Source organism: Bacteroidales bacterium, assembly GCA_014860575.1.
Taxonomy (GTDB): Bacteria; Bacteroidota; Bacteroidia; order Bacteroidales; family JAAYJT01; genus JAAYJT01.
The window spans coordinates 1-56,220 of the sequence record JACZJK010000012.1 but is presented as its reverse complement, the minus strand read 5'-3'; the positions used below and the strand labels follow the sequence as shown (position 1 = coordinate 56,220).

Here is a 56,220-nt window from a genome sequence, read left to right as displayed (position 1 = left end):
GCTGCAGTTTGAAGAAGGCATCGGCATCACCATTGACTGGTACCTCAGCAACCAGCAATGGCTGGATGAGGTTACATCAGGCGAATATTTGAAGTATTATGCGGAGCAATATGTAAAGCGGTAATTGAAAAGTGAGAATGGGTATTTATCAGGCAGTATTTGGTGGCAGTATGTTAAAAGAACCTTTGGATTTCGGTTTATTGAAAACTGATTTTCACTCTCATTTGATCCCTGGAATTGATGATGGCGCGAAATCAATGGTTGATGCCCTGGGGCTGATCAGGCAATTTTCAGAACTTGGTTTCAGGAAGCTGATCACAACGCCACATATTCAGGATGAGTTTTACAAGAATACACCTGAAATAATTTTAGCAGGACTTGATCAGGTTAAAACAGCAGTAAAAGAAACCGGAATAGGGATTGAAATCGAAGCAGCAGCCGAATACCTGCTCGACGATGGGTTCGCACAAAAGCTTAAAAACAAAGAATTACTGACTTTTTCCGGTAAATATATCCTTGTTGAGTTAAGCTATTTCAGCCCACATCCGAACCTATTGTCTTTCATTTTTGAATTGCAGATTGAAGGCTACAAAGTCATACTCGCACATCCTGAGCGATACAGCTATTGGTTTAACGAAATGAAAAAGTTTGTGGAGTTGAAGAACCGTGGCGTTATGTTTCAGCTCAATACCGTTTCGCTAAGCGGGCATTATGGCAAGGATGTGAAAAAGCTCGCTGAAAAATTCATTGACCTGGGCTTGTATGAATTTGTTGGCTCCGATATGCACAACCAACATTACATGGACTCTTTTTCTAAAGCCCGTTATGAGAAGAGCATGAAAAAGTTAATGGATTCGGGGAAACTAAAAAACAACCAGCTTTAATATTATCAAATTAAGCGCTGTAAGCTTCTACCGATGGGTCAGCTTTTTTTACCAATCCCTGTAGCACCGTTCCCGGCCCAACTTCAATAAAAATTCTACCACCATCGGAGATCATATTCAAAGCGGTTTGAGTCCATCGCACCGGCGAAGTTAATTGTGCGATCAGGTTTTCCTTTATCATGGCCGGATCAGTTGAAGGCAAAGCATTAACGTTCTGATATACGGGGCAAATGGGTTCGTTCAAACTAGTTATATTGATGGCTGCAGCAAGTTCAACACGCGCCGGTTCCATAAGTGGCGAGTGGAAAGCTCCGCCAACTTTCAGTGGCAAAGCGCGTTTTGCTCCGGCTTCTTTCAGCTTTTCGCAGGCAATCTCAACACCTTTGGTAGAACCGGAAATTACGAGCTGTCCGGCAGTATTGTAATTGGCCGGTACTACTATTTGATCAATCCCTGCAAGCACTTTTTCAACCGTTTCATCGTCCAGGCCAATGATAGCAGCCATTGTGGAAGGTTCGGCTTCACAGGCTTTTTGCATGGCTTGCGCACGTGCTGAAACCAGGCGCAATCCATCTTCGAACGATAAAGCTTTTGCAGCTACCAGAGCCGAAAATTCACCTAAGGAATGCCCGGCAACCATATCGGGTTTAAACGAATCGCCGAGTGATGCGGCAAGGATCACAGAATGTAAGAAAATAGCCGGTTGCGTAACTTTTGTCTGGCGCAGGTCTTCGTCGGTTCCGGAAAACATAAGGTCGGTTATGCGGAACCCGAGAATTTCGTTGGCCTTCTCAAACATTGATCTGGCCTGTTCAGACGCATCGTAAAGGTTCTTGCCCATACCAACAAATTGGGCGCCTTGCCCGGGAAATACGTAAGCTTTCATCAATTATAAATTTTGTTAAATAATCTTCGGAATTATCAGTGCAGGCGCGAACCAATCAGGTGAAGGAACTCGGCCCGGGTTTTATCAATGGTGAATGCCCCGGAAAAATCGGAAGTTGTAGTCACAGAATTTTGTTTCTGAATTCCGCGCATACTCATACACATATGCTGGGCCTCAATTACCACTGCAACGCCCAGTGGTTTTAGTGTTCGCGCAAAAGCATCCTTGATTTCGCGTGTGAGCCTTTCCTGAACCTGTAAACGCCTTGCATAAGCGTCAACCACACGAGGAATTTTGCTGATGCCAACGATATGTTCGTTGGGAATATAGGCTACATGCGCTTTGCCAAAAAACGGAAGCATATGGTGTTCGCACATTGAATAAACTTCAATGTCCTTTACGATCACCATTTCCTTGTAGTCCTCGCGGAACATGGCCGAAAGAATAATATCCTGGGGATTGATGTCATAACCATGGGTGAGAAACTGGATGGCTTTTGCAACGCGCTCAGGAGTTTTAAGCAGTCCTTCACGGTTTGGGTCTTCACCAATGAGTTTGATTATTTCAAGGTAATGAGTGGCTAATTTTTCAATGGTTTCGGTATTGTATAAATCGAGTTTCTCATAGCCGTCCATGAGGTTTTCCTGGATCATATCTTTAATTATCTGGCTGGTCATGGCAATATAAATTTTAGTGTTTTCCGAAGTATTCAACGTAGTTGTTCTCAGTTTCATGAACCCTTATGCAGTGGAGTTCTGCGCCTATATATTTAACCGGGCTTTCAAGTTCTTCCCAGATGGCGATGGCAAGATTCTCGGTTGAGGCAAGACGTCCTTTCATGAATTCTACTTCCAGGTTCATGTTTTTATGATCAATTTTATCAACAATTGTATTGCGGATAAGTTGGCTAAGTGTTTTTAAATTAGCGACAAAACCAGTTTGCGGGTTCACCTCGCCTTTAACCGTTACGAATAACACGTAGTTATGTCCATGCCAGTTTGGGTTCGAACACTTGCCGAAAACGTCCAGGTTTTGTTCGTAAGTGAAATCATCGCGAAACAAGCGGTGTGCTGCATTGAAATGCTCGCGTCGTGTGATGTACATCATGACGGGGGTTAGTTAAATTGTAACAGTTACTTATATTTTAAGATGTTAAAGGATGGTGAGGACTAAGCCAGATATCGGCTGATTGTCCCTGCCATATTACTTAACGAAATCACCACCAGCTTTCTTCAATCGAAATCCAAAATATTCCACCCTAGGCAAGCGCACTTATTGGCTGCTCAATATGTAGCTGCTTATTCTTTTCACCGTCCATATTGCAGGTTCCTGTGAGAATAGCGCCGGGCTCAATTGATAATTTGCTTGTGATAATTTCGCCGCGCATTACTGAAGTAGCTTTAAGGCTTAGTAGTTCTTTAACGATAATTTTTACTTTGAGTTCCCCTTCCACTTCGGCATTCTGGCAGTTGATATCACCATCTACTTTGCCAGTGGAACCGATCACCACTTTTCCTGAGGATTTGATAGAACCGATCATGCTTCCATCAATCCTGAAATCACCGCTCGAAATTATTTCGCCTTTAATTGTTGTACCTTTTGCAATCAGGTTAACTGTTGATAGATCAGGTGTTTCCTTTTTAGACATGGCTTTAAAATTAAAGTTTGATGCTTGTGAGAACAGCAAAGATAGTTCCTTTAGACGAAATGTGATAATCAGAAAGAAAATGTCAGCAGATAAGATTTATTCTTACTCTGCCTTCAATTTCTTCACCGCGTCAATAAACTGCGGTAGCACCTGGGTAATATTGCCAACTAGTCCGCAATCTGCAACACTCACAGCAAGAACCTGGGATCTGGCTCCTAAAAATCATTAGATGTTTACACTGGAAATTATTATTCAATTCGCTTGAAGTCAATTGATTGAAGAATTTCGTTAAGAAGAAAAGTTTACTATTTTATACGAAGACCCCTCAAAGCAATTAATCATTTTTAAAACTGCCATAGAGTTGGCTGTTCCCCCAATCAATGCTCTGAATGGTGATCCAACCCTGGTTTTGAGTATCCAGTTTTTTGAACTCCACCGATTGCACATAGTTTTGAGTGGGAGTACCTTCGATGTCCCAAATAAATGATTGCCAACAATTCCACTCATCATGATGGAAAACAGGCAGGTTGGCTACTTCAAGTTTTGATTCGATATAAAGGACGCCATTTGAAGAAATTTCAGTGTAAGTTAAAAGACAATGTCGAATGACTTTTCCATCGGCTGACATCTCGCCCTGAATGGTCAGGGTTGTACCTCCATTTCCGTTAGGATGCAAGGATTGTGCAGAAAAGGTTGAATCATTCCAGTTGAGCGGTGAAGTGAAATAAAACGTATCGAAATTGTAATAATAACCAGCCATTGTCTCCTCGTTGGTCAGCGTAATATTTAGACCGGAAAGGTTGCTGAATACCATCTTGAAGTATGGGTAAGCTTTCACATTATCAAGGTAAGAAGGGTCTTCGATAGTTACCTCAACTGCAAATTCCCTGATAACTTCGCTGTTTGCCTGATTCCTGATTTGAGCTTTAACCGTATAAGTACCAGGCAAGCCCCACCTGCCAACCACTTCATTTCCGTTTTGACCCATGGCGTAGGCGGTTTCATGGTCCAGGTCCCACAGGTAATAAAACTGTTGTGGCAATTGGCCGCTTACATTACACTTTAGGGTGTACTCGAAGCAGGTTTTTCCGGGAACCATTATGGGCGCCTTGTCCTGAGCCAGCGCTTCAATGCCACCTTCAATGTTATATTCCGGTTGCCATAACGTGAATGCTCCGTTACCTTCGTAAAGGATGTGAATATTGCGATTGTATTTTTCGCTAAAGTAATGCTTGGCTATCATAGAATTAACCATCCAGCCTTCAGTAGTATTTGGTTGATCAACACTCATGTCCGCCAGGTAATACACAAGGTTCACTGCCCACTCGGCACATTTGTCCGACTTGACCGCCCAATCGAAACCGAAGTAAGTACCGGATGCACAGGCATTGACCAGTGAAGTCCAGTTGCCCAGGAAACTATAACAAAATCCCCCATAAAAAAGGATGGTGTCCTTGCTAAAGTCATTGTATTTGGTAAGAAAATCAGGTGCAATATAATAGCGGATTTTGTCATTTTTGTGTTTAATCATGATCACCCTTTGCTCAATGAGGTCTGTATAAAATTGTTTAGTGGTATGTAAGGAACTTTCTTCCCCGGTTAGAAAATACACCTCTTGAATATTGGTTCTATCAGGCCAGACATAGCCATGCGAATTCAGGCTGATGATACCATCGTTTCTTGACCTTATATGTTTCAGGTAATCAAGGCTCACTTCATCATTTAAGTTGTAGACACATTCATATCCTATGCTGTTAAGCATTTCTTTCCAGGTGTTGAACTGATAGGCATCTATGTTATAAAACTCATCCATGGCTGCATTGATACAACGGGCTTTTTTGTAAGAAGGTAGATTTTTTGAGGGAAGCAAAGTGTCTGCAGGTTCATTCGATTGTTTGTAATTCCCAACCTGATCGGTGTCGAGCCTTTCCGGATCAAGCATAATTCCACCGAACATTCCATTGGTATAACTTACGGATATCCCCTGGCTGCCAATCCTGGCCCAGGCTACATATTCATGGCCGCGAAACCATAGGGCCAAAGCCTCAACAGCGGCTGTGGAGTCCATCGTTGCTTCAAATCCTGCGAGCACAATGCTGCTGGAATCCTGCAATGCGATGATTGCTTCATAAGCCTTTTTCGCTTCGGCATCAAAAGGGTCATCAGTTTCTTTTTTACATGAATTGCATAAGAAAATAATTGTAAATAATGCCAGAACCCAGGTGCTAAGGTTTATATTTCTCATGATGGTCAGATGATTTAAATACACCGACAAATCGTTAGTAAACAAAATTAAATCGAAATTTAATAATGCAATCAAAGTTGTTGGTTAAAATTTTTGCAATCAAGAAACCTGGCGCCTTTTATTATGAAGTGCCAGAAAATCAGATGTGTAATTTTTATTTTTGGAAAAGGTGAAGCAGGCCACTGGTTTGATCCTTAAAGGCTCTGACAAAACAAAATTCTCCGGTAAATAGAGCCTGTTTCTTGGAACCTACACGAAAAATTGCACTATCAAGCAAGCTTCTTTCGGTGTTTTCGTCGAATTTTTAAAGCAGGCAATAGATAGAACAACAGCAATACGGCGTACCCGGTAACAGCCTGTGAAACTGATCTGAGTGTAGCCTTACTCTGCCTTTAATTTCTTCGCCACCTCAATCATCTGCGGCAGTACCTGGTTCACATCGCCGACGATGCCATAATCTGCCACATTGAAAATGGGCGCTTCGTGGTCTTTATTAACTGCAACAATTACTTTTGAACCGCTGATGCCAGCCACATGCTGAATGGCTCCCGAAATTCCGATTGCAAAATAAAGCTTAGGACTGATCACTTTTCCTGTCTGACCCACATGCTCGCTGTGCGGGCGCCAGCCTTCGTCGGAAACAGGGCGGGAACATGCGGTAGCTGCGCCGAGCACTTCGGCTAATTCTTCGATACCTTTCCAGTTATCGGGGCTTTTCATGCCACGGCCTGCCGAAACTACAACTTCAGCTTCGCCGAGCAGGATCTTGCCGGTTTGCTTATCTGAGCTAAGAACCGAAATATCCGATGTTGTAAACTCAGCGGTAAGGGCATGGTGTTCAATTACCGCTTCCTTTTTATTTTGCTGAACACCAAAGGCATTGGCGGTAAGCAGCAGCACTTTGTGGTTGCTTTTGATCTCAATATTTGCCAGCGCTTTCCCGGAATAAACCTTACGGGGCACCACAAACGGTTCCAAACTCAGCGGTAACCCTGAAACCCCGCTTACAATGCCTGCTTTCAGGCGGGCGGCAAGTCCGGGTGCTACGGCTTTTCCGGTATTGTTGTCGGCAAACACGGCGATATTGGCTGCAGTTTCACTAACCCAATGCTGGATCAACTTTGAAAGATTGCGGCTGTCGGGAACCTGACCCGCATCAACAGCTATAACTCTTGCAGCACCATATTCGCCTAGTTGTTTTAATTCTTCATCGGCAACCTTGCCAACGGTTAATGCGATGACTTCGCCGCCGGCCATTTCAGACATGGCATTTGCGAAGGAAACCAGTTCAAAGTTTTGCTTCTTGAATTTCCCTTCGCGGTTTTCGGTATAAACTAATATCTTCATTTTAGAATTTCGGATTTACGATTTTAATAGAACGCTGATGACGCAGATTTTGCAGATTCTCGCAGATTTTTTTGTGATGCTGTGATGCAGTTATACAGTGATGCAGTATTAATGCGTTTGTGATCCCGGATATTGCCAACTGCCAACTTTTTCTTTAGATTTTGGACTTTGGACTTTGATCTTCCTAAAGGGCCTTCGCTTCCTCCCTCAACAACCTTATCACCTCCCCGGCATTTTCAGCGTCAATCATCTTGCATTTACCTTTGGCCGGCGGATTGGCGAGTTGAACAGTTGCGGTCATACTTTCGGTAATGGTAGCTTCAACAGTTTGAAGTGGTTTGGTTCGCGCCTGCATAATACCTCGCATCGAAGGGATACGCGGCACAATGGCTATTCCTTTCTGAACCACCAGCAATACCGGCGCTTTGGTTTCCAACATTTCTTTACCACCGTCAATCTCACGTTGTACTTTCAGCTTGTCGCTTTCAATATCCAATGCTGATACGGAGGAGATAAAATTCAGATCCAGCATTCCCGCAAGCAATCCACCCACCACTGAACCGTTGTGATCGCTGGATTCAATGCCGCAAAGGATAATGTCAAACGATTCGTTTTTCACAACTTCAGCCAGGTTGGCTGCCACCATCCATGCATCGGCAGGTTCGGTGTTGATACGGATGGCACGGTCGGCGCCGGTGGCCAGGGCTTTGCGCAAAGTTGCCTCGGTGAGTGCAGGCCCAACATTGGCCACTACCACTTCAGTTGCTTTTCCTGCATCTTTGAGTTCAAGTGCGCGGGTCAGAGCCAGTTCATCCCAGGGATTGATGATCCACTGTATTCCGGATGTATTTATACTTTTTCCATCCGGCCCGATCACGATCTTTGTGGTCGTATCGGGAACATTGCTTATACAAACTAATATTTTCATTCTTTCTGATTTTTGCTACTAAGACTCTAAGGATCAAATGTTCACAAAAATAATAAACTTAGTGATTCTTAGCGTCTTCGCGTCTTTGCGGTTTAGGTATTACTTTAAAACCTCCCTCGAAATTACAATTTTCTGAATTTCCGAAGTTCCTTCATAAATCTGCGTGAGTTTGGCTTCGCGCATCAAACGTTCCACATGATATTCTTTCACATAACCATAACCGCCATGAATTTGAACGGCTTCGGTGGTGACTTCCATAGCAATATCAGCGGCGTAAAGTTTTGCCATGGCGCTTGCATAACCGTAAGGTTGTCCCTGATCCTTTAACCATGCAGCCTTCAGGCAGAGGTTGCGGGCATTTTCGATCTTCACTGCCATGTCGGCCAGTTTAAAGGCTATGGCCTGGTGGTTGGCAATTGTGGTTCCAAAAGCCTTGCGTTCTTTCGAATATTGAACTGACCGCTCAAACGCGCCTGAAGCAATTCCCAAAGCCTGTGCGGCAATTCCGATTCTGCCGCCTTCCAGGGTTTTCATGGCAAACTTGAATCCGAAACCATCTTCACCTATGCGGTTTTCTTTGGGGACCTTCACATCGTTGAACATCACCGAATGGGTATCGCTGCTGCGCATGCCCATCTTATCTTCGTGCGGGCCAACCGAAATGCCAGGTGAATGGCGATCAACAATCAACACATTGATGCCTTTGTGCTTTTTCTCAGGGTGTGTCTGTGCGATCACAAGGTATGTTCCGGCGGTGTTGCCGTTGGTGATCCAGTTCTTGGTTCCGTTCAGCAGGTAATGATCGCCTTTGTCTTCGGCAGTAGTTTTCTGGCTTGTAGCATCTGAACCGGCTTCTGGTTCAGATAAAAGAAATGCCCCGATTTTTTCGCCGCGAGCCAAAGGCTTCAGGAACTTTTCCTTTTGCTCTTCGGTTCCAAACTCCTGAATGCCATAACAAACCAGGGAATTATTTACCGACATGATCACGCTCACGCTTGAATCTACCTTGGAAATTTCTTCCATGGCCAGCACATAAGAAACGGTATCCATACCGCCACCGTCATATTTCGGGTCAACCAGCATACCGAGGAAACCAAGCTCGGCAAGTGTTTTCACGTGCTGGGTTGGATAAATCATTTTCTCGTCGCGTTCAAGTACGTCAACGATCAGTTCACGCTGGGCGAAATCCCTTGCTGCCTGGCGGATCATAAGTTGTTCTTCAGTGAATTCAAAGTTCATTTTGATGTTGTTTAAGGTTAATATGATGGTTTTTTATCAAGTCAGTTTGCTGTATTTTAAATTAGCGAAAATTGAATCTAGAAAAGGATAATCCGTATACCCCTTCTCACTCCTGCTATAAAACGTATCAACATCAGCTTGGTTCAAAGGGGCGTTTAACTCAAAACGTTTGGGCAGGTCGGGGTTCGCAATGAATAATTTTCCAAAAGCAATCAAATCGGCCCAACCCTCAAGAATATATTGATTTCCTGTGTCTTGTGTGAACCCACCGCAGGCCATCAGCGTTCCCTTGTAGATTGGACGAAAATATTTCGCCACTTGTTTTACAAAATGCGGATAATCATCCAGCGGCAGTAAAGGTTCAACCAGGTGCAAATAAGCCAGGTTGAAGTCATTAAGCTGTTGGATCACATAAGTAAACAAAGCTGCCGGATCAGGATCATCCATGCCGAAGCGTGTGCCGCTTGGAGCAAGCCGTATGCCTACTTTTTCACTTTCCCACACACTTATCACGGCTTCCAACACTTCAAATAAAAAACGGGCGCGGTTCTCAATTGGACCACCGTATTTATCTTTTCGCTGGTTTGAGCTTTCATGCAAAAACTGATCAATCAGATAAGAATTGGCAGCATGAATTTCCACTCCGTCAAAACCGGCGTCTTTGGCATTTTGTGCAGCTTTGCGGTAATCTTCAACAATGCCGGGAATTTCTTCCAGATCAAGGGCACGTGGAGTTTCTATGGACTTTTTGCCTTGCGGAGTAGTTAGCTCACCATCGGGATTGATGGCCGAAGGCGCCACCGGCAATTGATGATTGGGTTGAAGCAAAGAATGCGAAACCCTGCCCACATGCCAGAGTTGCAGAAAAATCAGTCCGTCTTTTTCATGAACAGCTTTTGTTACTTTCTTCCAGCCTTCCACCTGTTCGGGGGTGTGAATTCCGGGCGTATTCATATAACCGATGCCTTGCAAAGAAATCTGACTTGCCTCTGCGATGATCAAGCCTGCCGTAGCCCGCTGGGCATAATAGGTTGCCATGATTTCAACCGGAACATTTCCTTCTCCGGCCCTGCGCCTTGTAAGTGGAGCCATTATAAGGCGGTTTCTCAACAGGTAAAGACCTAACTGAAAAGGAGTGAGCAAAGGTTGATTGTGGTTGATGAATGTATTATTATTCATATTTTCGGTTCGAGGTCGTTTCAAAAGGTCAAATCTTGTCATCCTGAACGAAGTGAAGGATCTCTATTTGCCTGTAGTTTAGATTCTTCGCTGCGCTCAGAATGACAAAAAACAGTAAACTCAATGGTTTTTAGACCTCCTCATCAGGTTGCTTTTCGATATACGATTGCAACAAGTGATTTATCATCCCCTCCCATGTTTACTGACAAGCCGTAAGGACGGTCAGCAGGGATTTCAATTTGAGATTTACCGGCTTTTCCGGTGAGTTGTTCCCAAATTGTTACGGCCATATGAACACCGGTTGCACCGGTAGGATGTCCCCAGCCCACAAGTCCTCCTGTTGTGTTCACAGGAATTTTACCATTACGGGCGGTGTGGCCTTCTGCGACAAATTTTGCCCCTTCCCCTTGTTTTGCGAACCCAATGGCTTCCATCGCCAGAATGCCGGCAATGGTAAAGCAGTCGTGCAGTTCAATGGTTGCCAGTTCGTTGATCGTAATGTTTGCCGAAGCCAGCGCTTGCTTCACGGATTCGGCCATGGTGCTCAAACGTGTTGGATCGTCCGGTTCTTTGGTGAGGTCATCTTCAGCCTGACCCCAGCCGATGATTTCAATGGCTTCCGACAAAGGAATCCCGGCTTTTTCCAGGCCTTCTTCAGATGCCACAATGATGGATGAAGCGCCATCAGAAACCTTGCTGCAATCGAAAACATTCAGATAATCGGTGAAAACGGCAGGCATGGGTTCGGATAAAGCCAGCTTTTCAAGGTCTTCCACCTTATTTTCATATTCCTGGGCAGTGGAACAAAGCCGTGCGTTTTCAATAGCATTCCTGTACCAGCGGGCGAAACCTTTGCGTGTATAATCACGTCCATACTTTTCGAAGTAAGCGCCGGCACGGTTGCTGAACTGTCCGGGAAAGAAATAAGCATGGCCTTCTTTGCGTTTCGGGAACCAGCCTGCCCCTGCCAATACATCGGCACCGTAAATAGCTTTCAATGTGTTCTGAACCTCCACACCGATGACCAGAGCCATATCGGCGGTTTCGGCAAGCACTGAACGAATACCTGTGAGCAGGGCGAGCCCGCCAGAGGCACACGCACCTTCAACACTCACAGCAGGTTTGTATCTTAATCCTTCGTCAATCATGGGCATAAAGGCGCCCAGGTGTGCCTGTTTATTAAAGCGCGCCGACATAAAATTGCCGACTACACATTCATCAATGTTTTGTGCGCCGCCAACGGCTGCGATACTGGCCTGCCCGGCTTCCTTCATGTAGTGTTCCAACCCGGGCATTTTCTTTTTGGGGTTGAATTCCTTGCGGCCCGTTCCCATTGAAACGGTATTATATCCTGCGGTCAAAAAGACCCTTTTTCTTAATTTCTTCATAATTCTCAAATTTTTACAGGTAATTGTTCACCGGCCCAAATGCATGAAAGAAGCCGGTCATCATTACGGTGTTTACATCGTCGGTTTTGTGCGCAACGCCAGCGCTCACAAGTTGTTGCCCGATTTCGTTGGCTTTGCGGGCATAGGATTTTGCCAGTTCAGAACCAGGGGTGTTCATTTGTTTTAGTTCGTTAAAATACTGTTGCAACAATTCTTCGCGTGCACGGATTTTGATTGCATTTTTCCAGGGCTGCCAGCTTTGAGGTATGGTTCCCAGAAAAGCATCTGCTTTTTCAGCTACAGGTTCAATATCAACATATTTCTTCGAACCCAAATCATACATTCCGGTAATCTTGCCTTTTTCGTATCGGAAGATGCCGTCTTTCTGGCTGCCGTCGGCAAACTGCCCGCCCTTGATATCCTGCTCCATGAATTGCTCAAAGAGTGGGCATTGCAAGGTTTCATCCAGCCTTTCGTCCATCACATTCATGATGAATAGGCAAACATCAATGCCCACATAATCTGACAACTGGAAAATTCCCATGGGGCGAATGAGGTAATCTCGGCTTACTTTATCCAATGCGTAAATGGCTTCGGTAAGCGGCATTTTTTCGGCAAGTTTTTGTGTTTCCTGAACCGCATACAGAATGTCGCGCATGAAAAAGCCATTGCCAATAAATCCGGCCACATCATTTGAAAGCACAATGACTTTTTTCAGGTTTTTCGCCAGCTGGTTCGCAAACTCAGCCAGTTCAGGGTTCACATTTTTTGGAGGAATAATTTCCATCAACTTTTGAATCGCGGGCGGATTGTAAAAATGAAACCCAATCACATTTCCGGTTAAGCCGGCTTTTTCATCCAGTTCGCCAATGGGAATGGATGAAGTATTGGTGAGGAACCAGGGTTCATTCGGATTGTTCTGGTTGATACTGCTGAAAAGCTTCACTTTCAGAGCCGGGTTTTCGCTCACGGCTTCAAAAATAACGTTGGCATTATACGCAGCTTCCATGCGGGAGGTAGGTTTTACAACGCTAAGCACATCATTTACATATTGCTTGACGATTTCTTCATTTTCGATGAGGCTGGGACTTGAAGCATACCACTTGCGTAATTGAACCGTCATTTTTTCAGCGCTTTTAAGCACCTGGGTTCTCAGGTATTTCATCAGTCCGCTAAGGGCAGAAGGTGAAACATCAATAGCATACAGATTCGCCTCGCCGGGGTCTTTGCCTTCGGCTATTCGAAGGTTGGCCATTTCGATGGCGGTAAGCAGCACAATGCCGCTGCCCATTTTACCGGCAGCCCCCAAGACGGCTACGTTGGTTAATTTATCGTTATAAGTCATATTTTTGATTTATTTCGGATTGCCGATTTCCAGTTTCGATTATTATTTTATTACCACATAGAGTTATAGACACATAGGTTTCACATAGTAAAAAACAAAAAACTATGTGTTTTCTATGTGGCTATTGTGTCTATGTGGTTCCACTAAAATTGGGTTTACGTTTTTCTAAAAAGGCTCTCATTCCTTCTTCGCCTTCGTTGCCGAAAAGGGATCCGAACTCATCAGCTTCGATGCGGCTACCGGATTCAAAATTCAAATCCATTCCTGTTCTTACCACCTGCTTGATTTTTTTCACGGCCCGCGGGCCTTTTGAGGCGATGAGTTTTGCCATCTCCAAAGCCATATCCATCAATACTTCAGGTTCGAACACTTTTTGAACCAGGCCTATTCTCAGGGCTTCGGCGGCGTCTACGATTTCGGCGGTCATTAAAAGCCAGAGGGCGTTGCCGGTTCCAATCAAACGTGGTAAACGTTGCGTGGCTGCAAAGCCCGGGATCAAACCCAGGTTTACTTCCGGTTGCCCGAATTTTGCTTTTGAGGACGCAAGCCGGATATCGCATGCAAGAGCAAGTTCAAGTCCACCGCCCAAAGCAAAACCATTGATGGCTGCAATGATGGGTTTATCCAGTTTCTCCATCTTGAGGAAAACGCCCTGTCCGCGAGATGAAAACTTTGTGCCTTCGCTGCTGTTTTTAACTACCATTTCAGCGATATCAGCGCCGGCTACAAAGGCTTTGCCTTCGCCGGTGAGCAGGATTACTTTTACCGAATCATCTTTGGCAACCTCATCAAGGAGGTTGTCCATTTCAGTAAAGAATTCGGTATTCAGGGCGTTCAGGGCTTCAGGGCGGCTAATTGTAATGATCAACACGCCATCGGCATGGAAAGATTGTAGTATTTTATAATCCATAATGTAAAACTCGGTTCGCTAAATTAGCAATTATAGAAGCATGTTTTTTATGATTAACAAGTACGATGCTTATTGGTTCTCAAAATTATTGAATAATCTAATTTGTTGCATGCATAATTTCTAATTTTCTAAATCTTTTATCATTTATTTGAAATTATTAATACCTGATTTCAAAATAGTTAACTTTGTGGGCATTGTTACTCCTCAGTTAGAAAATCCTATTGTATTACAACTCAATAATTTGACCATGAGAAAATTTACAACCTTGCTATTATTATCAGCATTTCTCAGCCTTTTTACCTTTGCTGAAGAAATTACAATTTCTTACACATTCCAACAGCCCAAAACTGTTTTTCACAGGCAATATCAATTGTTGACTTTTGATGGGTTGGTTCAGCAAGCCCGTATTGGGGAACCTATGCTTCCGTATCAGGCAGTAAAAGTGTTGCTTCCGGCCGGAGAAAAAGCAGTTTCAATCACTATTGAGTTCCAGGAAGAATCTCAATTGGATGGTGTTCTGAACCTTTTACCACAACAGCCATCATCTCCTGTTTCCAAAGGAGGGTCGGGTCAGTTTTATATTGATCATTCGCTTTACACTTCAAAAAAGTTATATCCCGAACCAAATGAATTTAACCTTCGCACCGAAATACTCAACGGACATAGTATTGCCATGAGCAGTTTCAGCCCGGTAACCTACATCCCTGGCGAAGGAAAAGCAACCTGGTTCGCAAAAGCAGTAGTTACCATCAAGACTGCTCCGTTTGATGATTCAAAATCAGTTCTTAAAAATTTGTCTGATCGCCAGGCTGTTAAAGAAACTATACTTAATCTTGTTGATAATCCTGAATATTTACCAAATTACCCTGTTGTGGCTAAGAAAGGTTCGCTTGATATGTTGATCATTACGCCGGAATCTTTTATGAGCGCCTTTGATAACCTGCGGGATTATTACGCTTCTGTCTCGCTGAGTTCTGATATTATCAGCCCCACCGAAATAAGCACCATAGCCACGGGCATTGATTTACAGGAAAAAATCAGGAATTACATTATTGAAAGATATCAGGATGATGATGTCAGGTTTGTATTGCTGGGAGGTGATATTGAGCATGTTCCTTATCGCGGATTTTATTGCCATGTGCAGTCTTCAATGGTTTACGAAGATGATGATATTCCTTCCGATTTATATTATGCTTCGCTTGATGGTTCGTGGAATAATAACGGGAATAACCTTTGGGGCGAACCCGGAGAAGATGACCTGCTTCCTGAGATTGCTGTTGCCAGGTTGCCTTATAGCACAGCAGCAGAGCAGTTAAAAATGCTGAACAAAATATACAAATATCAGGCTGAACCTGTGGCCAACGAATTGAAGAATAGCTTACTGGTTGGTGAACACTTGTATGATGGTCCATTAACCTGGGGTGGAGATTATCTTGATCTGTTAATTGGCTATCAGGATGCCAATGGATATATTACCAATGGCATCACACCCGGGCTTGAAATTGAGAAAATGTATGACCGTGATCTGGGAAACTGGTCCGTGTCGCAACTGCGTTCCAGGATCAATAGCGGAAAAACGCTTATACATCATTCCGGGCATAGCAACTATAATTACGCAATGCGCATGTATAATTCAGATATCACCGATGCGAATTTCAGCGGCGTAAATGGAACTGATCATAATTACTGCATTGTGTATTCCCATGGCTGCATCTGCGGCGCTTTTGATTACAGCGACTGCATTGGAGAAAACATGCTCAAGATCCAAAACTTTGCCGTAGCTATTGCATTTAACAGTCGTTACGGTTGGTTCAATGAAGGTCAGACTGAAGGCCCTTCCGCTCATCTGCACCGTGAATTTGTACATTCACTTTACACGCTTGGCTATGATCGCATTGGCGAAACCCAGCAGCATTCCAAGATACGAACCGCTCCCTGGGTTACAGCTCCGGGGCAGTGGGAAGAAGGCGCTCTTCGCTGGTGTTTTTATGCACACAATATTCTTGGTGATCCGGCCATGAAAATTTACACCGACAATCTCACAGGTCTTGCGGATATTCCGGTTGAACAGGCCGTCATGAGTATTTCATCCAATCCAACCCTCAACGAAATCATCTTTCAATTGCCTGATAAAGCAGGAGAGTTGCAGTTGGCAAATATCTTTTCCATGAACGGACAAGTAGTTTTGACACAAAGTAAACAGGGTTCAGCAAATCCTTTTATCATAAAAACCAGTATCCTGAAACCAGGATTGTATATTTTAGAAGCGATAACCAATATTGAACGTTTTACGGGGAAGTTTTTAATTGAATGATCTAATCCCGGATGCACCGGACGGAGAACCCGTTATTTTGATGGAAACCGTCATAAGTAAAGGCATATCCTTCGCTGTATTCCATAACTATCCCGGAACCCAAAGTTGGTTCTGCCACAGTAATGCTCCACAAGTAACCACTGCCACCAATATCAAAGCATCTTCCATCGTGAAACTGGCGTACACCGCCAGGCAGGGCTGAAAAGCCAAAGTCGTCAGTGGCGCCGGTATTTGGGCTCCACCAGCGGGGATGGGGCTCAGGAGAAGTTCTGATACTCTTCAGTTTACCACCTGCACTTTGTATACCGCCGGCATTGTTAATAAGCGTTGTCAACTCATCCAGGCTGGGTACATGCCAGCCGGCAGGGCAAAGCTTACCGGTTTCAACAGCGAACCAGTTATACAATGCACCATAGGCCTCCAGGACTTCTGTATCGGAGTTGAGGCCATCAATAATAACTGTATGTGGGGAAATGGCGTAAGCGCCGGTCTCCAGGCCAATCCATTGTTCATTGGTGTGTCCTGTCGGTATGTTGATGCCATCATTGTAGCGTGTTGTGCGCAGGTTTTCGGCCATCCAAACCTGCTCGCCTATTTTTACCGTTTTATATACATTGCCGTCAATATCTTTAACGGTAATGGCCTTTTCGTCGTCATCTTTTTTGCAGTTACTGAAAAGCAATGCCAATGCCCCAAGCAGGGCAATTGTGAGGTTGAGTTTGTTTGTTTTTGTCATGGTACTTTGGGTTTAGGTAAATAAAAGTGTGCTGTGTTTTAAATAACATTGAACAGCTACTCATTCAGTTTTCCGAAGTTAACACCGAGGCCTAACGAAAGCATAACTGGCTGGTATTCAAGAGCCAGATCATAAGAACCTACTGGTAGTGAGAAGCCAAGCTGCATAACCCCCCTCAAACGCTTATAGATAAGCTTTCCGGTCACTGCAGGTTCAAAGAACATACTTTGGGAACTTCTGTCTTTCTGGGTAAGCCTCAGATGTACAATCCTCGCTGAAAAACAGAATTCTATAGGCTGGAAGGTTGCACCAACAGCAGGTTGAAAAAAAAACCTTTTTGAATTGATTGCAGTATGCGAATCCCACTGCGAAATCCACTGATAGTTGCTGCCATCGGCCTGTATTGTACCAAACCCATAACCGCCGAAAGTTTCGAATCGGAAATTCTCGTTTAGCTTTTTATAGTAACCGGCACCCATTTCGAAAAACTTGTGTTTACGGTAGTCATCGGAGTCCTGGTAAGTTATTTCATCAAAACTTCCGTTTAGCATTATACCAATATTATCAGAAAGTGCTAATGCAAACTGGGGATCAAAACCAGAAGTTGCTGTATAAACAGTTAGCTGCACCTCTCCGGCATTGGAGAGCAGCGGGGCATTGATTACATTTGGAATATAAACCGGAGCGCAGGAGATCAGCACCAGTGAAAGAAATCCAAAAACTGCAAAAGGTAAATGTTTCATTTTCATGGCAATCTTATTTTGTTGATTTATAGTTTTAATTTATCAGGGTTCGATTTGGCAGTTCTATAGCATAATGCGCTGATTCATTCAATTAAATCTTTTGTTTTTGCCTGATCCATGATGCAACGGACGGAAAGCCCGAACTCCTTATTGGTTTCTCCGTAGGAAGCACTGCCACCATTGTCCAGTCCCCAGGCTAAACCGCTATCTTTCCCGGAAGTACTCCACCAACCACCAAAGAAACCATTGGTGCCGAAGTCACCGTCGTGGTTTCGGACACCTCCCGGAAGGCCTGAAAAACCAAACTCATCAAATCCGTGATGAATTTCGTCTTCTTCCCATCTTGGGTGCACCGTGGTGTTGCAATCATTACCCAGTGGTGAGTTTTCCTGCCGGCAGGATTTGAGTGCATTGCCGGCGCCTTCAGGGTTATCGGATTCATTGGGAAAACCTTGTACAACTACATAATCAATCAATTGCGCCCATTCAGATTCACTGGGTACATGCCATCCCGTGGGGCACAAACCATTGGTATTATTTATGGCATGCCAATTATACAAGGCGCCGTAGCTGTCTTTCCAGGCGATATCATTATCGAACCAGGCAAAAGCACCTTTGGTGTCATTTGCCCAGGTATCGTTATCAGTGCCGGGATAATCAATCGTCGTTTCGTTGCGGTATTTGGTTGTTTTCAGGTTTTCGGCCATCCACCATTGGTCCCCGATTTTAATTATGGCATATGCATTGCCTTCAATATCCTTTACCGTTCCTGTTTTTCCATCGGGGTTAAATGTCGTATTGGGTTCAACATTTTTGCAGTTGCTTAAAAGCATTGCCATTGCCCCAAGCAGGGCAATTGTTAAGCAAAGTTTGTTTGTTTTCTTCATGGTAATTTGTGTTTAGGTTCGTAAAAGTGTGTTTTACATTATAGTCATTGCTTTTGGTTTTCAGATCTTTAGTTTTTGGATAATTTTAAATTACCCGGTGTTCAGAGCAGAATTGCGAATCCCTCTCAACTGTAGCTATTCGATTGAAAATTAGCGAGGTTTCAGGCTGCCGTGTTCATTACTGTAACAGAGGAAATCCGTTTGTCCGACGGAAAAACTCATATTGCCTCCGGTGCCGGTGGCCTCGCCTCCGGCGGCTACGTTGCCTTGCTGGGCTGACAAATTCATTGAAGTCCAGAGTAGAAAGAGGCTGGAGAACAGAAGGTGTTGATTTCTGTGCATGGGGTTAAAATTTAATGAAAACTGAAAGAAAAACTGGCTTAATCAGTTTGACAGGTAGTAAACTGAGTTAGCGGAATTAGCGATGAGGTAGCCAGGCCAGAATTATGTGTTAAAGATACAAATATTTTGGGGCGAAAAGCAATAGCAAGATGTCAGCATTATGTTATTTATCTTAAAAAAAATTCAAAAACCCATGCTTGGATTTTAGTAATCTGGATCGCCGCTGAACAATGGGGAATCATGAGTTGTTGATTGATTCATAGTTATAAGACTACGGTTTTTTAGTATCTTTGCACCATTATTATGCAAAACTTCACACAGAAAATAACATCCCTCTTTCTTGTAGCGCTGATGCTTGCGTTTACGGTTGGAATTTCTGTGTATGAACATTATTGCGGTTGCTCTGACCAAAAGATTGCTTCGGTATTTGTTGAGGTAACTTGCAGCGATAATCAAGGTGAATCGTGTTGCTCAGCCAAAGCGGTTGAAACCAAATCTTGCTGCAGCGAATCTTCACATAATACTTGCGAGCATGAGAGTAGTTGCGATGTTGACGGATGCTGCAAAACCAATATTGAAATTATTCAGATAGATTCGGAATACCAGGTTTCGCAGGAAAAAGCAACTGCACTTGAGCTTTCAGTTTTAATGGCCATAATTGTTTCAGATATCATTTCAGATACTGAAACTAAAATAATTGCCGAAAGTTTTTATTCCGATCCATCCCCACCTGTTTACGGCCGGCAGTTCCTTACTGCTGTGCACCAGTTAAAGTTTGACATTCCTGTTTGTTAGTTTAATTGCCGGATAATCTCCGGTGTTTAAGGCTTTTACAGCCTTGAACCACTATTTGCTAACAATACTAATACAGGAACGTATGAACACAATTAGAAAAATATTCTTGATTTTGCCACTCATCTTACTTGGATATTCCCTGCAAGCGCAAGACATAAAGGGAGTGGTGTATGAAAAAAATGACCAGGGCCACAAACATCCACTTGTTGGCGTGAATGTCTATTGGACTGGAACCCAAACCGGAACGGTAACCGATGATAAAGGAAATTTCGGCATTGATAGAATTGAAGGCAATGACCGGCTCGTTATCAGTTATATCGGTTTCAACACTGATACCCTCCAGGTTGGATCGCAAAAGCGATTTGAAGTTGTTCTTGAATCTGCCATTGAACTTGAGGGCGCTGAAATCACTGCCCGCCGTGCCGGATCACATCTTTCCAGTTTGAGCACCATTCAAACTCAGGTGATCACTCAAGCCGAACTGCAAAAAGCAGCTTGTTGCAACCTTTCCGAGAGTTTTGAAACCAATGCCTCAGTAGATGTTTCGTATGCCGATGCAATTTCCGGCGCCAAACAAATTCAGTTGCTTGGAATTCCGGGTAAATACAGCCAGATGATGTTTGAAAATATTCCTAATCTACGAGGCCTGTCGTCCACCTACGGACTGATGTATATTCCCGGCCCCTGGATGAAATCCATACAGGTAAGCAAAGGAACCTCCTCTGTGATCAACGGTTTTGAATCGGTTTCGGGTCAGATCAATGTGGAGTACAAAAAGCCGGAACTTACTGAGGATGTTTCGCTTGATCTCTTCTTTGGCGATGTTGGCCAGGTGGAATTCAATGCCGATGCTGCCGTTAAGCTCAATGATAAGCTGAGCACCAGCATCCTGGCACATGTCAGCAAGGTTGACCGGAAAGTGGATCACAATGGCGATTCGTTTATTGACCATCCACTCACAGAGCAGATCAATATCATGAACCGCTGGAATTATATGAACCATCAGTGGGAAATGCGGTTCGGAATAAGAGGATTGTATGAAGACCGCAAAGGCGGACAAATGCTTGAACTACCCGAAAACGTTGTGAATTTCGACAACCCATATCTGATTGATGTCAAAACCACACATGTGGAGGCTTTCTCCAAAATTGGCTGGTTGTCGCATCGCAGGGCAGGAACAAGTATCGGTTGGATCACCAATGCAAGTTATCATAACCGCGTTGCGGCTTATGGAATGAATTTGTATGAAGGAACCCAGCAGAGTTTGTATTCAAATCTTTTGTTCCAGTCTTACATCAATAGCACAGCGCATACGTATACTACCGGTGCAAGTTTTATGTACGACCGCTATGATGAAGTGTTGAACGACAGCATTTTCGGGCCAACAGACATAGTTCCCGGTGCGTTTTTCCAATATACCTATAATAACTCCCGTGGATTGACCGCCATTGCCGGCATCAGGGCCGATCATCATAACGAGTATGGCTTTTTTACGACCCCGCGTATGCATGTGAGGTATGAAATTGACAGCAACACAACCGTTAGGGCATCCGCTGGCATGGGCTATCGAAGTGCACGCATCATTGCAGAGAATAATCATTTGCTGGCAACCTCGCGAAGGCTGGTGATTCAGGAACAACCCAGGATGGAAAAAGCCATCAACTATGGTCTGAACCTGAGCCGCTGCTTCGTGATTGATGGCCGTAAAATGACCCTGAGCGGTGAATTCTATAGAACATCCTTCACCGACCAGGTAATTATTGATATGGATCAAAGCACAAACGAAATATATATTTACAACCTTGATGGGCAGGCCTATTCCAACAGTTTGCAGCTTGAAATGCTTTGGGAACCCATCAAAAATCTTGACCTTGTGCTGGCTTACCGCTGGAACGATGTTCGTGTGACCCAGCAGGAAGAATTGGTTCGCAAACCCCTGGTGAACCGTTACAAAGGGCTTGTGAATTTATCGTACGCCACCAACCTGCGCAAATGGCAATTCGATTTCACAACCCAACTTAATGGCGATGCCAGGTTACCTGGCACGCAGATGAACCCGGAACAGTATCAACGTCCGGGAAATTCACCTGCCTACACGATTATTCACGCCCAGGTGAGCAAATTTTTCAGGAAATGGAGTGTGTATGGCGGCGTTGAGAACCTTACGGATTTTGTACAAAAAGACCCTATCATTGCTGCTGACGATCCTTTCGGAAATTATTTCGATTCCTCCATGGTTTGGGGGCCGATCATTGGTAGGAAGTTGTATGCGGGAGTGAGAGTAACATTATAGGTGAAGGCTAAGGAGGGTTATGCTAAATGAGAGGATTTAGAATTCAAACTTTAAAAGAATTTTAATTTGCAAATGATTGCAGGATCAAACCTTAGCCTCAGCCTTAACCTAAACGATTGAAACCATTAACACTAAAATAATATACAATGAAAAAAATAATGCTTTTAGCTGCAGTTATAATCATGGCTGCAGGCACAACACTGGCCCAAAAACCATCGGGAAAGGAAGAAATAAAAATTCAAACCAACCTTGATTGCGAAGCATGCAAAAAGAAAATTGAGGACTATATGGCATTTGAAAAGGGCGTAACAGCTATCAAAGCCGATGTGCCTACCAAGGTGGTAACAATTGAATACCGTACCAACAAAACTGATGAATCAAAATTGGTTGCAGCCATCGAAAAGCTTGGCTACAAGGCAGATGTTATTGAGGAAAGCGGCGAAGAAAAGAAATAGGTTCGTGAGGAGTTGGAAGTTGGCAAAAAATTCAAATTCCAAATTCCAGATTCCATATTCCAAGAACTGCGAATCAACTAATTAACTACTAAACACAGCAATATTGCAACTCCATTACTCCATTACTCCAACGAATTAACAAATCGACCAATTAACTAATTAACCACAGCATCACTGCATCGCTGACTTCGTCTAAAAGAATTGCTTCGCCTCAATGGGCGTTTCAACCCAGAAAGGCAAATCCTGCAACTGCTCCCTGTAAGTCAGCCAATCAATGATTTGGCGAGCTGTGAGCTCATTCAGCTTTGAAACCGGAAAATGAAAGATTACATGTACCCGGTCTTTTGAATGTGAACTCTTATGGTGTTCATCCCTGGCTTTCCCTGATTCTGAGATGCGTTTACGCTCCAGGTAATTTTCCTTGATCTCAAAATTTACATAGTCTGTTTCCTTTGAAACGTAAATGTAAAAAACCCTGATTTGCTTTGCATGGATTGGTTTTAGCCAAATGAAAGCCAGAAAATTATATTTCTGCTCCCTGCGGCTGCTTGAAAAGATGTTCAGGTAATTGTTCAGTTTTGTGCTTTTGGCAGCGGCTGCAATTTTCCTGAAAGGCTCACGATTTTCTTGGGGAAGTTCGTTCACCCTTCTTACAAGGTGGTGCAAGTATCCAACAAACTTGTCGTAATGCTCCTTGTTTTTCTCATAATTCGATTCGATCGCATCCTTTTTCCGTGCAATCCTTTTTCTCATGGAACCAGATCCGTGTCTGGATTTGTTCTTACTCTTTTCAGCTTCTTCTAACCAATGGCCCATTCAAATCTGCTTTTTTAAACGCCACAACAAAATTATGTACAAAAAATAGTGGCTGATGTGGATGCAAAGATAACTCAATAATGCCGGTGATGAGTATGTAGCCTTCAGCAATTAAACTCCGGTTTGATCCTGGTTCAAGAGTCAATTTGAACTAAACCAGCTATTTGGAATTCTTAATTTGTTCAGTAAAAAATGATCAGATCATTTTATTGGGGTTTACCCATTCAGTGAACTGTGCATCGGTTAAAAGCCCAAGTTCAATGGCTGCCTGCCTTAGGGTTGTACCATCGGCATGTGCTTTTTTTGCGATCCGTGCAGCATTATCGTAACCAATATGAGTATTGAGTGCGGTCACAAGCATCAGCGAATTATCGAGATTATCTTTTATCACCGGGAGATTGGCCTGGATGCCAATCGCACAGTTATTGTTAAACGACACACAAGCATCACCGAGCAAACGGGCAGCCACTAAAAAATTATAGATCATCACCGGTTTGAACACATTCAGTTCGAAATGCCCATTCATTCCGCCAATTGTAATTGCGGCATCACAACCAACCACCTGGGCACAAACCATTGTTAATGCTTCGCTTTGGGTTGGGTTTACTTTCCCGGGCATAATGGATGAACCTGGTTCATTGGCAGGCAAAATAATTTCCCCAATCCCGCATCGGGGCCCTGAAGCCAGCAAACGTATATCATTGGCTATTTTCATCAGGCTAACGGCAAGTGTTTTTAACGCTCCCGAGGCTTCAACAATGGCATCATGAGCGGCCAGTGACTCAAATTTATTTGCGGCTGTAATAAAAGGATAGCCGGTGAGTTCGGCAATTTTCCGGGCAACAAGCTTATCATATCCTTTGGGTGCATTTATACCCGTTCCAACTGCTGTTCCTCCCAGGGCCAGCTCGCTGAGGTGAGGTAGTGCATGCTTCAATGATTTCAGGCCATGCTCAAGTTGGGACGCATATCCTGAAAATTCCTGCCCCAGGGTCAAGGGCGTAGCATCCATCAGGTGAGTGCGGCCAATTTTGACGATCCCGGAAAAATCCCTGGACTTGCTAACCAGTGTTTTCCAAAGCAACTCAATACCCGGAAGGGTGGTTTCCACCAGCATTATGTAGGCAGCAATATGCATGGCCGTGGGAAAAGTGTCGTTGCTTGACTGCGATTTGTTTACATCATCGTTTGGGTGAATAAGCCGGTCACTATCTTCAAGTTTGCCACCTTTTAGGACATGGGCGCGGTTCGCAATCACTTCATTTACATTCATGTTAGATTGCGTGCCCGAGCCTGTTTGCCAGACAACAAGCGGAAAATGATCGTCAAGTTCACCGCGTAAAATTTCATCGCAAACTTCTGAAATAATTTCTGCTTTTTCTTTTGTCAGAACGCCAAGTTCTGCATTGGTAAGCGCTGCCGCTTTTTTCAGAATAGCAAATGCCCTGATTATTTCAATGGGCATGCGGCCATCGCCTATTTTGAAATTTTCAATGGAACGTTGGGTTTGAGCGCCCCAATATCTGTCGGCAGGAACTTCGATGGTTCCCATAGTATCTTTTTCGGTTCTGGTTTTCATAATAATTGCTTTAAGATGGTGATTGAAAGTTCGCCACTAAGACGCAAAGGTTCCAAGTGCCACTAATCTAATAGATTTGAATTATGGTGTGATTATAAATGTTACAGTATCTCTTTAATATTTTCAACCGGATCGCCAATTACCGCTTTGTTATCGGTTTCCACAATAGGGCGACGGATAAGGCGAGGATTCTGAACCAGCACTTTGAGCCATTCAGTGTCGCTTAAGTTCTTTCCTTTATAATCTTTCCTGTAAAGCTCTTCCTGGGTTCTTACAATGTCATGTGGTTTTTTCCCGAGTTTAATCAACAATTTCTCTAAATCCTTTTCAGAGGGTGGGTTATTCATGTAATCAACTACTTCGGGATCAGAGCCATTTTGGTTCAGAAAGTCAAGACCGGCTCTTGATTTACGGCACCTGGGGTTGTGATAAATTCTAACCATAACTATTGAATATAGAATCTTGAATTATGAATCTAATGTCATGATACTTTGTAAACATTAAAACCAGATGAAGGTTTGATCAGGCAAATAAAACGAGGCTGAGCGCCATTACTGCCATACCTGCAATCACCCCGTAAACAGTTAGATGATGCTCGCCGTATTCGCGGGCTGTGGGCAATAGGTTGTCAATGGATATGAACACCATAATGCCGGCTACCGAGGCAAAGAGCACTCCAAAAACTATCTGGCTCATAAAGGGCAATAAAATAAGAAACCCAATAATTGCGCCAACCGGTTCGGCAAGACCCGAATAGAGAGATAGCCTGAAAGCCTTGCCCCTGTTGCCTGTGCCGTAAAATACAGGAACCGAAACAGCTATTCCTTCCGGGATGTTATGAATGGCGATGGCAATAGCGATAGGAATGCCGAGACTGAGGTCGGACAAAGCAGCAGTAAAAGTCGCAAGTCCTTCGGGGAAATTGTGAATGGCGATGGCAAGCGCCGAATATTTGCCTAGGCGGATCAGCTTTTCTTTCTTTCTTTTAGCAATCAGTTCAGGATCCATTTCTTCTACTTTGTGAATCTCATGCGGGTTCTCAACATCCGGCACAAATTTGTCAATTATCCCGATAAGGAGCATGCCACCAAAAAATGCAGCAACAGTGGCAAGGTATCCTCCCTGATTTCCCATTTCTTCCACTAAAACATCTTTGGCTTTAAAAAAAATCTCAACAAAAGAAACATAGATCATGATCCCTGCTGAAAAACCAAGTGAAAGTGAAAGAAAGCGCGTGTTTGTTGAACGGGCAAAATATGCAATAGCGCCGCCGATACCGGTACTTAAACCGGCAAAAAGGGTAAGCCCAAAGGCAATAAGGATGGTATTGAGATCAAAAGAGTCCATGCCAGGAATTTGAGTGTGCAATTTACGGAAGCTTTGGATTTCATAAACGCCAAATCCTGAAAATAGTTTTATCCCGTCCATGCGGATCATTGCTCGATAAAAAGACGTAGATTTGGATGCTTATCCTGTTTAAAAGCGATACTTGCTCATGAAAGACATTATACCAAAAGACCGCTTGTTCGGGAAAACCCTGGAAGAGCTCAAAGAAGTTGTGCTGCAACTTAACCTGCCTGCATTTACTGCCCGACAGCTTGCTGAATGGCTCTACAAAAAAGATGTGCTTGATTTTGATGCAATGTCTAACCTCTCAAAGGAAACCCGCCAATTACTTAACGACAAATTTGAGGTTGGTTTGTCAGCGCCTGAAAAGGTTCAAACCTCAAACGATGGAACAAAAAAATACCTGTACCGCTCATTTTCCGGCAAATTTGTCGAAGCTGCATACATTCCCGATGAGGATCGCCACACATTGTGCATTTCAACACAGGTGGGATGCAAAATGGGCTGCTTGTTTTGTATGACCGCCAAACAGGGCTTTCAGGGACAGCTTTCGGCGGGTGAGATATTGAACCAGGTCCGAAGTTTACCGGAACGGCATTTGCTCACCAACATCGTTTATATGGGCATGGGCGAACCTTTCGATAACCTGGATGAAACCATGAAAAGCCTTGAGATTCTGACCTCGGAGTATGGTTTTGGGATGAGCGCAAAACGCATCACAGTTTCCACCATCGGCATTATTCCAGGAATGAAAGCGTTCCTGGAGCAAAGTCAGTGCCACCTGGCGGTTAGCCTGCATTCCCCATTTGAAGAGGATCGTAAAAAACTGATGCCCATTCAAAGTGTTTATCCGCTCAAAGAAGTTCTTGATACGATCCGGAATTTTGATTTTACACGACAGCGCAGGGTTTCCTTTGAGTACATTATGTTCAAAGGCCTGAACGACACACCACGGCATGTAAAGGAACTTGCCAAAGTACTCAATGGCATCCGTTGCCGGATCAACCTCTTGAGGTTCCACCCTATTCCCGGCACTCCACTTGAAACTTCAAGCGATGAAACCATAGCCTGGTTCCGTGAAGCATTGAAAGAAAAAGGAATTATGACCACCTTGCGCCAATCGCGTGGGCAGGACATTGATGCGGCTTGCGGCTTGCTCTCAACAAAAGAACTCTTGAAAAAACAAAACGGAGTTGAATAGAGCGCTAATTCACAACTATGATTTTACCCGAAACCCTGGATTCTGAATCACTGACTGAGTAGTAATAAATGCCTGCAGGCAATTTAAGGTTTCTATTATTATGCCTGTTCCATTTTAGTCTGTGATTGCCTTCTGGCAATGGTCCGTTAAAAATACTTGCAATCTTAGTACCGTGTATATCAAAAATCTCGAGTGTGATACTTGCGGGTGTAGATAACTCAACGTGAAACGTGGTTTCTGTGGAAAGTGGATTAAGATGAGGATTGCAAATGATATTTGAATTGTGATCTGGTTTCTCGATGTGCTCTGAACCCACAGTTGTTTCAAAAGTCCTGAGTATGGTTCCAAAGACTCCGGCAGCAAAACCGGTATTAGGGTCGAGGAAGAAAACAGATAAGAGGCTATGGCTTGTATTACTATTCAAAGTCAACCAATTCAACCCACCATCGTCAGTATGAAGAATCAAACCTTGATCTCCAACAATATACCCATTATCAGCATCGAGAAAAAAAACGGATTGAAGCCACTTGTCCGTTCCGCTTTCCTGAATTTCCCAATTTAAACCTCCATCAGTTGTTTTCATGATGGTTCCTAATCTGCCGGCAACATAACCCGTATTGGCATCAACAAAATGTACACTATTCAAAGGCTGCTGAGTAATATCCGTCAGACGCTCCCAAGTCAAGCCACCATTTATGGTTTTAAGAATTGTGCCAGAGACTCCAACAATAAAGCCATTTTGCTGATCAGGAAAATGAACTGCACGTAAATCCCAGTCAATAATGCCTGTGAATAAATCCCAATGCAGGCCGCCGTTTTGTGTGGTCAGAATGGTGCCACTATTTCCAACCACGCAACCATGGAGAGGTGATGAAAAATGTACTGCTAACAGGGAGTTAGTTATTCCTGTTGAGAGTTGAAGCCAGTTATCGCCGCCATCGGTGGTTTTCAGAACCGTACCGCTGGTGCCAGCAATATAACCATTATTGCTATCAGGAAATGAAATAGAATAATACCCTCCCCAAAGCTCAGAGGAAAATGTTTCCCAGTGATTGCCTCCATCAAGAGTTCTCAAAATAGTTTTACCTGTGCCAACAGCGAATCCTTTATTTTGATCAACGAACTTAATATCGAACAACACTTCTATGTTCCCATGAATTGCTTGCCAGTTATTTCCGACATCAGAGGTTCGGAAAATAGCTCCGGCATCTCCGATAGAAATGGCAGTATTTTGATTTACCAAGCTAACTGCAGTAAGAATGGAAGCGGATTGGGCCATGTGTTTTAACTCCCAGCTTAAACCTCCGTCATTCGTGATCATCATTCTGCTATGTGATTCTGCAGCGTATCCATGATTTGAGTCGTGAAATCTGACCGAATTCAGGGCATAAAATCCATCACAGAATATTTCCTGCCAGGAATGCCCTCCGTTAAAAGTTCTGTATATAAGGGGCCTCCAGAACGAACCTGAGGTTGGAGGCCTGCCACCAACAACAAACCCGGTATCGGCATTGAGAAAGTAAATATCATTCACTCTGTTGTTGGGCACATTAACCCGCGGCGCCCAGGTTGAACCACCATCCAGTGTCCTGAGTATTTTACCTTCGTAAGCTCCAAGGAAACCTGTTTGTTCGCTCGTAAAGAAAACTGTCTTAATCCATGCAGTCGTACCTACTCCGATTAGTTCCCAGGAATCTCCCCCATCAATCGTTCTTAAAAAAATACCATCCGTTCCGCTTGCAAAGCCAATATCATAATCAATAAAGAAAACAGACCATAATGTACCGGTAACTCCGCTATTGCCTTGCTCCCAGCTAACACCACCATTGGTGGTTTTATAGATTGAACCATTTGCGCCAACCACAAATCCATAATCGCAATCAAGAAAATAAACCGAATTTAATGTATTGGTTATTTCGCTCTGGAGTAATGTCCATTGAATGCCGCCATCGGTTGACTTGATGATAGTTCCGTAGCTTCCTACGGCATACCCACACAATGAATCGGAAAAATGCACGCCCCATAGGTTTTCTCCCTGTGGATAAGGATTGGACCAGTACCACTGCTGGCCGGTAACTGACATTGATATCAATGTGAACAGAAAAATGAGTTTTTTCATTGGTTTGTTCCCGGTTAAAATGATGAGACATCATTGTGACAAACCAAAAACGTTTTACCCTTACTGCATTTTGTGGTTTTATTAACAAAGACTGCTACAAGCTGGCCGAATTGTAATGCAGGTAATTGACCGAAATGAGGAATCAGGGAAAGGAATTCTTAGAATTATATTCCTTGTCCATAGGATGCGAAGCTATTTCACACCCAAATTATAACAAAAACATCAAGGCGTCTGAGCTTATCAGATTCTAACCAGCTCTATCGTAAAATGTCTTAAAATCGGAGCTTCATTGATGATACGAACCCCGGTCCTGATTTCGTTTCTTCGCTCAAATACATTGGCAAGCGCTACCGCCACATAATCCATATGATTGTTGGTGTAAACCCGGCGGGGAATCGCCAGCCTCACCATTTCAAGTGTTGGATAGCGGTTTTCGCGCGAGCAGGGATCGCGGTCGGCCATCAGGGCGCCGATTTCCACTCCACGAACTCCGCCTTCGAGGTAAAGCTCAATGGCAAGGGTTTGTGCCGGGAATTCCTCGCGCGCAACATAGGGCAGAAATTTTAGAGCATCCACAAAAATGGCATGGCCTCCGCTGGGTTTGATAATTGGAATGCCAAAGGAAATGAGTTTATCGCCCAGGTAAGCTACTTGTTTTATTCTTGTATCAAGATAATCAAAGTCAGTCCCTTCATAGAGACCTTGCGCCAGGGCATTCATATCCCTGCCCGACATTCCACCGTAAGTAATATAGCCCTCAAACATAATATTATAAACGCTGGCCTTGCGAAACAACTTCTCATCGCGCATGGCAATGAAGCCACCCATATTTACAATCGCATCCTTCTTGCTGCTCATGGTCATTGCATCGGCATAGCTGAACATTTCCAGCACAATTTCCCGGATGGATTTATCAGCATAACCCTCTTCCCGGGTCTTAATGAAATAAGCATTTTCAGCAAAGCGTGCCGAATCGAAGATTACGGGAATACCATATTCCCTTGCAATTGCCGATACTTCCTGAAGGTTCTTCATGGAAACCGGCTGCCCACCCGAAGTATTACAGGTAATTGTAACGATCACAAAAGGAATGTTTGACTTTGGGTTCGAACGCAAAACTTCCTGTAGTTTGCTGATGTCAACATTTCCCTTGAATGGGTGTATCACTTCCGGATCGGAAGCTTCATCAATGGTGCAATCCACAGCTTTGGCCTTGCGAAATTCGATGTGCCCCTTGGTGGTATCGAAGTGTGCATTGCCCGGGACCAATTGATCTTTTTTGACCAACACACTGAACAGCACATTTTCTGCCGCTCTTCCCTGGTGGGTTGGAAGGAAATATTCGAAACCGGTAATGTCCTTGATTGCCTCTTTTAGTTTGTAATACGATGAAGCGCCGGCATAACTTTCGTCGCCAAGCATCATGGCCGACCATTGTTTGTCGCTCATGGCTCCGGTACCGCTATCAGTAAGCAGGTCAATAAAAACTTGTTCGCTCCTGAGGTTAAAAAGATTATAATGGGCTTTTTTGATCCAGTTCCCGCGTTCAGATGGGGAACTTTTGCTGATGGTTTCAACCATCTTCATTTTATAGCTTTCGGCGAAAGGGAAATCCATGGATTTAATATTTTAAGTTAAACATCAATGAAGCACCAGGTTAGGGGTTTCCTACCTGGTAATTTCATCTCTTTTCTTGATGTTTACCAAAATATTTTCCTTTGATGGATATAGTAGCCGAACAGAAATCATTGCAGCTCATTTTGAGGGCCAAAGATATAGAAATATTTTAGAATCCTGCTTATAGTTATGAATGAAGTCAATGGCAAATTCAATCTCAAATGGCACATATTTTGAGGTTTATGGCTTCGCAATTAATTAAAACTTTGAACGATGAAAAATGCCTCAACCCGGATTCACAATACAAAGTTGACTTCCACAATTATAATTTCTGCTGTGCTGCTGCTAATTTCAGGGTATTCACATGCGCAGTCGTTCGGCCGGAACAAACCCAGTTACCGTACTTTTGATTTCGAGGTTTACCAAAGCCCGAATTTTGAAATCTATCATTACCTCACCGATGATTCAATCGTTTCGCAACTGGCAAACCAGAGCGAAAAATGGTACAACAGACATCAGGATATTTTTGGTGATACCCTTAAGGAGAGGAATCCAATCATCATCTATGAAACCCATCCCGATTTTCAGCAAACTACTGCTGTTGGAAGTTCAATTGGAATCGGAACACAAGGTGTAACAGAGGCTTTGAAGAACCGTGTTGTGATGCCCGTTCTTGAAACCAACCCACAAACCGACCATGTGCTTGGGCATGAGCTTGTACATGCTTTCCAGTTTAATATGCTCATCTGGGACGATTCCTTATCGCTCAGAAACATCCAGAACCTTCCTTTATGGATGGTGGAAGGCATGGCCGAATACCTGTCAGTAGGAAGTATAGATAGCCATACCGCCTTGATCATACGCGATGCATTGGCAAGCGATGATTTTCCAACCATAAAGGAAATGACCCGCAGTTACAAGTACAACCCATATCGTTATGGCCATTCTTTTTGGTCGTTTGTAGCCGGAACCTGGGGCGACACAATCATCAGGCCTTTGTTCTACCAGACTGCTTTATGGGGTCACGAAAAAGCCTTTAAGAATGTTCTGAAAAAGGATCATAAAGAGATCTCTGACATGTGGAGAGAATCTCTCGAATCACATTATGCTTCTTATATTTCTGATACAGTAAGGCAAATGACCGGAAAGAGATTGATTTTCGATCGTACGGCTGGTGAAATGAATATTTCACCCGCCTATAGCCCTGATGGAAAGTACATTGCTTTTTTCTCCGAAAAACGTCTTTTTACCCTCGACCTATACATTGCCGATGCTATTACCGGCCGCATTGCAAAGCGGCTGACCAGCAATGCACGAAGCCAGGATATTGATGGATTTAATTTTTTTGAATCGGTGGGAAGCTGGTCGCCTGATAGTAAAAACTATTCTTACGTAGTTGTGAGCGAAGGTAAAAACAAACTTGCCATCATCAATGTGAACAGGCTCAGGAAACCGGTGCTTATAGAATTCGACGACATCCCGGCATTCAATAATCCGTCATGGTCGCCCGATGGGAAAAACATCCTTTTCACCGGTCAGAAAAACGGACGTTCTGACCTTTATGTTTATAACCTGGATTCAGGAAGAACCACAGCGCTTACCGATGATTACTATTCATACCTTCATGCCACCTGGTCGCCTGATGGTAAAACCATTGTGTTTGCAACGGATCGCAAGCAACCTGGCGATCCATCGCAAGATGTAAACTATCATTTTAATCTTGCTTACCTGGATATCGAAAATCCATACCAGCAAACAATCATTCCGGTCTTTATGGGAGCCGATAATGTGAACCCCGTGTTTTCTGCTGATGGTCAATCAATCTATTTCCTTTCAAACCGCGATGGACTCAGAAACCTCTACGAGTATGACCTGCAGGAAGGCAAAGTTTTTCAGCTCAGTGATTACTCAACGGGGATCAGCGGGATCACAGCGCTCTCACCTGCAATCAGTATATCCTGGAAGCAAAACCAGGTTGCCTATTCCTATTACGAAAAAGGAAACTTTACCATCTTTTCCGCAGGTGTTGAAGAATTTCCCCGCACTGAGGCTGATCCCGGATTTCTTGATTTCACAGCAGCGACACTACCACCTTTGCACAGAAGGGTTTTCAACATTGTTGACAGCAACCTAGCGGAAAACCCTGGTACCCCGGTTTATCCGGCTGATTCATTCCAGGTTAAACCTTATCGCCCACAGTTCAAACTGGATTATATTGGTAATACCGGCGTTGGTATATCCGCCAGTAATTATGGCAGAGGTGCAGCAGGGGGCGTTTTTATGCTCTTTGGCGATGTGCTCGGAAACAACCAGTTATACACAATGTTAGCGCTCAATGGCGAGATTTATGATTTTGGCGCACAGCTTGCTTACCTGAACCAAAAAAACCGGATAAAATGGGGTGCAGGCATCAGCCATATTCCCTACCGTTCTGCATTTCTGCAGTATGGTTCAGAAGACATCGGAACCGATGATGAGCCCAGGATCGTACAAACAATAGAGCTGATCAACTGGCGGACTTTTGAAGATCAACTGTCGGTATTTGCCTGGTATCCGATATCAACTACGCGCCGGCTGGAAGTTTCTGCCTCTACTTCACTATATTATTATCGTATTGATGTTATAAAAAATTATTACCAGGGTAACTTCCGCATTGGTCAGAGCCGCGAAAGGCTAAAAGAGGAAGAGCCTGATGGTTTCAACCTGCAAAAATTTTCCGGTGCTTATGTGAGTGATAATTCATTTTTCGGTTTGGCATCGCCAATGATGGGTCACAGATTCCGCTTTCAGATGGATCAATACCTGGGCAAAATGAAATTATTTACTGCCAATGCCGATTACAGGAAATACATATTTCTTCAGCCATTTTCATTGGCATTCAGGTTGATGCATTACGGCCGGTATGGTAAGAACTCCGATAACAGTTTGTTTTATCCAATCTTTCTGGGATATCCCGGAATGGTTCGGGGTTATGGTTCAAGAAGTCTGTACGATAACGAAATGTTCATTCAGGATGAAAACCTGTTTAACATGCTTATCGGCAACCGTGTAGCCCTTGCTTCAGCAGAAATAAGACTGCCTTTAACAGGCCCAAAGCGCCTGGCTTTAATTCCATCTGGATTTCTGTTTACTGAGGCGGCGTTGTTTTTTGATGGCGGCCTGGCCTGGGACAGCCAAAGCCAGCCAAGCATTGATCCGGATAAAATAAAAGAAGGCAAGCGCTTTCCGGTTTTCAGCACCGGAGCCAGTATCCGGATTAATCTATTCGGCGCTATGGTGATTGAACCCTATTACGCCTTCCCCTTTATTCATCAAGGCATAAGCAAAGGCGTGTTTGGTTTAAACTTCCTGCCTGGCTGGTAACTGACGTGTGTAAAATTCTTCATCCACAGGGCAATTGTTGTTTATCTTTGCCTCGTGATCGAACCATTCAAACTCTAAAGGAATGAAAAATTCCCAGATTGCAGGAACCATTGCAACCATTGCCGTGCTGGGCTTTATGGCTTGGTATTTTTCTGCTATTGTTGCTTACTTTCTGATTGCTATGGTGTTGTCAATGATTGGGAGTCCGATAGTTAAAATCCTCGACAATATTCGTATCGGACGTTTCAGGATGCCTCATACTATCAGTTGCATTCTTGCACTTCTGTTTATATTTACGGCTTTTGGCCTTTTTATAAGTATCTTCATTCCTCTCGTTACGAACCAGGCTGCATTGATTTCGCAAATAGATATGGATAGCGTTAATGAGAACCTTCGTAATGCCATGCTATGGCTCGAAAACACCATGCACAAAACCGGTTTGCTTGGACGTGAGCAAACCCTGGTTGCTTTCATCAACGAGAACATTGAGAACCTGATAAATCTTGATAGGGTTTCCTATTTCCTGAACAATATCCTCGCTTTTGCAGGATCATTATTTGTTGGAATATTTTCAATTGTATTCATTACATTTTTCCTGTTAAAGGAAAAGCACATCGTTTCGAGGTTTGTGCAATTAATAGTGCCCGAAAGATACACCCTAGAAACAAGAAATGTATTTGCTGAAAGCAGATACCTGCTTACCCGATACTTCATTGGAATTTGCATCGAGGTTTTCAGTATGATAACTCTCATCAGTGTGGGTCTTACCATTTTCGGGGTTGAAAATGCCCTGCTGATAGGGTTTCTAGGAGGAATGATGAATATTATCCCTTACCTGGGTCCCGTGATTGGCGCTTCAATGGGAATAATTCTTGGCATCACCTCAGTAATAAGTAGCGCTATGTATGATCAGATCCTGAGTGTTACCCTCATCATTGCCGGTACTTTTGCCGTGGCCAATCTAATTGATAATATGGTTTTGCAACCTTTTATTTATTCAAACAGTGTTAAAGCTCACCCGCTTGAAATATTTGTTGTGCTTTTAATGGGTGGCAGCCTCGCCGGTGTAATCGGAATGATCCTGGCTATTCCAACTTATACGGTTATACGTGTTATTGCAAGCCAGTTTATGAGCCAGTTCAGATTGGTTCAGAAACTTACAGAACGGATGCGTACGTGATGGAAATACTCTCAATCCGGGGTTTCAAAGCAGTATTGTATTTTTGGTCGGGTTTGATCCGAAATGTTACAGCAGGTCGTTTGATCAATTATCTAAAACTTCGTTTAAGCTATCATTTGGCCGGTTTTCAAAAACATCCACGTCATTGGGGATTTCCTGTGGCGGTTTCGGTTGAACCAACTACCGCCTGCAATCTTCAGTGCCCTGAATGCCCAACGGGAAGGGGAACATTGCAACGACCTGCCGGTAAACTCAGCATTGAACAATTTGATTATTATCTCCAGAAATTGCCCCGTGAAGTTTCATGGTTAACTTTCTATTTCCAGGGCGAACCCTTTTTGAACCGCAATTTCATTGACATGGTAAAACTGGCGAAAAAACGCCGGATGATTGTTACCACTTCCACCAACGGACACTTTCTGAACCTCGAAAATGCAACAAAAGCAATAGAATCAGGGCTCGATAAAATCATTATTTCCCTTGACGGTGCTGATGCCGATACCTATCTGAATTACCGCAAAGGAGGAAGTTTTGACAAGGTCGTTGAGGGAATAAAACAACTTACAGCGAAGAAAAAGGAACTGGGTTCGCACAAACCATTGGTTTGCATACAATTTCTTGTGTTCAAACAAAATGAGCACCAACTCGAGGCAATGACCCTGCTGAGCCGGGAACTTGGCGCCGATGTACTGGAATTTAAAACCGCGCAACACTATGACTTTGAGGAAGGCAGTCCATACATGACCAGCCTCGATAAATATTCGCGCTACCGCCTGGCCGGCAATGGCAAATACGCCATCAAAAATAAATTGCATAACCGCTGCTGGAGGATGTGGAGTTCATCCGTTATCACCTGGGATGGCAAGGTTGTGCCCTGCTGTTACGACAAAGACGCATCCTATTGCTTTGGAAATCTTCAGGAATCAGGCTTTGAAGAAATCTGGAAAGGAGCTGAAGCGGACAAATTCCGCCGGCAACTCTTACATTCCCGAAAGGATATTGAAATATGCAGAAACTGCCATGAATAAAAGTCGGGTCAACTCCGTAAGCACTTTGTACTTGTGGGTTTGTTTGTATGAATTGTGATGCTGTGATGCAGTGATACGGTGATGCTGTGGTTAGTTGTTAATTGGTAGTTCTTGGAATTTGGAATATGGAATTTGGAATTTTTGCCAACTGCATATTGCCAACTCATCCCCGAGTGGTATTTCTCGATAACTTCGATATTAAGTGTCTTAATGGTCTTTTTGCATTTTCACCTTTTCAGAGAAGGCTCATGCCTGGAGGATCATACGGTCATGATATCCTTGTCTTTGGCTTCCATCAGGTGTTCAACCTTTTCGATGAAACGGTCGGTGAGGACCTGAATTTCTTTTTCAAGATGTTTGACTTCATCTTCGGGGATGCCGTCTTTCTCCAGTTTTTTAGCCGATTCATTGGCGCTGCGACGGATGTTTCTGACAGCCACTTTAGCGCTTTCAGTTTCATTTTTGGCAATTTTTACCAGGTCGCGGCGGCGCTCTTCGGTAAGCGAGGGAACCAGAATGCGGAGAATTTCGCCATTGTTCTGTGGGTTGAAACCAAGATTGGCAGCCTGTATAGCCTTCTCAATCACCGGGAGCATGTTTTTGTCCCAGGGTTGCACAATGATCTGACGGGGATCGGGGGTGTTAATGTTTGAAACCTGGTCAATGGGGGTGATCACACCATAGTAGTCAATCTTAACGCTTTCAAGCATTTGCGGACTGGCCTTGCCTGCCCTGATTTTATGCAGTTCGCGCTCAAGGTGTTTGAGTGCGTGCTGCATGCTTTCTTCTGCTTCGTCAAGCACGAATTGGGTTTCTTCGTTCATGGCGCTGTGGTATTGGTTTAAGGCACAAAAATAATGTAAAAGATGGAAATGCAATACAATTCATCGAAAGCGGCCATGACGGAACATCATTGAATTTGCAATTCAAAAAAGATTCTAACTTTGAGGTGCTATTCCAGCAGTTGAAAGTAATTAGAATACCTGAAGAATGGTTGTTTCAAAAGTGTGATAATTACAAATTATCCGGTGTTCCGAGCGGCATTACTAATACTACTCAGCGGGGGAAGGAGATTCATTGTAGTACCCAGACCCGTTGGGGCAACTTCAGACACTGCTGTTAATTATTTTGTTAATTTTGTCTCAGCTAATTGATTTGATTGGGGTTGTTGGCAACTTAATTAATTTTTGTCTTCCTTGAGAAAACTATATTGATAGAATGGGAACAGCAGAACAAATAGATTACTGGATCAATACAGCAATTGACGATCTTCAAACTGCTGATTTGCTTATTTCTAATGGGAAAATACTTCATGGATTGTTTTTCAGCCACCTGTGTATTGAGAAAGCAATTAAAGCTCACTTTGTCCGATTTACCGCAGACATACCTCCAAAGTCGCACAACCTGCTTTACTTGTTATCAAAAACTGATTTATCGCTGAGTGAGGATGAAAAAGACCTGTGCAGTATCCTGATGACATATCAGCTTGAGGGACGTTATCCTGAATATTATCCATCAACCCCTTCAATGAAATCAGCAATTGAAATACTGTCGCAAACAAAACTATTATTTGAATGTCTCAAAGAGAAGTTATAGACAAGCTCCGCAAGTATTGCTTACTGCTAAATTCATCGGGTATTACTGTTGAAAAGGCTTTTCTTTATGGCAGTTGGGCTCGTGGCAATGCAATGGCTGACAGCGACATAGATGTTATGATCGTGTCTTCGCAGTTTGATACCGACGATCATTCAATCAAGGCAAAAGCCTGGAGAATGACTGAAAAAATTGATCTAAAGATTGAACCCTATACCGTAGGACTTAATAAATTCATGAACGATAAAGTTTCTCCACTGGTTCAGTTGGTGAGGGAACAAGGTGTCGAGATTGTATTCTAGTAAATGTTCTCGCCTCAGCTAAACGGTAATAAAATTGCCGCTCAGCGGGGGGGAAGCACCAAATAGTAACATAAAGTTTCCTGCTGGTTTTCTGTTCCGGAAATTACATTGCCTTGAACATCATTGAATTTGCAATTCAAAAAAGATTCTAACTTTGATGTGCTATTCCAGCAGTTTGAAATAATTTGAAAAACTGAGCAATGGCTGTATCAGAGGTTTGGATAATTACAAATTTTTCGGTGTTCCGAAAGGCATTGCAAACGCCACTCAGCGAGGCCCAATTGATAAAATTAAATTAGAAAATCCCAATAAATGAAAAGTATTCTCTTATTATTAATACTCTGTTCTCTAACTGGGTATTGCCAAAGGAAGGATTATTCAGTAAAAGAATTTTATAAAAATTTGGCACGCAGAAAGGAAGTGCCATTTATAATCATTATTAAAATACATGATGTTGAAGGATTTAGGTATTGCCCCATTTCAAATCCTTACCTTTACGAAAAGTATGGTGAAATATTCAATAACGAATTTAACGATTATACGGATTTTATTACATCTGTCCTGAATGATTCAATAAAAATTCAATCAAATAAATTTGTAACAAATAGTGATTGCAAAATTGAGCGGAATAACGAAGTTAGATTGGAGTATGAAAAGTACGATGTTGTCCATATTATAAATAAATACTTTGAGAAAGCCAGCAATGGCATTAAATTAAACATGCTTGGGTTGAATTACACGGATGAATTGCTGCTCATTATGTTTGAGAATCAGTATTTTATCTTAATTGATGATTACTCTGGCAACTATAAATTCCTTACTAAGTATGAACTACCCCGTTGAGCGGCATTGCAATGGCCGATCAACGGCGTGTGGTTTAGGCAGGCGCCAATTTGAAATTTATCTAAGATGAATTATCACTATAAACTAAACGATCCGTTTCTTGGTATAAGATTTAACTTTACACCTAGTCAAGTTAAGGTTGTCCTTGGCGAACCTGATTCTGTTGAGAAACATTATTATTCCGAAACAAATAAAGGAGAGTATGATGAAATTCTCTATTATGAGAAAGGAATATTGCGAATAATTTTCTCATACGAAAATTTCGCTTTTTCAGACTTGTCAATTTTTACAGAGTGTATGTTTATTAATGAAGTGGATATATTTTCTTTGTCAAAAAGAGAAGTATTAGCCCAAATTTTAAAAATATCCAGATTAAGCTCTAACGAGGCTTTTATAGAAACAGTAAACATAAATGAGGTTGATTGTGATTCATATGAATTCAAAGATATCGGCTTGACGCTTTGGTTTGAATTCGATTCTCTTGACGAAATATGTCTTTTTAATACAGATGAGCTGAATTATTAGAATTGAAATCAAAATATGCATTATTGTCCTATTCACCCAAGCTGAACGGCATTTATAATGTCCTAAACATCATTGAATTTGCATTTCATCAAAACTTCCTGATTTGACTTGCTGTGCCAAAATCAATCACGAGGCTGTTTCATTCAGGAAGCGGCCTCTTTTGTTTTACTATCTTTGCTTTCTGCCAAATGATTCCTGAAACCATGCTTCAGCCATTTCTTCAAACCCCTATCGAATACCTCAAAGGCGTTGGGCCGGTAAGGGCGGCATTGCTAAAAAAGGAACTGAACATCCACACCTTCGAAGACCTGCTGTATTTTTACCCCTTCCGCCATGTGGATCGCAGTGAAGTAGCGAAAATCAGTGAAATCAATTCGGATGCTGCATACATTCAGGTGAAGGGCGTGATAAAAAACCTTCAGGAAATTGGCGCAAAACGCAGCATGCGCTTAACAGCCACGCTTAAGGATGACAGCGGTTCCATTGAATTGGTCTGGTTCCAGGGCATTCGATGGGTGAAGGAAAAGATCATTCCCGGCAAGGAATATCTTGTGTTCGGAAAACCCAATGTTTTCAACAACAAATTCAATATTCCCCATCCTGAAATTGAGCTGATTGAGGAAGCCCGTATCCTGGCAGGAGAACCGCTCCAACCGTTTTACAGTTCAACGGAGAAACTCAAGTCAAAAGGCTTTCACGCCAAAGGCATCGCCAAAATTATGAGCAACCTTGTTGAGCGGGCCAAAGACAATATACCGGAGATTCTGCCAGCAACATTGTTCAGTGAAATGAAGCTTATGAACCGCGAGGAAGCCCTGCTCAGTATCCACTTTCCTGCCAATGCCCTGAAATTATCACATGCACGCTACCGCCTGAAATTCGATGAACTGTTCTTCAACCAGCTTCCGATGCTGATGAACCGTAATGAACGCAAGTTGAAAGTGAGCGGTCAGCGTTTCTCTCTGATTGGTGAGCATTTCAACACTTTTTACCACAACTTCCTGCCCTTTGAGCTTACGAATGCCCAAAAGCGTGTGATCCGCGAAATCAGGCAGGATACCGGTTCGGGCAAACAAATGAACCGTTTGCTGCAAGGCGATGTTGGAAGCGGAAAAACGGTGGTGGCACTTATGAGCATGCTCATTGCCCTTGATAACAGTTGCCAGGCCTGCATGATGGCTCCCACAGAAATTTTGGCTTCACAGCATTTCGTCACGCTTAGCCGTATGTTGCAAGGCTTGAACATAAAAATTGAACTCCTCACCGGCTCCACCAAAACCGCAAAACGCAATGAAATTCATACCGCTTTGCTTAGCGGAGAATTGAATCTTTTGGTGGGAACCCATGCCCTGATTGAAGATGTGGTGCAATTTAAGAACCTTGGACTGGTGATCATTGACGAGCAGCATCGTTTTGGTGTTGCGCAGCGTGCAAAACTCTGGCAGAAAAATATCATCCCTCCCCATGTATTTGTGATGACCGCCACCCCGATTCCACGAACCCTGGCCATGACGTTGTATGGCGATCTCGACTCTTCCGTAATTGACGAAATGCCTCCAGGCCGCAAACCGGTAAAAACAATCCATTATTACGATTCGCACAGGCTCAGGGTTTTTGGGTTCATGAAAGAAAAAATTAAGGAAGGCAGGCAGGTGTATGTGGTTTATCCTCTGATCCAGGAATCGGAAACACTGGATCTGAAAGACCTGATGGATGGTTACGAAAGTATTGTCCGCGATTTTCCATTGCCGCAATATGCTGTAAGCATCGTGCACGGACAAATGAAACCGGCCCATAAGGATTACGAAATGCAACGTTTCGTGAAGGGTGAGACCCAGATCATGGTTGCCACCACAGTGATCGAAGTGGGCGTTGATGTTCCCAATGCATCGGTGATGGTGATTGAGAACGCCGAGCGTTTTGGTCTATCGCAATTGCACCAGCTGCGCGGGCGGGTGGGCCGTGGCGCCGATCAAAGTTATTGCATCCTGATGACCAGCTACAAACTCACCAGCGATGGGAAAAAACGTATTTCTACCATGGTGAGCACCAATGATGGATTTGAGATCGCGAGTGTTGACCTGCAACTGCGTGGCCCCGGCGAGCTTCAGGGAACCAGGCAAAGCGGGGCGCTTGAATTCAAAATCGCCGATCTGGCCAAAGATGGCAAAATCCTTCAGGCAGCCAGGGAAGAAGCTGAAAAAATCGTAGAAGCAGACCCGGAACTGCAAAATCCGGCAAATGTTCCGCTTAAAAGACATTTGCAATACCTGGCAAGGCAGCAGAAGGATTGGGGGAAGATTTCCTGAAGGTGAATTGTTAATTGGTTAATTGGTTTAGTTGTCAATTAGTTAAATAGTTGATTGGATGGAGTGATGTTTTCCGGTGGCTGAGTTGCTTGTCCCGAGAGGAACGATTCGGGATCGAAGCCTGGAGTGATGGAGTTGTGAATGGTTAATCTGTAGATTGGTCGATTGGTAGGAAGAATGGAGTGATGGAGTGTTGGGGTGATGGAGTTGTGAATGGTTAATTGGTTAATTGGTTGATTGGTTGGAAGAATGGAGTGATGGAGTTGTGATTGGTTAATTTGTTGATTGGTCCATTGGTTGAAGGAATGGAGTGGTGTATAGGTAATTGGTCAATCTGTTGATTTGATGTAGAACTTGGGGCGTATAACCAGTAACCAGTAACCTGCAACCTGTAACCTGAAACCTGGAATTTGGAATTTTAGAACTTCTCCCCTTCCCCCCTTCTCATCTTCCTTCTGTGCAGACTACCTAAAACACTACCTTTGCGCCCATGTATAGCGTAAGCAATCTTTCGGTTCATTTTACAGGCACTTCTGTGTTTGATGATGTTTCTTTTCTTATCAACGAAAGGGACAGGATTGGCCTTGTTGGCCGTAATGGCGCAGGAAAGACCACGCTGATGCGTATCATCGTAAAGGAAATTGAGCCCGAAAAAGGAACAGTTGTGATCCCCAATGGACGGACAACGGGTTATCTGCCGCAGGAATTGGAAACAACCAGCCAGGTTTCTGTTTTCGCTGAAGCGCTCACTTCGTTTGAGGAAGCTATTGACCTGGAGAAAAAAATCCAGTATTTCACCGACGAACTTACGCAGCGCACCGATTATCAATCGCAGTCATACGCAACATTGATCAACCGGCTGAACGATGCCAACGACCGTTTTCATCTGATTGGCGGTCAGAACCGCGAGGCGGAAACTGAAAAGGTGTTGCTTGGATTGGGGTTCAAAAAAGAAGATTTCATTCGTCCTCTCCGTGAATTCAGCAGTGGATGGCAAATGCGGGTGGAACTGGCAAAAATCCTTCTCAAAAAGCCTGACTTGTTGCTGCTTGATGAGCCCACCAACCATCTTGACATCGAATCAATTCAATGGCTCGAAGAATTTTTAAGAGAATATCCCGGGGCTTTGATCATGGTTTCTCACGACCGTGCTTTCCTTGATGCAGTTACAAACCGCACGGTAGAAATTTCGTTGGGAAAGATTTACGATTTCAGCGCAAGTTATTCAGATTATGTTGGCATGAGGCAGCAACAGCGCGAATTGCAGATTGCCGCCATGAACAACCAGCAGCGTCAGATTGCCCAGATTGAACGGTTCATAGAACGGTTCCGATATAAAAACACCAAGTCGCGGCAGGTGCAATCGCGGGTGAAGATGCTTGATAAGATGGATATCCTTGAAGTGGAGGAAACCGATAATTCAGCCATCAGGCTGCGTTTTCCGCAGGCTCCGCGCTCAGGAAAAGTAGTGGTGGAAGCTGTTGACTTGTACAAATCCTATGGCACGAAAGAAGTGTTGAGAAATCTGAGTTTTGCCATACTCCGTAATGATTTTGTTGCTTTTGTTGGACGCAATGGCGAGGGGAAAACTACGCTTTCAAAAATTATCAACGGCCTGCTGGATCACACTGGCCAACTTACGCTTGGCTACAACACACATATTGGATATTATGCCCAGAACCAGGCAGAATTGCTTGATGGCGAGAAAACGGTTTTTCAAACGATTGATGATGTTGCCGTAGGCGATATGCGGCCAAAAGTGCGTGGCTTGCTTGGCAGTTTCCTGTTTGGAACCGATGATATTGATAAAAAAGTTAAAGTGCTTTCGGGTGGCGAAAAAGCCCGGCTTTCCATCGCCCGCCTGCTATTGAAACCTGTGAACCTGCTCATCCTCGATGAACCTACCAACCACCTTGATATGGTTTCAAAAGACATCCTGAAAAGCGCACTCATGCAATACACCGGCACGCTGATCATTGTTTCGCACGATCGCGATTTCCTTCAGGGTTTAACCAATAAGGTGTTTGAGTTCAAGAATATGGGCATCCGCGAATACCTCGGCGATGTGTATGATTTTCTGCAGGCACGCAAACTGGAATCGCTCAAGGAACTGGAGCAGGCAAATTTGCTGAACCGTTCCCAGGTATCTAAAACCCAGTCTACTGATTCGAAAGTACAGTGGGAAGAACGCAAAAACCGCGAGAAACAATTACGAAAATTACGAACCCAGATCGAAAAATCCGAAGCAGAAATTTCCCGAATGGAAAAAGAGATAACAGAATTTGATAAGATGCTTGCTGATCCGACCCGTTATAAGGAGATCCTGAATGATGCCGGTGCCTACAAGCGGTACAATGCGCTAAAAGCAAGTCTGGAGCAGGAGATGCAACGTTGGGAGGAATTGCATGGGGAACTGGAGAATGAAGGCCAGTTTTGATTGACGATTTTGGATTTGCGATTTACGATTGTGTGGCAGAGTTCAGATAATTTTGGAGTGTGACTCCAAAATTATCAGGTTTTTTTGGATCGGCACTCCAAAAAAATCCTGTTTTCAGTAATCTATTTGAATGGACTCCTCTAATCATAGCAAAATTATTCTCGAATTGCGATCCCCCTCCTCAGCCTCCGCCTTAGCCTCAGCCTCAGCCTATCCTCACTTATCCCTCTTCATCAATTTCACCCCAAACTGCCTGAAAATTTCTTTTTTGGCGGGATCGGCTTTCAGCATTTCGAGGCTTTGCATGGCTTCCTGATAATATTGTTCCATCACGTATTCAGCTTGTTGCCGAACCTTTAGTTTGTTGAAAATCTCCAACACATCAGATATCTTATGGTTTTCGTTCTCTGCCTGATCCGAGAAGAGTTTCCTTAGATTTGAACCAGTTTTTTCATCAGCCAATTCGAGGGCTTTGAGGTAAAGAAATGTTTTTTTATTGGCAACAATATCGCCGCCTTGCTTTTTGCCAATTTCATTCTCCGAACCAAAAGCATCAAGGATATCATCCTGCAACTGGAAAGCAATTCCGAGTTTCTCGCCGTAATTATAGAGCAGATCAACCTGTTGTTGATGAGCCTTGGCAACAATGGCGCCTATTTGCATGCAGCCACCAAAGAAAACTGCCGTTTTCAAGCGGATCATTTCAATGTATTCGGCAATGCTTACATCCTGTCGCTTCTCGAAGTTCATATCCATTTGCTGGCCTTCACAGATTTGGATCGCAATACGGTTGAAAGCGTGCAGCAGATCGGGGAGAACTGTCGGATCGGTTCGGATCAGGTAATCATAAGCCATGGCAAACAGGGTGTCGCCCGACAGGATTGCAATGTTGGAATTCCATTTACGGTAAACGGTTTCTCTGCCACGGCGTAGCGGCGCCTGGTCCATGATGTCGTCGTGGATCAAGGTGAAATTATGCAGCAATTCCAGGCTTACAGCCGGATGGATAGCATCGGCACAATCCCCTTCAAGCAAGTCGCAGGCCATCATCATCACTACCGGCCTGAACCGTTTTCCGGCATTGGAAATGGTATATTGTATCGGCTGGTAAAGTTCTTTGGGCTCAACCGGGTAAGGTATGGTTTCAATTACCTTTTCGATCTGTTCAAGAAAACGTTTATGGTCCATAGAAGAATTGGTTAAATCCAAAGAGCAAAGAGCAAGATCCAAAATAAATCCAAAATTCAAATCTCAAAATTCAAAATAAATCCAAAAAAATAAAAATCCAAAAAGAGAAGGAGAACACAAATCAACAGCCAATTGTCCTCTGATCCTGTAACATTCAGAATTATTAGGGAGTCTTTTACAAATTTCCAATATTCTTTTCGCAAACAGCAACAATCTTTCCCTTAGATCATAAGGTTTATTATTATCCATTACCCTTTTGAGTTTTTAGTTTTGTTTTATTTCGGATTTTGGATTTTATTTGATTTCAGGCTTTAGCTTCTCCTGTCTGCTGTTGATTTAATGATCATGCTACTTAATATGTTTATAATTTCTTCTGATTCCCTGATGTCTCCTGCTATTTCAGCGGGCTCAATGTATGTCCCGCTGATCACTTTGAGAAAAAACCTGACTTCTTTAGCCTCTTTCCTCGAAATCACAATTTTGTTAACGAAATCTTTTTTTGTAATTGTTCCGTCAGCTTCTTCGTAATTTGCACCAACTGAGGTGCCTGCACCTGCTAATTGTCCTCTGATCCGGTAACATTCAGGATTATTGGGAAGCCTTTTGCAAATTTCCAAAATTCTTTTCGCAAATAGCAATAATCTTTCCCTTAAATCATAAGGTTTAGAATTATCCATAACCCTTTTGAGTTTTTCGTTTTAGATTTATTTTGGATTTGGTTTTTGGATTTGGATTTTAATTTTCCGGCTTTAGCTTCTCAAAATTTCCAACAAATACTCCCCATATCCACTTTTCAGCAGCGGCTGGGCCAGCGCTTCCAGTTGTGCGGTATCAATAAATCCCATGCGAAAAGCAATTTCTTCAATACAGCCAATTTTCAATCCCTGGCGTTCCTCAATTACCTGTACAAATTGCGAAGCCTGTATCAATGAGGCAAAAGTGCCGGTATCGAGCCATGCTGTTCCGCGACTCAGCAAACCAACTTTTAATTTGCCCTGTTTTAGATATTCCTTGTTTACATCAGTGATCTCATACTCGCCGCGTGCACTGGGCTTCAGGTTCTTCGCGATCTCTACCACGGAGTTATCATAAAAATAAAGCCCGGGAACGGCGTAGTTGGATTTGGGTTGCTGGGGCTTTTCCTCAATTGAAATGGCTTTCAGGTGTTTATCGAACTCTACGACGCCATAGCGATGGGGGTCGGAAACATGGTAAGCAAAGATGACCCCTCCATCGGGATCATTGTTTTGCTGAAGCAGCTTTGGCAGTCCGCTACTATAAAAAATATTGTCGCCAAGCACCAATGCAACCTTTTCATTTCCAATAAATTTTTTACCGATCACAAATGCCTGTGCAAGGCCGTTCGGGATTTCCTGTTTCGCATAGTGGAAATCACATCCAATTTGTTTTCCATCGCCGAGCAAACGTTCAAAATGGGGTAAATCAACAGGTGTAGAAATGATCAGGATTTCACGGATACCAGCCATGAGAAGTACCGATAATGGGTAATAAATCATGGGTTTGTCGTAAATGGGCATGAGTTGTTTGCTCACCGCCATGGTAAGCGGATGCAGGCGGGTTCCGGCGCCGCCGGCCAGGATGATACCTTTCATTGTTGTAAAGTTTGGGTCAAAGTTAAGAAAAGCAGTATAATCTGAACCTATTCTTTCGGTTTTGCAGCATCTTGTGCGATTGCATCAGTGTCTGAGCCGTTGTCGTCACTGCTGTCATCTTCTTCAAAGATATCCATGATTGGCTCCTCAAAATCCCTGGTGGTGACCCGCTTGTCGAGGCTTAAAAGCAGCGATGGCAGAACAAACAGGTTCGAAAGTACGGCAATGAGGAGGGTGAAGGATACAAGAAAGCCCATTGCTTCGGTTCCGCCAAAAGTTGAAAGGGTAAAAATGGCAAAACCGAAAAACAACACAATCGAAGAATAGATCATGCTGAAGCCGGTTTCACGCAATGCAGAGATCACAGAACTACGGATGTCCCAATTGGTGCTTTTAAGCTCCATACGGTAACGTGAAAGAAAATGAATGGCGTTATCAACCGAAATTCCAAGTGCAATGCTAAATATCAGAATCGTGGATGGCTTTATGGATATAGCAAGATAACCCATAAGTGCAGCAGTAAGAATTTGTGGAAGCAGGTTCGGAACCATTGAAATACTCACCATTTTAAATGAGGTGAACAACAATGCCATCATCAGGGTAATGGCAATAATCGCAATGATTAAACTGGTAAGAAGGTTATGGACAAGATAATCGGTGCCTTTAAGAAAAACGATACTGGTTCCGGTGATGGTAACTGTATACTCATCGGGAGGAAAAATTTCATCTATGGTGGGACTGAGATGATCTTTGATACGCTGAATATCGCGTGTGCCAATGTTTGCCATTTGCACGCTGATGCGTGTTACCTGCATATCGTTATCCATAAAGGAATTCATCAGGGTGCGGCGTCCTGAATCCATACCGGGAACATAACGTAAAATAAAGTTTTGCTCCTGGGGCGTTGGCAAGCCATACATTGCCACATTGCCATTGTAAAAAGCCTGCCGCAAAAATTTTGTAACTTCCGCAACCGAGAGTGGCCTCGAAAATTCCGGATAGGTTGCAAGTGAATCCTGCAACTGGTTTATTTTCCGGATGGTTGACAGTTGGGTAACACCTCGTTTTTTATGCGTGTCAATCTGTATCTCAAATGGGAGCACACCCTGGAATTCGCGTTCGAAAAACAAAAGATCCTGGTACATCCGGTCTTTGTGGGGGATATCATCAACAACGTTGCCCGAGGTTTTGAGCCTTGTAATTCCAACGATTCCAACAACTGTAAAAAGAATAGCAGTAATGTATACGATCCGGCGATGGTTTAGCACTACGTAAACAATCTTTTCGAGCAACCTCACTGTAAATTTGTTGTCGAGGTGGCGTACGTGGCGGGATTTTGGAGGATCGAGATAGCTGTAAAAGATCGGGATCAGGATAATAGTAAGCAGGAAAACAACCATGATGTTGATGGCGGCAATGATCCCAAATTCAACCAGGATTTTATTTCCGGTAAGTATAAATGCCGCAAAACCAGTAGCAGTGGTAAGGTTTGTCAGGAATGTTGCGTTCCCTACCCTGTGAAGCATCCTTGAGAGCGCTTTTACCTTGTTGCCATGTGCACGATACTCATGATGGTATTTATTCAGCAGAAAGATACAATTCTCCACTCCAATAATGATCAGCAGCGGTGGCAATATACCGGTAAGAATTGTAATCTCATACCCTAAGAGTACCATCATACCGAGCGCTATCCCTACTGTGATTACGACAATAAGCATTGGAAAAAGCACGGCTTTAAAGGATCGGAAGAAAACATAAAGAGCTATGGAGGCAACAAGCATAGATAGTAACAGGAAAAGCTTTAACTCAGCCTGTACTTTTTTCATTATAGTGGTTCGGATAAAAGGTAAGCCTGAAAGATAAGTTTCGATGCCGGTCTTTTCCCTGAACCGTTTTGCTGCCTGCGTGATTTCTTCAACAACTATCAGCCGCCCCTTGGTATTCAGCTTGTCCTTGTCGAGGGTGATGGCCATTAGGTTCGATCCGGTTTCGGAGTTAAAAAGCAAACCTTCGTAAAATGGCAGATCAAAAATTTTGGCTTTAAGTGTGTCAAGTTCCTGTTGCGTTTCCGGAAATTCCTTGAAGACCGGAACAAAATCATAGCGCTGCAGGCTGTCGTTTTTAATCACATTAAAAATGTGGGCAATTGAAACAACTTCCTGAACTCCGTCAACCGACTTCATCTCCCAGGTAAGATCATACCAGGCGCGGAATTTTTCGAGTTCAAAAAGCTCTTTGTCCTTAATTCCAATAAACAGAACACTGCCATCTTCACCAAAAACTTCTTTAAACTGTCTGTAAGCTATTTGTGTGGAATCACTTTCGGGCAACATCTGGGCCATCTCATAAGAAAGCTTCACACCGGCCATCTGGTAAACCATAAACAGGGTAATCAGGCCAATGATAATCAGATTAGTAAGCCTGTAGCGAATGATAATACGAAAAAGAAATTGAAACATGCAAATCTTTTAAACGCGATCCCCTTGCTTAGTACTTGTAAAGGTTTTCTAAAAAAAACGCCTGCAAAGGTAAGATTTAGAATGAAATCTGCCAGAAAATGAGGAAATTTGCTTTCTTATTAAGAAACAATTACATCATCAGGATTCCACATATGGCCAGCGTTTTATTTATTGATTCCACTCACCCTTGCCTTCCCGAAGCCCTTGAAAAGGCCGGATACACCTGTGAACACTATCCGGGTTTCACTTATGAGGATTATGCACACATCATCCAAAATTATACTGGGATCATCATCAGGAGCGGCATTACGCTTGACAAAAGATTACTGGAGAAAGCGGCAAAACTGAAATTTATTGGCCGCGTTGGAGCCGGCATGGAAAATATTGATGAAGATTTTGCGAAATCCAAAGGTATAGTTTGTTTGAATGCACCCGAAGGCAACCGCGATGCGCTGGCTGAACATGCGGTGGGAATGCTGTTGGCTTTGATGAATAATCTGCTTCGGGCCGATCGCCAGGTTAGGCAGGGAATGTGGAAGCGCGAGGAGAACCGGGGAGAAGAAATTATGGGTAAAACCATTGCGATCATAGGTTACGGCAATATGGGAAGTGCTTTTGCCCGAAGGCTGGCAGGATTTGGCGTCAGGGTTATAGCTTACGACAAATACAAAACCAGCTATGCCGATGGGTTCGTAGTAGAAAGCGATATGGAAACCATTTTCCGCGAAACCGATATCCTAAGCCTGCATGTGCCACTTACGGCAGAAACTGATTACCTTGTAAACGCGGATTATCTGGATAAATATTCCAAGCCTATACGACTTATCAATACTTCGCGTGGCAGGGTCGTAAAAACATCTGATCTGGTTCTGAAAATGAAAGAGGGGAAAGTAATGGGCGCAGTGCTGGATGTAATTGAGTATGAAAGGAAATCGCTTGAGAACCTCGAAAGCACTCCGGCTGACTTTCAATACCTCACACAGAGCGACCGCGTGGTGCTTACGCCTCATATAGCCGGCTGGACGCAGGAATCGGCAGTAAAACTGGCAAAAGTACTTGTAGATAAAATCCTGGCGCTATTCCCAGTTTAAGATCCGCAAAAAATCAAATTCAGCCGGATTGGTTACGAATTTTCCGGCAGCTTCATAATCGTTTTTACCGAGGAATTGCAGATTGTTTTCGAAAACAAGTTTGGTTTTAGCACCATCCATGTTTACAAGCCGCGGTTGCACTTTCCCATGTTCGTTGGTAACATCTTTCAGGAACAATGGCCTTATTTCACCGGTATGATCCGAGGTTACCATGCAGGCTGTATGGCCTTCATCGAACAATTTTTTAACACCAAGTGATAATAATGAACAGTAAAGCAGATCGAAAGCAATAGGCCGGACACAGCGCAATTCATAGCCTAGTTCAACAGGGCGGCTTTTCACATCCAGTTTGATGGATTTGAGCTTATGCTGAAGCAGTAAATTGAAGATGTGCGCTTTGCTAACATTGCCAAGTTCAGGGTGGCCATGATCGTCGTAAGTAAATTGTATGCCTGTATTTTTAATTTCTTCGTCGGTGAGAAAATGAAACACACCTTCGCTGATAACTGCAACACCATAGGGCAATCCCAAAACCTTGCGTTTCAATATGGAAGAAATCACCAATCTGATAATGCGGTCGAAAGTGATCTCAACTTTGTTGAACATCTCCGGAATAACGATCATGGGATAATGACATGAAGCGCCAATGCCAAAAGCCAGGTGGCCGGCTTCGCGCCCCATGGCCGAAACAATAAACCAGTTGCCGCTGGTTCTTGCATCTTCATAAACAGTGGTTGCAATCCTCACACCTTCATGTTTGGCGCTCTGATAACCGAAAGTGGGCTGGCCTTCGGGCAATGGAAGGTCGTTATCAATGGTTTTTGGAACGTGGATATTCTGAATTTTAATTTCGTGATCTTCCAGGAATTTTGCGATCCGGTTAGCCGTTGATGCAGTATCATCGCCACCGATGGTTACAAGCAGTTTTACATCATGTTTAACAAAAAAGTCAGTATTAAACTCGGTGTCTCTTGGCTTATAACGGCTCATCTGCAAAGCCGATCCTCCCTGGTTATAGATCTTATCAGCCATCGGAAAGTTTATTTCCTGGAAATCAGGGTCTGGGGTAAAAATGGTCTTATATCCTTCATGAACACCCAATACCCTATATCCGTTTTTAAGAAAAACCTTGGCAACTGTTCCAATTACCGTGTTGATGCCGGGCGCTGGGCCTCCGCCGCATAATATTGCTATACTTCCGTTCATAATTTTTGCTGGAATAAATGAGCGGCAAAATTAGCAAAATCGAAGTAAAAGAGAAGGATGAGGATTGAATGTATCAATTGCGTTCTAAAAAATCCTTCCTGAAAACCCTAGTCATTATCCTGATTGCTTCTTCTTGCTTCTTCCTATCCATATAGGGTGGACCGGTTGGGGTGTTGTTTACATCCACAATATAAATCTTCCCATCATCGCGATCGCGCAACACATCAAGCTCTCCATAATCGAGTTTGAACCTGTGGCAGAATTCTTTCAGTTTTAGTATTTCTTCACTTGAAAGAGAGCTTTCAGGAGGGTGAACCTCCACATTTTTAAGCTTGTGATGCCATTTCCTGAAAACGCCGAACCTTGATGAAATGGTTTTATACTTGATAAAAACCATTGGAATCGCACCGTTTATAAATGGGATGCGTATATCTGCCACAAAGTTTGAATCAAACTGGTTGTTTATCAGTTTTTGGTAAACATAACCCTGTTTCCTGTGAACCGGGCCTTGCACAATCTTTCCATCATGGGATGCATTAATTTCGCTTTTTTGAACCATCAAACCTGAATAATTAGCCGGATCAACCAGGCTTGAATAGCCGAAAACTTCAGTAAAGTATTTATCCACCGTACTTTTTGAAATATCCAGGCTCTTGATATTGATTACTTTTTCACTTTTCGAAATTTTTTCAATCACTGCATTTCTGTTACGAATTGTTACATCTTCCCAGTAAATGGTCAGGCTGCGCAGTTTATCAGGATTGTTGGTGATGTTGTAATGCAGCCCTTTAAAGATTTTATAAAGCACAGTACTTTTACTCGGAAAATGAGGATAAAATAGAACGGTTCTTATTTTTTTGCCATTCCTGTAGTAGTTTCTGATCCAACGAATTCGGTAGCGTGTATCCTCCAGGACTTTCTTTAGAAAAGGCATCCCGCTTCTGTACTTATTAATGAAATACATGCAGAAAAATATTTTTATAATTTTACCGGGCAATATTATAGCAAATTAGTCCCTGATTATCTGGTAACCTGACATAATCTTAAATTTTTTTTATGAGCAGCAAAGTTCTTGCAGACTGGGTAGCGCAATACACTGAAGAAATGTACAAATGGGCCTTGTACAAAACTTCTTCTATTGAGGTTGCCGAAGACCTGGTACAGGACACGTTTCTGGCTGTATCAGAAAAATTTTCAACTTTCAAGGGCGATAGCTCTCCGAAAACATGGCTGTTTTCCATACTCAATCACAAAATTATTGACTACTACCGAAAAAGAGTAAATCAGCCTGTCAGGATCGAAACCCAGGTATTGGCCGGTATTTTTAACGACAATGAGGGTTGGAAACCCGAGAAGCAACCAAGGGAATGGCATTCTGAAGAAGTCCATTTACTGGATGATGAAGTTTTCAAGGCGGTACTTAAAAAGTGCCTGGAAGCATTGCCAGAAAAATGGAACCTCAGTGTGAAAATGAAATATCTGACGGATAAAAGCGGGGAGGAAATTTGTCAGGAACTTGGGATCACACCGTCTAATTTCTGGCAAATGATTCACAGGGCAAAATTAAAGCTGCGCGATTGCATTGAAACAAACTGGTTTCAGAACTAAAGAAATGAAAAAACTCTCAGACATATTATTCCTTTCCTGCCTGAAAGCTACGGAGCTGATTGAGAAGAAGTTTCATTTCAAGCTTTCTTTCAAGGAACGATTGCAATTAAAGGTTCACAAATCTATGTGCAATGCCTGCCGTTTATACGCGGAGCACAGCGAGATTATTGAACAGGGAATTGCCCGCCATTTTCATGAAAATGAGAAACCTGTGGATGTTGCAAAGCTGAAAGAAAAGATCAACAAAGTGCTCGAAAGCAAGGAAAATTAATGCTATGGCCCGTATCCGAACCATCCCGCATGCCGAAGCCACCGGAAGGCTCAAAGAAATTTATGACGAACTTATACAGAAGCGGGGCAAACTCGCTGAAGTACATCAAATACAGAGCCTCCGTCCCGAAAGCATCGTTAAACACATGGAACTCTACATGGAAATCATGTTTTCGCGTTCTGAACTTAGCCGTGCAGAACGCGAAATGATGGCCGTGGTGGTTTCAGTGGCCAATGGTTGCAAGTATTGCAAAGCCCATCATGAAGCGGCGCTCAGGCATTATATGAAGGATGAGCCGAAAATCCAGGCTATTCTTAATTATACTGATTTCCTGACTTGTGACAATTAGTGCGGTAGAAGTTTCCATTTTTTCACTAATGGTGCTAATTGACTTTGCATTAATTCTTTAGCGGGAGAGGTAAACTTGAAAGTTTCCCCTGTTATTTTATCGCATATATGTGATTCGGTAATTTGCCACACCAGAAGTCTAATATTTCTCAAAGTCATTTGAGTAGTTAGTTCCAGATATTTTTCGATAACCAATGCCAGAAAGCAGATCAGAACGTGCGATCTGATTGCATTTTCCTTCTGATGATATATAGGCCGTGCTTCCAGATCATGCTTGCTCATTCTAAATGACTGTTCTACACGCCATAGGTGATGATATCTTTCAATGACATGTTGTGCCGGTAGCTGAGACTCAGGCAAATTAGTACAGTATCCTTTAATTCCCAGCAAGAGTCTTCTTTTCTCAATCAGGGCAGTGTTAAGCTCTATTTTTTCTTTGGATACCCTTTTTATGAACTTGGCCTTGGCACCTGAAGATTGTTTGGCGACCAAATCCTCTGCCTTCTGAACTAACTTGTTCAGGTCATTTATTTCCTTCCTGTAGCGCTTAGTGGAAAAGTCGCAGATCAAATCACCATGCCTGGAATGTAATCTTGTAATGGCCCCGTTAACCGCGTTTAAAGAACCATGTATTTTCTTTACTGCACCCAGGTCGGTATTGGCCAATCGGGCACCTACAATATAGGATAGGCCTTTCTCCCTGAGTTCGGCCAGCCTGTCATCATCGAGCATGGCTGCATCTGCCACTACTATGGGTTTAGTGTCGGGATGTTTGGCAATGAAACTTTCCACCACAGGTAGCATGGTCTTCCCCTCGAAGGTATTGCCTGCAAAGACATCGTACGCAAGTGGAAAACCTGCTTGTGTAACCATCAGCCCTATAACTATTTGCGGTTGTTGTGATTTGTTGTCTTTGCTAAATCCCTGTACCTTAATCTCATCGGCTTTAAATGACTCAAAGTACAGTGTAGTTACATCGTAAAGTACGTAGTAAAATTGCTCTTTAAACAGTCGTCTGGCTACACTGTATGCCCGCTGTTCAATTTCTGCTTTCCAGGATATTAGTTTGGGTATTGTACGATAAATCCGCTGCGAGTACTTTATCTCAAAATAGCGGGAAAGCAACTCTATAGATCGTAGTTTTGAGGCTGGCTCAATTAACCGGATGATTGCCAAATCAAGTAAAAGAGAGGGGAGATGTGTTAAGTGACATTCCCCGAGACAACTTCTGAAAAACTGGTATGCAAAATCGTGGGTAACCTTGACACATTCGCTTCTTTCAACAATCAGAATGTTTTGCTTCTGCTCAGGGAATAGACTTGACTGCTGTGTATACTTCCCAATCCATTCCCGCGCCTTGGTTAACAACAGATCGCGCTCAATATCATCCTTGGCGCTACCCATATGTTTAACAATTTTTGCGCTGTGCCCGGCATATTGAACCACTTGTATGGCTGTAGATCCTGACTTTGTCTTAACCTTTCTGATCCTAAGCATGGCACAAAAATAGGCGTTAGTGCGGTAAAAATCAATTTTATGGTTATTTTATCATTCATATTCAGCATGTTGCAAAATAAAACCGCACTAATTTCGCGAAGCGTCACAAGTCAGGA

At 43.3% G+C, this 56,220-nt stretch carries 50 protein-coding genes; 20 read left to right on the top strand and 30 right to left on the bottom strand.

Annotated elements, in window-relative coordinates; all coding sequences use genetic code 11:
• A partial coding sequence (locus IH597_02650) for a dTDP-glucose 4,6-dehydratase (GenBank protein MBE0661343.1) occupies positions 1-124 on the top strand: 124 nt, incomplete at its 5' end.
• A gap of 46 nt (positions 125-170) precedes the next feature.
• Entirely contained in the window at positions 171-884 is a 714-nt protein-coding gene (locus IH597_02645) for a capsular biosynthesis protein (protein ID MBE0661342.1), read from the top strand.
• Positions 885-894: 10 nt separating this feature from the next.
• On the opposite strand, the gene fabD is transcribed toward IH597_02645, so the two are convergent.
• From fabD to IH597_02585, 12 genes are all read right to left on the bottom strand, one after another.
• Positions 895-1,770 (bottom strand): ACP S-malonyltransferase, encoded by an 876-nt coding sequence (gene fabD, locus IH597_02640; GenBank protein MBE0661341.1) that lies wholly within the window; start codon positions 1,768-1,770, stop codon positions 895-897.
• Positions 1,771-1,805: 35 nt separating this feature from the next.
• Entirely contained in the window at positions 1,806-2,423 is a 618-nt protein-coding gene (gene folE / locus IH597_02635; protein MBE0661340.1) for a GTP cyclohydrolase I FolE, read from the bottom strand.
• Positions 2,424-2,460: 37 nt separating this feature from the next.
• Complete coding sequence (locus tag IH597_02630; protein ID MBE0661339.1) at positions 2,461-2,877, bottom strand: 6-carboxytetrahydropterin synthase; 417 nt, start codon at positions 2,875-2,877, stop codon at positions 2,461-2,463.
• A gap of 151 nt (positions 2,878-3,028) precedes the next feature.
• On the bottom strand, positions 3,029-3,418 hold the full coding sequence (locus tag IH597_02625) for a polymer-forming cytoskeletal protein (GenBank protein MBE0661338.1): 390 nt from the start codon (positions 3,416-3,418) through the stop codon (positions 3,029-3,031).
• Positions 3,419-3,752: 334 nt separating this feature from the next.
• Positions 3,753-5,663, bottom strand: a complete 1,911-nt coding sequence (locus tag IH597_02620) for a hypothetical protein (protein ID MBE0661337.1) — start codon at positions 5,661-5,663, stop codon at positions 3,753-3,755.
• Positions 5,664-6,044: 381 nt separating this feature from the next.
• Positions 6,045-7,010 carry an electron transfer flavoprotein subunit alpha/FixB family protein gene (locus tag IH597_02615; GenBank protein ID MBE0661336.1) on the bottom strand — a complete coding sequence of 322 codons (966 nt, stop codon included), beginning with the start codon at positions 7,008-7,010 and terminating at the stop codon, positions 6,045-6,047.
• A 184-nt stretch (positions 7,011-7,194) separates the two neighbouring features.
• On the bottom strand, positions 7,195-7,938 hold the full coding sequence (locus tag IH597_02610) for an electron transfer flavoprotein subunit beta/FixA family protein (protein ID MBE0661335.1): 744 nt from the start codon (positions 7,936-7,938) through the stop codon (positions 7,195-7,197).
• A 99-nt stretch (positions 7,939-8,037) separates the two neighbouring features.
• Complete coding sequence (locus IH597_02605; protein MBE0661334.1) at positions 8,038-9,177, bottom strand: acyl-CoA dehydrogenase; 1,140 nt, start codon at positions 9,175-9,177, stop codon at positions 8,038-8,040.
• 36 nt (positions 9,178-9,213) lie between these two features.
• Positions 9,214-10,356: an alkene reductase gene (locus tag IH597_02600; protein ID MBE0661333.1), complete on the bottom strand. Its 1,143-nt coding sequence runs from the start codon at positions 10,354-10,356 to the stop codon at positions 9,214-9,216.
• Between the two features lie 143 nt (positions 10,357-10,499).
• Positions 10,500-11,744 carry a 3-ketoacyl-CoA thiolase gene (locus IH597_02595; GenBank protein MBE0661332.1) on the bottom strand — a complete coding sequence of 415 codons (1,245 nt, stop codon included), beginning with the start codon at positions 11,742-11,744 and terminating at the stop codon, positions 10,500-10,502.
• 13 nt (positions 11,745-11,757) lie between these two features.
• Positions 11,758-13,089: a 3-hydroxyacyl-CoA dehydrogenase family protein gene (locus IH597_02590; protein MBE0661331.1), complete on the bottom strand. Its 1,332-nt coding sequence runs from the start codon at positions 13,087-13,089 to the stop codon at positions 11,758-11,760.
• Between the two features lie 130 nt (positions 13,090-13,219).
• Complete coding sequence (locus IH597_02585) at positions 13,220-13,999, bottom strand: enoyl-CoA hydratase/isomerase family protein (GenBank protein ID MBE0661330.1); 780 nt, start codon at positions 13,997-13,999, stop codon at positions 13,220-13,222.
• A gap of 247 nt (positions 14,000-14,246) precedes the next feature.
• Here IH597_02585 and IH597_02580 point away from each other — a divergent pair, with 247 nt between their 5' ends.
• The gene (locus IH597_02580) at positions 14,247-16,313 is read left to right on the top strand and encodes a T9SS type A sorting domain-containing protein (GenBank protein MBE0661329.1); all 2,067 of its coding nucleotides are present in this window, start codon (positions 14,247-14,249) and stop codon (positions 16,311-16,313) included.
• Between the two features lies 1 nt (position 16,314).
• Here IH597_02580 and IH597_02575 read toward each other — a convergent pair whose 3' ends face one another.
• From IH597_02575 to IH597_02560, 4 genes are all read right to left on the bottom strand, one after another.
• A complete protein-coding gene (locus tag IH597_02575; GenBank protein MBE0661328.1) occupies positions 16,315-17,049 on the bottom strand; it encodes a fibrobacter succinogenes major paralogous domain-containing protein in 735 nt (244 codons plus the stop codon).
• Positions 17,050-17,105: 56 nt separating this feature from the next.
• Positions 17,106-17,798 (bottom strand): hypothetical protein, encoded by a 693-nt coding sequence (locus tag IH597_02570; protein MBE0661327.1) that lies wholly within the window; start codon positions 17,796-17,798, stop codon positions 17,106-17,108.
• A gap of 77 nt (positions 17,799-17,875) precedes the next feature.
• Positions 17,876-18,679 (bottom strand): fibrobacter succinogenes major paralogous domain-containing protein, encoded by an 804-nt coding sequence (locus IH597_02565; protein MBE0661326.1) that lies wholly within the window; start codon positions 18,677-18,679, stop codon positions 17,876-17,878.
• Between the two features lie 150 nt (positions 18,680-18,829).
• Complete coding sequence (locus tag IH597_02560) at positions 18,830-19,021, bottom strand: hypothetical protein (GenBank protein MBE0661325.1); 192 nt, start codon at positions 19,019-19,021, stop codon at positions 18,830-18,832.
• Positions 19,022-19,324: 303 nt separating this feature from the next.
• On the opposite strand from IH597_02560, the gene IH597_02555 reads away from it, so the two are divergent.
• The 3 genes from IH597_02555 to IH597_02545 all read left to right on the top strand — a co-directional run bounded on the left by IH597_02555 (position 19,325) and on the right by IH597_02545 (position 22,564).
• A complete protein-coding gene (locus tag IH597_02555) occupies positions 19,325-19,816 on the top strand; it encodes a hypothetical protein (GenBank protein MBE0661324.1) in 492 nt (163 codons plus the stop codon).
• Between the two features lie 82 nt (positions 19,817-19,898).
• The gene (locus tag IH597_02550; protein MBE0661323.1) at positions 19,899-22,109 is read left to right on the top strand and encodes a TonB-dependent receptor; all 2,211 of its coding nucleotides are present in this window, start codon (positions 19,899-19,901) and stop codon (positions 22,107-22,109) included.
• 146 nt (positions 22,110-22,255) lie between these two features.
• On the top strand, positions 22,256-22,564 hold the full coding sequence (locus IH597_02545) for a cation transporter (GenBank protein MBE0661322.1): 309 nt from the start codon (positions 22,256-22,258) through the stop codon (positions 22,562-22,564).
• A 192-nt stretch (positions 22,565-22,756) separates the two neighbouring features.
• On the opposite strand, the gene IH597_02540 is transcribed toward IH597_02545, so the two are convergent.
• From IH597_02540 to zupT, 4 genes are all read right to left on the bottom strand, one after another.
• Entirely contained in the window at positions 22,757-23,317 is a 561-nt protein-coding gene (locus IH597_02540) for a hypothetical protein (GenBank protein MBE0661321.1), read from the bottom strand.
• A 259-nt stretch (positions 23,318-23,576) separates the two neighbouring features.
• Complete coding sequence (gene fumC / locus IH597_02535) at positions 23,577-24,959, bottom strand: class II fumarate hydratase (protein MBE0661320.1); 1,383 nt, start codon at positions 24,957-24,959, stop codon at positions 23,577-23,579.
• A 101-nt stretch (positions 24,960-25,060) separates the two neighbouring features.
• Entirely contained in the window at positions 25,061-25,402 is a 342-nt protein-coding gene (gene arsC / locus IH597_02530) for an arsenate reductase (glutaredoxin) (GenBank protein ID MBE0661319.1), read from the bottom strand.
• A gap of 79 nt (positions 25,403-25,481) precedes the next feature.
• Positions 25,482-26,306: a zinc transporter ZupT gene (gene zupT, locus IH597_02525; GenBank protein ID MBE0661318.1), complete on the bottom strand. Its 825-nt coding sequence runs from the start codon at positions 26,304-26,306 to the stop codon at positions 25,482-25,484.
• A 157-nt stretch (positions 26,307-26,463) separates the two neighbouring features.
• Between zupT and rlmN the strand changes: the two genes are divergently transcribed.
• Positions 26,464-27,507 (top strand): 23S rRNA (adenine(2503)-C(2))-methyltransferase RlmN, encoded by a 1,044-nt coding sequence (rlmN, locus tag IH597_02520; protein ID MBE0661317.1) that lies wholly within the window; start codon positions 26,464-26,466, stop codon positions 27,505-27,507.
• Between the two features lie 4 nt (positions 27,508-27,511).
• Here rlmN and IH597_02515 read toward each other — a convergent pair whose 3' ends face one another.
• Entirely contained in the window at positions 27,512-29,626 is a 2,115-nt protein-coding gene (locus IH597_02515) for a T9SS type A sorting domain-containing protein (GenBank protein ID MBE0661316.1), read from the bottom strand.
• Between the two features lie 240 nt (positions 29,627-29,866).
• Positions 29,867-31,243 carry a tryptophanase gene (locus tag IH597_02510; GenBank protein ID MBE0661315.1) on the bottom strand — a complete coding sequence of 459 codons (1,377 nt, stop codon included), beginning with the start codon at positions 31,241-31,243 and terminating at the stop codon, positions 29,867-29,869.
• Positions 31,244-31,516: 273 nt separating this feature from the next.
• On the opposite strand from IH597_02510, the gene IH597_02505 reads away from it, so the two are divergent.
• The 3 genes from IH597_02505 to IH597_02495 all read left to right on the top strand — a co-directional run bounded on the left by IH597_02505 (position 31,517) and on the right by IH597_02495 (position 36,814).
• Positions 31,517-34,606 carry a PD40 domain-containing protein gene (locus IH597_02505; GenBank protein MBE0661314.1) on the top strand — a complete coding sequence of 1,030 codons (3,090 nt, stop codon included), beginning with the start codon at positions 31,517-31,519 and terminating at the stop codon, positions 34,604-34,606.
• An 82-nt stretch (positions 34,607-34,688) separates the two neighbouring features.
• Positions 34,689-35,786, top strand: coding sequence for an AI-2E family transporter (locus tag IH597_02500; protein ID MBE0661313.1), 1,098 nt, complete (start codon positions 34,689-34,691; stop codon positions 35,784-35,786).
• Positions 35,786-36,814, top strand: coding sequence for an SPASM domain-containing protein (locus IH597_02495; protein ID MBE0661312.1), 1,029 nt, complete (start codon positions 35,786-35,788; stop codon positions 36,812-36,814). The genes IH597_02500 and IH597_02495 overlap by 1 nt, the downstream gene beginning before the upstream one ends.
• 260 nt (positions 36,815-37,074) lie before the next feature.
• Here IH597_02495 and frr read toward each other — a convergent pair whose 3' ends face one another.
• Positions 37,075-37,638, bottom strand: coding sequence for a ribosome recycling factor (gene frr / locus IH597_02490; GenBank protein MBE0661311.1), 564 nt, complete (start codon positions 37,636-37,638; stop codon positions 37,075-37,077).
• A 394-nt stretch (positions 37,639-38,032) separates the two neighbouring features.
• On the opposite strand from frr, the gene IH597_02485 reads away from it, so the two are divergent.
• The 6 genes from IH597_02485 (at position 38,033) to IH597_02460 (ending at position 44,823) form a co-directional block, all read left to right on the top strand.
• The gene (locus IH597_02485) at positions 38,033-38,410 is read left to right on the top strand and encodes a HEPN domain-containing protein (protein MBE0661310.1); all 378 of its coding nucleotides are present in this window, start codon (positions 38,033-38,035) and stop codon (positions 38,408-38,410) included.
• Positions 38,389-38,709 carry a nucleotidyltransferase domain-containing protein gene (locus tag IH597_02480; protein MBE0661309.1) on the top strand — a complete coding sequence of 107 codons (321 nt, stop codon included), beginning with the start codon at positions 38,389-38,391 and terminating at the stop codon, positions 38,707-38,709. The genes IH597_02485 and IH597_02480 overlap by 22 nt, the downstream gene beginning before the upstream one ends.
• 402 nt (positions 38,710-39,111) lie before the next feature.
• Complete coding sequence (locus IH597_02475; GenBank protein ID MBE0661308.1) at positions 39,112-39,552, top strand: hypothetical protein; 441 nt, start codon at positions 39,112-39,114, stop codon at positions 39,550-39,552.
• A gap of 66 nt (positions 39,553-39,618) precedes the next feature.
• Positions 39,619-40,077, top strand: coding sequence for a hypothetical protein (locus IH597_02470; protein ID MBE0661307.1), 459 nt, complete (start codon positions 39,619-39,621; stop codon positions 40,075-40,077).
• 203 nt (positions 40,078-40,280) lie between these two features.
• The gene (gene recG / locus IH597_02465; protein ID MBE0661306.1) at positions 40,281-42,386 is read left to right on the top strand and encodes an ATP-dependent DNA helicase RecG; all 2,106 of its coding nucleotides are present in this window, start codon (positions 40,281-40,283) and stop codon (positions 42,384-42,386) included.
• 490 nt (positions 42,387-42,876) lie between these two features.
• Complete coding sequence (locus IH597_02460; GenBank protein MBE0661305.1) at positions 42,877-44,823, top strand: ABC-F family ATP-binding cassette domain-containing protein; 1,947 nt, start codon at positions 42,877-42,879, stop codon at positions 44,821-44,823.
• 216 nt (positions 44,824-45,039) lie between these two features.
• Here the strand turns inward: IH597_02460 and IH597_02455 are convergent, their stop codons facing one another.
• From IH597_02455 to IH597_02440, 4 genes are all read right to left on the bottom strand, one after another.
• Positions 45,040-46,011 (bottom strand): polyprenyl synthetase family protein, encoded by a 972-nt coding sequence (locus IH597_02455; protein ID MBE0661304.1) that lies wholly within the window; start codon positions 46,009-46,011, stop codon positions 45,040-45,042.
• Between the two features lie 311 nt (positions 46,012-46,322).
• Positions 46,323-46,688 (bottom strand): four helix bundle protein, encoded by a 366-nt coding sequence (locus IH597_02450; protein MBE0661303.1) that lies wholly within the window; start codon positions 46,686-46,688, stop codon positions 46,323-46,325.
• Positions 46,689-46,760: 72 nt separating this feature from the next.
• Entirely contained in the window at positions 46,761-47,624 is an 864-nt protein-coding gene (rfbA, locus tag IH597_02445; GenBank protein MBE0661302.1) for a glucose-1-phosphate thymidylyltransferase RfbA, read from the bottom strand.
• A gap of 47 nt (positions 47,625-47,671) precedes the next feature.
• Positions 47,672-50,083, bottom strand: a complete 2,412-nt coding sequence (locus tag IH597_02440) for an MMPL family transporter (GenBank protein ID MBE0661301.1) — start codon at positions 50,081-50,083, stop codon at positions 47,672-47,674.
• A gap of 152 nt (positions 50,084-50,235) precedes the next feature.
• Between IH597_02440 and IH597_02435 the strand changes: the two genes are divergently transcribed.
• The gene (locus tag IH597_02435; GenBank protein ID MBE0661300.1) at positions 50,236-51,174 is read left to right on the top strand and encodes a hypothetical protein; all 939 of its coding nucleotides are present in this window, start codon (positions 50,236-50,238) and stop codon (positions 51,172-51,174) included.
• Here the strand turns inward: IH597_02435 and IH597_02430 are convergent.
• The gene (locus IH597_02430; GenBank protein ID MBE0661299.1) at positions 51,160-52,380 is read right to left on the bottom strand and encodes a 6-phosphofructokinase; all 1,221 of its coding nucleotides are present in this window, start codon (positions 52,378-52,380) and stop codon (positions 51,160-51,162) included. The two genes, IH597_02435 and IH597_02430, sit on opposite strands and share 15 nt — an antisense overlap.
• A 73-nt stretch (positions 52,381-52,453) precedes the next feature.
• Positions 52,454-53,344: a hypothetical protein gene (locus tag IH597_02425; protein MBE0661298.1), complete on the bottom strand. Its 891-nt coding sequence runs from the start codon at positions 53,342-53,344 to the stop codon at positions 52,454-52,456.
• 92 nt (positions 53,345-53,436) lie between these two features.
• On the opposite strand from IH597_02425, the gene IH597_02420 reads away from it, so the two are divergent.
• The 3 genes from IH597_02420 to IH597_02410 are packed head-to-tail and all read left to right on the top strand — an operon-like array spanning position 53,437 to position 54,608.
• Positions 53,437-53,988, top strand: a complete 552-nt coding sequence (locus IH597_02420) for a sigma-70 family RNA polymerase sigma factor (GenBank protein MBE0661297.1) — start codon at positions 53,437-53,439, stop codon at positions 53,986-53,988.
• A gap of 4 nt (positions 53,989-53,992) precedes the next feature.
• Positions 53,993-54,259, top strand: a complete 267-nt coding sequence (locus tag IH597_02415; GenBank protein ID MBE0661296.1) for a hypothetical protein — start codon at positions 53,993-53,995, stop codon at positions 54,257-54,259.
• A 4-nt stretch (positions 54,260-54,263) separates the two neighbouring features.
• Complete coding sequence (locus IH597_02410; GenBank protein ID MBE0661295.1) at positions 54,264-54,608, top strand: carboxymuconolactone decarboxylase family protein; 345 nt, start codon at positions 54,264-54,266, stop codon at positions 54,606-54,608.
• Here IH597_02410 and IH597_02405 read toward each other — a convergent pair.
• Positions 54,605-56,011: an IS1634 family transposase gene (locus tag IH597_02405; protein MBE0661294.1), complete on the bottom strand. Its 1,407-nt coding sequence runs from the start codon at positions 56,009-56,011 to the stop codon at positions 54,605-54,607. The genes IH597_02410 and IH597_02405 overlap by 4 nt on opposite strands.
• Positions 56,012-56,220 lie beyond the last annotated feature (209 nt).

What these genes read in the sequence shown, in the direction of transcription:
- IH597_02625 (MBE0661338.1), bottom strand. Translation starts at nt 3,418, where the DNA reads ATGTCTAAAAAGGAAACACCTGATCTATCAACAGTTAACCTGATTGCA.
- IH597_02545 (MBE0661322.1), top strand. Translation starts at nt 22,256, where the DNA reads ATGAAAAAAATAATGCTTTTAGCTGCAGTTATAATCATGGCTGCAGGC.
- IH597_02480 (MBE0661309.1), top strand. Translation starts at nt 38,389, where the DNA reads ATGTCTCAAAGAGAAGTTATAGACAAGCTCCGCAAGTATTGCTTACTG.
- IH597_02405 (MBE0661294.1), bottom strand. Translation starts at nt 56,011, where the DNA reads ATGGGTAGCGCCAAGGATGATATTGAGCGCGATCTGTTGTTAACCAAG.
- IH597_02585 (MBE0661330.1), bottom strand. Translation starts at nt 13,999, where the DNA reads ATGGATTATAAAATACTACAATCTTTCCATGCCGATGGCGTGTTGATC.
- IH597_02645 (MBE0661342.1), top strand. Translation starts at nt 171, where the DNA reads ATGTTAAAAGAACCTTTGGATTTCGGTTTATTGAAAACTGATTTTCAC.
- IH597_02435 (MBE0661300.1), top strand. Translation starts at nt 50,236, where the DNA reads ATGGCCAGCGTTTTATTTATTGATTCCACTCACCCTTGCCTTCCCGAA.
- rfbA (MBE0661302.1), bottom strand. Translation starts at nt 47,624, where the DNA reads ATGAAAGGTATCATCCTGGCCGGCGGCGCCGGAACCCGCCTGCATCCG.
- IH597_02630 (MBE0661339.1), bottom strand. Translation starts at nt 2,877, where the DNA reads ATGATGTACATCACACGACGCGAGCATTTCAATGCAGCACACCGCTTG.
- IH597_02420 (MBE0661297.1), top strand. Translation starts at nt 53,437, where the DNA reads ATGAGCAGCAAAGTTCTTGCAGACTGGGTAGCGCAATACACTGAAGAA.
- IH597_02580 (MBE0661329.1), top strand. Translation starts at nt 14,247, where the DNA reads ATGAGAAAATTTACAACCTTGCTATTATTATCAGCATTTCTCAGCCTT.
- frr (MBE0661311.1), bottom strand. Translation starts at nt 37,638, where the DNA reads ATGAACGAAGAAACCCAATTCGTGCTTGACGAAGCAGAAGAAAGCATG.
- recG (MBE0661306.1), top strand. Translation starts at nt 40,281, where the DNA reads ATGCTTCAGCCATTTCTTCAAACCCCTATCGAATACCTCAAAGGCGTT.
- IH597_02555 (MBE0661324.1), top strand. Translation starts at nt 19,325, where the DNA reads ATGCAAAACTTCACACAGAAAATAACATCCCTCTTTCTTGTAGCGCTG.
- IH597_02505 (MBE0661314.1), top strand. Translation starts at nt 31,517, where the DNA reads ATGAAAAATGCCTCAACCCGGATTCACAATACAAAGTTGACTTCCACA.
- IH597_02470 (MBE0661307.1), top strand. Translation starts at nt 39,619, where the DNA reads ATGAATTATCACTATAAACTAAACGATCCGTTTCTTGGTATAAGATTT.
- IH597_02540 (MBE0661321.1), bottom strand. Translation starts at nt 23,317, where the DNA reads ATGAGAAAAAGGATTGCACGGAAAAAGGATGCGATCGAATCGAATTAT.
- IH597_02565 (MBE0661326.1), bottom strand. Translation starts at nt 18,679, where the DNA reads ATGAAGAAAACAAACAAACTTTGCTTAACAATTGCCCTGCTTGGGGCA.
- IH597_02590 (MBE0661331.1), bottom strand. Translation starts at nt 13,089, where the DNA reads ATGACTTATAACGATAAATTAACCAACGTAGCCGTCTTGGGGGCTGCC.
- IH597_02440 (MBE0661301.1), bottom strand. Translation starts at nt 50,083, where the DNA reads ATGTTTCAATTTCTTTTTCGTATTATCATTCGCTACAGGCTTACTAAT.
- IH597_02550 (MBE0661323.1), top strand. Translation starts at nt 19,899, where the DNA reads ATGAACACAATTAGAAAAATATTCTTGATTTTGCCACTCATCTTACTT.
- IH597_02600 (MBE0661333.1), bottom strand. Translation starts at nt 10,356, where the DNA reads ATGAATAATAATACATTCATCAACCACAATCAACCTTTGCTCACTCCT.
- IH597_02570 (MBE0661327.1), bottom strand. Translation starts at nt 17,798, where the DNA reads ATGAAAATGAAACATTTACCTTTTGCAGTTTTTGGATTTCTTTCACTG.
- IH597_02510 (MBE0661315.1), bottom strand. Translation starts at nt 31,243, where the DNA reads ATGGATTTCCCTTTCGCCGAAAGCTATAAAATGAAGATGGTTGAAACC.
- IH597_02450 (MBE0661303.1), bottom strand. Translation starts at nt 46,688, where the DNA reads ATGGATAATTCTAAACCTTATGATTTAAGGGAAAGATTATTGCTATTT.
- IH597_02430 (MBE0661299.1), bottom strand. Translation starts at nt 52,380, where the DNA reads ATGAACGGAAGTATAGCAATATTATGCGGCGGAGGCCCAGCGCCCGGC.
- IH597_02615 (MBE0661336.1), bottom strand. Translation starts at nt 7,010, where the DNA reads ATGAAGATATTAGTTTATACCGAAAACCGCGAAGGGAAATTCAAGAAG.
- zupT (MBE0661318.1), bottom strand. Translation starts at nt 26,306, where the DNA reads ATGGACTCTTTTGATCTCAATACCATCCTTATTGCCTTTGGGCTTACC.
- IH597_02610 (MBE0661335.1), bottom strand. Translation starts at nt 7,938, where the DNA reads ATGAAAATATTAGTTTGTATAAGCAATGTTCCCGATACGACCACAAAG.
- IH597_02605 (MBE0661334.1), bottom strand. Translation starts at nt 9,177, where the DNA reads ATGAACTTTGAATTCACTGAAGAACAACTTATGATCCGCCAGGCAGCA.
- IH597_02595 (MBE0661332.1), bottom strand. Translation starts at nt 11,744, where the DNA reads ATGAAGAAATTAAGAAAAAGGGTCTTTTTGACCGCAGGATATAATACC.
- fumC (MBE0661320.1), bottom strand. Translation starts at nt 24,959, where the DNA reads ATGAAAACCAGAACCGAAAAAGATACTATGGGAACCATCGAAGTTCCT.
- IH597_02560 (MBE0661325.1), bottom strand. Translation starts at nt 19,021, where the DNA reads ATGCACAGAAATCAACACCTTCTGTTCTCCAGCCTCTTTCTACTCTGG.
- IH597_02425 (MBE0661298.1), bottom strand. Translation starts at nt 53,344, where the DNA reads ATGTATTTCATTAATAAGTACAGAAGCGGGATGCCTTTTCTAAAGAAA.
- IH597_02515 (MBE0661316.1), bottom strand. Translation starts at nt 29,626, where the DNA reads ATGAAAAAACTCATTTTTCTGTTCACATTGATATCAATGTCAGTTACC.
- IH597_02500 (MBE0661313.1), top strand. Translation starts at nt 34,689, where the DNA reads ATGAAAAATTCCCAGATTGCAGGAACCATTGCAACCATTGCCGTGCTG.
- IH597_02455 (MBE0661304.1), bottom strand. Translation starts at nt 46,011, where the DNA reads ATGGACCATAAACGTTTTCTTGAACAGATCGAAAAGGTAATTGAAACC.
- IH597_02415 (MBE0661296.1), top strand. Translation starts at nt 53,993, where the DNA reads ATGAAAAAACTCTCAGACATATTATTCCTTTCCTGCCTGAAAGCTACG.
- IH597_02485 (MBE0661310.1), top strand. Translation starts at nt 38,033, where the DNA reads ATGGGAACAGCAGAACAAATAGATTACTGGATCAATACAGCAATTGAC.
- IH597_02460 (MBE0661305.1), top strand. Translation starts at nt 42,877, where the DNA reads ATGTATAGCGTAAGCAATCTTTCGGTTCATTTTACAGGCACTTCTGTG.
- arsC (MBE0661319.1), bottom strand. Translation starts at nt 25,402, where the DNA reads ATGGTTAGAATTTATCACAACCCCAGGTGCCGTAAATCAAGAGCCGGT.
- IH597_02495 (MBE0661312.1), top strand. Translation starts at nt 35,786, where the DNA reads ATGGAAATACTCTCAATCCGGGGTTTCAAAGCAGTATTGTATTTTTGG.
- folE (MBE0661340.1), bottom strand. Translation starts at nt 2,423, where the DNA reads ATGATCCAGGAAAACCTCATGGACGGCTATGAGAAACTCGATTTATAC.
- fabD (MBE0661341.1), bottom strand. Translation starts at nt 1,770, where the DNA reads ATGAAAGCTTACGTATTTCCCGGGCAAGGCGCCCAATTTGTTGGTATG.
- IH597_02620 (MBE0661337.1), bottom strand. Translation starts at nt 5,663, where the DNA reads ATGAGAAATATAAACCTTAGCACCTGGGTTCTGGCATTATTTACAATT.
- IH597_02575 (MBE0661328.1), bottom strand. Translation starts at nt 17,049, where the DNA reads ATGACAAAAACAAACAAACTCAACCTCACAATTGCCCTGCTTGGGGCA.
- IH597_02410 (MBE0661295.1), top strand. Translation starts at nt 54,264, where the DNA reads ATGGCCCGTATCCGAACCATCCCGCATGCCGAAGCCACCGGAAGGCTC.